Source organism: Pseudomonas sp. DCA-1 (assembly GCF_046523955.1).
GTDB classification, from domain to species: Bacteria; Pseudomonadota; Gammaproteobacteria; order Pseudomonadales; family Pseudomonadaceae; genus Aquipseudomonas; species Aquipseudomonas putida_Y.
This window is the reverse complement of the sequence record NZ_CP169881.1, coordinates 4,307,552-4,365,054: the sequence shown is the minus strand read 5'-3', so window position 1 is coordinate 4,365,054 and position 57,503 is coordinate 4,307,552. Positions and strand designations below refer to the sequence as shown.

Genomic DNA, 57,503 nt, shown 5'->3' with positions numbered 1-57,503 from the left:
GTTTTGGATTTTGTGGTGGGGCGGAGATCGAGCGCCGCCCGCGCGGCGCATCGCGAGCTGCGCTCGCTCCTACGTTTGTTTTTGGCCAGTAACGCCTGTGGCAGGCGCGCGCGACCGCCTTCTCGTACGACGCGATATCGAGCCATGCGCCAAGGCGTACGCGCGCAAATCCCACAGGAATGACTGGCCCGAAACAAACGTAGGAGCGAGCGTAGCTCGCGATGCGCCGCGCGGGCGGCGCTCGATCTCCGCCCCACCGCAAAAATCAAGCCTGGCGTAACCGCAAACTCCGCCACAACGCCGCTGTCATCAGCACACTCACCACAGCCCAGATCCAGGCCTGTTGGTTCTCCAGCCCTTCCACGAACAACTGCGGCGCCACCCCGGCCCCGACGATGAACGCCAGCAACGCCACCTCCGGCCTCCGCGCCCGCACCGGCCACAACACATACACCAGCGCCGGCAACGCCAGCGCTGCGCTGGGGAAACTGCGGTAGCGTGGGTCGAACACCAGTGCCAACATGCTCACCGCCGCCGCAAAGCCCGCCGCCAGCAACAGCCAGCCAGCTTGCACCTGCAGCCGGGCGAACAAGCGCTCACGCCAGCCGGCTCGCCGCGCCAGCGCCAACAACGCATGGGCCAGCACCAGCAGGTTCAGCCCGGCCAGCATCAGTGCCCATAACCACTCCCCGGCAAAGCGCGCATGGGTACGCATCAACTCGCCCCACAGGCCCAGGCAAGCGGCGCCAAACGCCGCCAGCAATGGCAGCAGCAAGGCCGCCATCGGTGTAGCGGGGCGCCCGGCCAGCACCAGCATGATCACCATCAGCACGGCACTGGCCAGCAGCCACCGCGGCCAGTCATGCAGGTTGCTCACTGGCCCTTCGAGCACACCCTTGTCCTGCCGGTCCGCGTCGTATAACCCCCAGTAGCCGCCCACCGCGCCCTCATTGACGCGTTTCCATGGCTGATCGAAGGCTTCGATCAGGTTGTAGTGCCAGCCATTGCGCTCGGCCATGGCCACAAAGCCGCGGATGAAGCGCGCTTCATTGACCCGGCTGGGTACCGCAGTTTCGCGTTGGCGGCCTTCGCTGGGCCAGCCGGTTTCGCCAATCAGTATGTCCTTGGGCGCGAAGCGTGTGCCGAATACCCGGCGCACGTCGGCGACGTGGGCCAAGGCCTCGTCGATGCCACGCGGGTCGTCCTCCCAGTAGGGCAGCAGATGGATGGTCAGGAAGTCCACTGCCGGGGCCACCTGCGGGTGCTGCAGCCAGAACTCCCAGACATCGGCGTAGGTCACCGGTACCTTGACCTGGCTCTTCACCCGCCCGATCAGCTTGGCCAGGTGGGCACCGGTCACCTCCTTGCGCAACAGTGTCTCATTGCCGACGATCACCGCGCTGACCACGTCAGGGTTGGCGTTGGCAGCGGCGATCAGCAGGTTGATTTCCTTCTCGGTGTCGGCCGGGTGGGCATTCACCCAGGCGCCCAGCATCACCTTCAGACCGTGCTTGCGTGCCAGCGCCGGGATTGCCTCAAGACCGCTCATGGAATAGGTACGGATGCACTGAAACCGCTCGGCCAGTAACGCCAGGTCGGCGTCCATCCGCGCCGGGCGCAGGCGAAACGGCTGGTCGTAAGGCGATTGGTCTTTGTCAAAAGGTGTGTACGAGGCGCACTGCAGCTTGTGTGCAGGGCTGGCCGCATCGGGCAGGTGCACTGGCTTGCCCAGCCCGTACCAGAGCCCCCCCAGCCCGAACAGGGCCAGCAGGCAGGCAAGCAGGTACAACGGTAACAACAGGCGGCTACAACTGGGCATCGGGCGGTCCATCGTCTGGCACAAAAGGTTAGATAGTAGCCCGGCGCCAAACCTTTGGCATGCAAGGATCGCGCAGGCCGCTGCCGGCCGATGGCGCTAATGGCATAGTGCTGTCGCATATGGGGCGGGTACAGGTCGCAGCTGGATCAGGTCGTCTTGTGTTGCAGGAAGATGATGCAATCTCCAAGACCTGACGAGGGGATGCTTTGATGGCAACTTTGAAGAAAATGCGACGTTTACTGGGTGTGGGCACCGCCCTGGTAATGGCCATGAGCGCTGCACAGGCTATGGCCAAAGAAGTAAGCATTGGTTACGTGGATGGTTGGGCCGACAGCGTGGCGACCACCAACGTGGCTGCCGAAGTAATCAAGCAAAAACTCGGCTACGACGTGAAGTTGCAGGCCGTTGCCACGGGGATCATGTGGCAGGGTGTGGCAACTGGCAAGCTCGATGCCATGTTGTCGGCCTGGTTGCCGGTGACCCATGGCGAGTACTGGGCCAAGAACAAGGACAACGTGGTCGACTACGGCCCGAACTTCAAGGACGCCAAGATCGGCCTGATCGTCCCCGAGTACGTCAAGGCAGTGAGCATCGCCGACCTCAAGACCGATAACAGCTTCAAGGACAGGATCGTCGGCATTGATGCAGGCTCCGGTGTGATGCTCAAGACCGACCAGGCAATCAAGGACTATGGCCTGACGAGTTACAAGTTGCAGGCCAGCTCGGGCGCTGCGATGACTGCGGAGCTGGGCCGTGCCTATGCCAAGCACCAGTCGATTGCGGTGACCGGTTGGGTTCCGCACTGGATGTTCGCCAAGTGGAAGCTGAAGTTCCTCGAAGATCCGAAAGGCGTATATGGCGCGTCGGAAACCGTTAACAGCATCGGCAGCAAGGAACTGGCAACCAAGGCACCGGAAGTGGCGGAGTTCCTGAAGAAGTTCAACTGGCAGTCCAAGGACGAGATTGGCGAGGTGATGCTGGCGATTCAGGAAGGGGCCAAACCTGAAGCAGCAGCCAAGGACTGGGTAGCCAAGCACCCTGATCGTGTGAAGGAGTGGACTGGCAAGTAACTTTGGGCGTTTCACGTTGTTTTTTTAACGCCAGTTAGATCGAGCGCCGCCCGCGCGGCGGATCGCGAGCTGCGCTCGCTCCTACGTTTGTTTCGGGCCAATTATACCTGTGGGTTTTTCGCGCGAACGCCTTGGCGCATGGCGCAATATCGCGTCGCACAAACAAGGCGGTCGCGTGCGCCTGCCACAGGAATGACTGGCCCCAAACAAACGTAGGAGCGAGCGCAGCTCGCGATGCGCCGCGCGGGCAGCGCTGGTTTTATGCCCGACCGCAAAACCTGAACCGGTCCCTTGCCACCCCTGGCCAAATCTCTTCTTTGTTACGCAATCGGTAAAACACCGTTGCATCTAAGACTAAGGTCGTCTGGTTGGCGTCCGGCAGCCGCATAAAGTAAGGGTGTGGGTTCTTCCCCTACCTGTGCTGCTAGGACAAAAACAATGAACGACAGCATTTACCTCTCGATACAAAACAGCCCCCGTTTCAAGGAGCTGGTCACCAAACGCGAACGGTTCGCCTGGATTCTCTCGGCGATCATGCTCGGCCTTTACTGCGCCTTCATCCTCCTGATCGCCTACGGTCCTCATGTGCTGGGCGCGAAGCTCAGTCCTGAGTCATCGATTACCTGGGGCATTCCCCTGGGCGTCGGCCTGATCGTCTCGGCATTCGTCCTGACCGCCATCTACGTGCGCCGCGCCAACGGCGAGTTCGATGAGCTGAACAAGGAAATCCTGAAGGAGGCGCAACAATGATTCGCTCTGTCAAAGCTCTGGCCGTACTGGCCTGCGGAGCCTTTGCACCCGCCGTGTGGGCCGCAGATGCCCTGACCGGCGAGGTGCAGAAACAACCGCTGAACGTTTCCGCCATTGCCATGTTCGTGACCTTCGTCGCCTTCACGCTCGGCATCACCTACTGGGCCTCCAAGCGCAACAAGTCGGCATCGGACTACTATGCTGCCGGCGGCAAGATCACCGGCTTCCAGAACGGTTTGGCGATCGCTGGCGACTACATGTCAGCCGCCTCGTTCCTGGGTATTTCCGCGCTGGTGTTCACCTCGGGTTATGACGGCCTGATCTACTCGATCGGTTTTCTGGTCGGCTGGCCGATCATTCTTTTCCTGATTGCTGAACGCCTGCGCAACCTGGGCAAGTACACCTTTGCCGACGTGGCCTCGTACCGCCTCGGGCAAAAGGAAATCCGCACCCTGTCGGCCTCCGGTTCGCTGGTGGTGGTGGCGTTCTACCTGATCGCGCAAATGGTCGGCGCCGGCAAGCTGATCGAGTTGCTGTTCGGCCTGGACTACCATGTAGCGGTGGTCATGGTGGGTATCCTGATGTGCCTGTACGTGCTGTTCGGTGGCATGCTGGCCACTACGTGGGTACAGATCATCAAGGCTGTGCTGCTGCTGTCCGGTGCCAGTTTCATGGCGCTGATGGTCATGAAGCACGTGGGCTTTGACTTCAACACGCTGTTCACCGAAGCGATCAAGGTACACGCCAAGGGTGAGGCGATCATGAGCCCCGGCGGCCTGGTCAAGGACCCGATCTCGGCATTCTCCCTGGGCCTGGCACTGATGTTCGGTACTGCCGGCCTGCCGCACATCCTGATGCGCTTCTTCACCGTCAGTGATGCCAAGGAAGCGCGCAAGAGCGTGCTGTACGCCACCGGCTTCATCGGCTACTTCTACATCCTCACCTTCATCATTGGCTTTGGTGCGATCCTGCTGGTCAGCACCAACCCGGACTTCAAGGACGCGGCAGGCGCTCTGCTGGGCGGCAACAACATGGCTGCGGTGCACCTGGCCAATGCGGTGGGTGGCAGTGTGTTCCTCGGCTTCATCTCGGCGGTGGCCTTTGCCACCATCCTGGCGGTGGTGGCTGGCCTGACCCTGGCCGGTGCCTCGGCGGTGTCCCACGACCTGTATGCCAGCGTCTGGCGCAAGGGCAAAGCCAACGACAAGGACGAGATCCGCGTATCGAAGATCACCACTGTCGCCCTGGGTGTGCTGGCGATTGGCCTGGGGATTCTGTTCGAGAAACAGAACATCGCCTTCATGGTCGGCCTGGCGTTCTCCATTGCCGCCAGCTGCAACTTCCCGGTACTGCTGCTTTCGATGTACTGGAAGAAGCTGACCACCCGCGGCGCCATGATCGGCGGCTGGCTGGGCCTGGTGAGTGCGGTGACGCTGATGATCCTTGGCCCGACCATCTGGGTACAGATTCTCGGCCACGAGAAGCCCATCTACCCGTACGAGTACCCGGCGCTGTTCTCGATGGCCATTGCCTTCGTCAGCATCTGGTTCTTCTCGGTCACCGACAAGTCCAAGGCAGCTGAGGATGAGCGCGCGCTGTTCTTCCCGCAGTTCGTGCGTTCGCAGACTGGCCTGGGTGCCAGCGGGGCGGTCTCGCACTAACGTCAACCCCTTGCATTGAAAACGCCCCGCCTGTCGGGGCGTTTTTTATTTTATGCAGTCAGAAACAGCCTACATACAGAGTTAGGCCCTGCCCATAAAGTTTCCTCATGTCGTAAGGGCATCTATAGATGCCGGCACATTTGGGGAATGTTCAATGAAGTTACGCTGTTTGATCACCTTCGCTCTCCTTGGCGTGGCGGGCGCTGCCGGGGCGAAGGAAGCAGGACATCAGTGTCCAGGCTGTCGTGTCGGTTCCTGAATTTCAGGTGAACTCGGTTGACAGTTGGTGGGAAGACGTACTTCAGGCTGAATATGACCCGGATCGGGGTGTCTTCAAGCAAATTGAAAAAGAGGTGTTTGTAAAAAGTACCTACGGCCCGATCTACGCGAAAACCGACCGTTCGGAGTATCGGTTTACCCGGGTGGGCGGTGGAGAAGCGCCCCGTCGATACCACATCATGTTGAATCGCAAAAGAATGGGCACGGCACCGGTTGAAATCGTCAGTGCTGCTGAAGCCGCTCAGGGAAAAAGCATTCAATTCAGGTTCTATCCGATGCCGGAAGCGTCGTCGACTCGCATACCCGGCACCTATGTCACGCAAGCCACCTTGATGTTCGAAACAGGGGCGCCCTGATTCGCAATTCCATTCGGGTGCTCCAGTGTGCCCGCTATTTGTTGTGCAACCGTTAAAGGAAGTTTGATGTGAAATCCTATGTATTGGCTGTCCCGTTCCTTGCATTGTTTGCCGGTGCTGCTGTCGCGTCCGCCCCTGCGCCGATCAGTCAGAATATTTCAGTGACGGCGGTCATTCCCGGGAATGAGTTTTCAGTGGCCCCCATAGGGGACTGGCTGGATAAAGGCGTGACGCTTGAATATGAGCCGGAGCGCGAAGACTTCAAGGCGGTCAGTGAAAGGTTCTCGGCACAGAGTGATGTCGGCGCTATTCAGGCCCACCTGCTGTACACAGCAGCGCTGCAAGACCCGCAAACCGACGAGAAGATTGATCTTATGATCTCTGTTGGGGGTAAACAGTTGGCGTTGACGGCCACGGAGGTCATGAGCGCGGAAGATGCTAAAGTTGGCAAGGAACTTCCCATTACCTTTAATGCCATAAGGCCCGACAGTGGTTATGTAAAGGGTGAGTATGCCGGGACAGTGAGCGTGTTGTTTGAAACTTCCTCCGCCAGCCTTTGACTGAAGCAGTGCCGCCTGCCTCAACTTACTGGATGTTTATCCGTGTAGGGGCAGGTGTTGAAGTGGATTGAATCATGTTCCAGTTTGCTGCACCCGGCCGTGCACTCGCTGTCTGGCTGCTGGGTGCTGCCTGCCTTCTGCCCCTCGAAGTGTTGGCCGAGCGCGCGTCCAGTGCCATTGACCTGAATACATTCGGGCGTTTGCCTGAAGACTTCGAGGCGCACTTCTTCGATGTGCCACTTGCCGTACGAGTGGAGCTTGATCAACGCTACCTCGGTGATGCCATGGTGGTATTGAGCCGTGATAACCGTGTGCAGTTGCTGGCGTTTACCGACACTGAGCAGAGCGCAGAGCCGGCCACACTCCGGCAGTTATGGCAACAGCGCCTGGAGGGCGGGCGCATGCTGGGCGACTGCCTGCAAAACTGCCCGGACGGGTTGCAGGCTATCCATTACAGCCTGGCCAATTCCCAGTTGTCATTGCTGACGTCCAATGCCGAGAAGCTGGAGCAGGACGCGCTCTTCCACCGCCTCCCGGAGCAGAGCGACGCTGGGTTGCTGCTGCGTAACCAGCTCAACCTGGTCAATGATGGCAATCAGACCACGGGCAGAGTCGGCCTGCTCGGTCAGGGCAATCTGCATAACTGGACGACGCTTGCCGATGCGCGCGTGGAACGCACCCCAGCGGAGCAAGGCGATATGCGTTACCGCATGAACCAGCTTTACGCAGAGAGCATGCACGAAGAGCATTTCTTTCGGCTGGGTTACTTCTCTACTGGCGCAGAAGGCCTCGTGCGCCAGCCAGCCCTTCTGGGGCGTCGCCCTGATAGCACGCTTGGCTTGATGCTGGGCAGCAGTGACAGCCTGCTGGTCGACAATGGCCAAGCCAGCGCCATCCCGGTCTATGTCACGCCGAACCGCCCGGGTATCGTCGAAATCTATCGCAATGGTTCGCTGATCAACAGTCAGCCGGTACAGGCCGGTTTACAGGCGCTCGACACGCGGGTATTGCCTGGCGGCATCTATGATGTAGAGCTGCGTTTGCTCGAAGACGGCCTGGAGACCTCGCGCAGCGAAGTGTCCATCTACAAGCCCAGCCGGTGGCAGAACATGGATAACCGCTGGCGCTACAACCTGTACCTGGGCCAGCAGGTCGAGCTGCTGAGCAACGGGGATGGCGAACGTGAACAGAGCCCGGTGTTCGGGGCCCTTTCCAACTACCTGATGCATCCTGCTGCGGTGCTGGGGCTGTCAGTGCAACAGGTCGATGCTGACCTGCAGTTGGGTACCTCGCTGGACTGGGACGTGCATGAACGGTTCAAGCTTTACGCCAGCCTCAATCAGACCCAAGGCCTGGGCAACGGCGGCGATCTGCAGTTGACCTACACCCATCCTTGGGGCTCGTTGCTACTGAGCCACAACCAGACCTGGCTGGAGCCTGGCAGTAGTGGTCGCGACGATACTTCACAGCGCCAGGTGCGCAGCCGCACCGCCTTTTCGATCAACCAGCGGATAACCGCGCGCAGTTCAGCGACGCTGCGCCTGGAACACAGTGCGGGCTCGGCAAGCGGCCTGGGTGCCGACCTGAGCTGGGCGTTCTACGGGAAGCTGCGGGGGCATCAGAGCAGTGTTCGCCTGTCACTTTTCGACAGGCCTGGAACGCGCAGCAGCGCCGGTGTCCGCAGCCGCGGTGTCAACGTTGCTGTAAGCATGAAGCTCGAGCGCGATGGCAAGCAGCTTGGGGTCGATGTGGGTAGCCGCGCCTCGCGTGAGGGGGGCAATGACCCCTACGCTTCGCTGTGGTATCGGCAGAACGTCGACCTGGGCCCCGTGCACAGCCTGGGGGGCAGCGCGACGCTCGACGGCTATGGCACCAGCCTGGCGGCCAATGGGCGCTTCCACAGCCAGGCGCTGCAGGGCGATGCCTATGCCCAGAGTTCCTCTTTCAACAATAACCTCAGCGGTGGCCTCAACCTGGAAAGCACCCTGGCGCTGGGCGACGGGAAGCTGGCCATGGGTGGCAGCAGCCTGCCGCTCGAAGCCGGTTTGATCATCGATGTCGAAAGCGATCTGCACGGTGTGAAGCTGCGCGCCAACGATGGCCAGGGCATGAGTGCAGTGCTGCACCCCGGGCGCAATATCGTGCCGGTGACGGCGTTCAAATCTGGCCATGTGCGTTTCGACTTCGACACGAAGGACGTGCCGCCAGCACAGATCCAACCCCTCGCTGTGGACTATCACCTCAACCGCGGTGGGGTGGGGTACCACGCAGTGAAAGTCATGCGAACGGTGACTGTGTTTGGCCGGCTGCTCGACGGGCAAGGCCAGCCACTGCATGGCGCGCATGTGGTCAATGACGCCGGGCGCACGGTTGTCGAGGCGGATGGCTATTTCAACGTGGAAATGAGTGAGTCACGGCCCACCCTGGAAATTCGCCATGGCACGGCAGGCAACTGCCTTCTGACATTACCGCCGGACAACTTTGATCGCGAGGATGACCTGCTGATCGTGGGTGATCAGCGGTGTGTGCCCAGTGTGGGCTGAGCCGGCTTTCGGCATGAAGCTGTAGAGGGCCCGATTCCCGGGTCGATGGATTGGATGTTGAGTAAACAGAGGTTGAAGATGCACAGGTTCACATTTCACTTGTCACCCTTGTTGTTCGTTGCGCTGATGCTGCCGTGGTTTGCCCAGGCCGGGCCACAGCTGGATGTCGGCACGCTCTATGACTACCTCGAACCAGGCAAGGGCACCTATGCCAAACGCATCTACAACCGGGGGGACAGTACCGCCTTCGTCAAAGTCAGCGTGCTGGAGTTGGTCTACGACGGCCAGGCAGAACCCCGTGAGGTGGACATCGATGAGCTGCCCTTCGACCAGCGCAGCGTTGTTGCCAGCCCAGCGCGGATGATCATCCCTGCACGCGGTATGCAGGCCGTGCGGTTGCTGTATCGCGGTGAACGGAACCAAGAGCGTTACTACCGGCTGCGCTTCGTCCCGGTGGTGCCGGAACAGGATGACAGCTTCGCACTGGATAAAACGGAGCTTGACGCTTACCGCAAAGAACTCAGTGCCGGTGTGCAGTTTCTGGCCGGCTACGGCACCATTTTGATTACCAAGCCTGCTGCCACGCAGTATCAGACCTCGATCGAGCAAGCCGGTGGGAAATGGACCGTGCGCAACGAGGGCAATGCGACGGTGCTGCTCGACAACGTCCAGGTCTGTGTGCTGAACGAGGAGGAGTGTGAGCCTCCGGCCAAGCACCATCTTCGCCCCGGGCGTAAGCGCGAGTTCGTCGAGAAGCCCGGTGTCGAATACCGCTTCGAGCTGGTGGAAGGCGATGCACGCAAAGCTATGAGCTTCAAGGCCGAGTGAGAGGTAGGGGCATGTTTCGCAAGTGTGCAATGCTGGTACTGCTGTCTGGCGTGTTGGGTTCGTCGTGGGCGCAAGCGGCCGATATTACGCTCAAGCTGCGTTACCGCGGCGAGACCCGGCAGTTTGAAAACCTGACGCCCCGGTCCTCCCCTGTGTGTACTCAGTTGCCGCAGCTTTGTGGCGATCCGCTGCAGGACCTGCTGGATGTGGGGGTCGAGTACTCGAAAACCGTCGATGGCGAAGGCGCCGACGGCTTCTACCTCTCGGCCCCTGTCCAGCCGACTACGCTACTGATGGTCCGTGACCAGACCGGTGAGCAAGTCAGCATGGACTTTGCCATTACCCACCTGGGCGGTGCGGTAACTTCGGACGATGGGGCGCCTACGCTTGCGGCGCGCACGGGCCTGGACTCGAGTGGTTGCCAGGTTGCGTTGGCCAGCGCGGCCCATCGCCTGTTTCTGTGGTCGCCAGCCAGCAACGGTTGCTGGGCCAACGTCAATGCGGCGAATGCGAGCACTTACCACGTGAGTCACCTGACGCTGGGCTACAGGTTGAAGACGCCTTTACCGGCGAGCTTGAAGTCGGGCGTGTACCGAGGGCGCGTGGTCTATTCGATAGGCCCTGACAGGGATATAAGCCTGGGTTCGAGCCGAACGGTCTCCGGGCTCACGGACGATTCAGTGGCGATCAACGTCGAGCTGGAGGTGGTGCATGACCTTGAGGTGCGTTTTGAGCCGGGCTCCGAGCAGGTGGCTCTGGTGCCGCGGCACGCGCAGGGGCATGGGAGCCGAGGGCGGGGTGCGACAGACAAGCTGGAAAAAGACGTGACCTTCAGCCTGACTGCCAGTGGCCCGTTCAACGTCTGGGCGCTGTGCAGCACGGGGCTGGGCAGCACGTGCAATTTACGCTCGGCCAAGGGCCATGACATACCGCTGTATCTGGCCATGACCTTGCCAGGTGTGTCCTACCATGGCCGTTCGCTCTATCGGCAGGCAATGTCCTTTGGCGGAGCTGAGAACGCCATGAGCCTGGAAGTCCCGCCAGAGGGTGTGACCGGCAGCCAAGGGCAGTTGCATTTTCATGTATACCCTCGCGGCCACACCCAGGAACAGGACATGTTGCCTGGTATCGAGTATCACGCTGTGGTGACGATGGTGTTCGATGCGAACCTGTAGGACGGCAACCGAGTGTTGCGACCCGCTTGCCATTCACCTCAAATGGTTGGATGAAGTGGCTATCCGCAGCGCGTCATATCATCCCAAGCAACAGCAGTACCAGCAGAATCACCAACACCACGCCAATAATGCCGGAAGGGCCATAGCCCCAGCTGCGCGAGTGGGGGAAGACCGGTAAGCCACCGATCAGCAGCAGAATCAGGATGATGATAAGGATCGTGGTCATGTCAAAGTCCTTGCATGATTAGGGGGCAAGAGCCTGAGATTGCTGGCCTCTCGATAATTCGGACCGGTGCGGGTTGGCAAAGATTCCATCCCCGTGCAGCCGTCTACCCAATCATGCCCGCCCATTCACTACCCTGATGAATCCTGCTGGATGGCAACGCCTTGATTAGACTCATCGGACTACCTGTCAGAACAAGGCCTGCGACCATGCAAAAACGCATCATGATCACCGGCGCCGGATCCGGCCTCGGCCGCGAGATTGCCCTGCGCTGGGCACGTGAGGGCTGGCGCCTGGCACTGGCCGATGTTAACGAAACCGGCCTGCGCGAAACGCTGGAGCAGGTTCATCAGGCCGGTGGCGACGGCTTCGTCCAGCGCTGCGATGTGCGCGACTATAGCCAGCTGACGGCCCTTGCCCAGGCCTGCGAAGAGAAATTTGGTGGGGTCGATGTGATCGTCAACAACGCCGGTATCGCTTCGGGCGGGTTCTTCGCCGAGCTGTCGCTGGAAGACTGGGACTGGCAGATCGCCGTCAATCTGATGGGCGTGGTCAAGGGTTGCAAGGCGTTCCTGCCGCTGCTGGAGCGCAGCAAGGGGTGCATTATCAACGTCGCCTCGATGGCTGCACTGATGCAGGGCCCGGGCATGAGCAACTACAACGTGGCCAAGGCCGGTGTGCTGGCATTGTCGGAAAGCCTGCTGGTGGAGTTGCGCCAGATTGAGGTGGCGGTGCACGTAGTGTGCCCGTCGTTCTTCCAGACCAACCTGCTGGACTCGTTCCGCGGGCCGAACCCGGCGATGAAGGCACAGGTGGGCAAGTTGCTCGAAGGTTCGCCGATCAGTGCGGCGGACATTGCCGACTATATCCATCAGCAGGTCGCTGCAGGCGAGTTCCTCATCCTGCCCCATGAGGCAGGGCGCCAGGCCTGGCAACTGAAACGCCAGGCCCCTGAGCGGCTGTATGACGAGATGGCCGAAATGGCGGTGAAAATGCGGGCAAAAGCCCAGTCGCGATGATTGGTCTGTAGGAGAAGTTACTCAAATGCGTAAGGGGCTTCTGAATCGCAGTGGAGCTATTGAGTAGCTGAATGCCTACGGGGCAGGCTCCGGTTTTCCCTTTTGCAGGAGGATCGGAACATGCTGGTAATAGGGCGTGAAGTGGGGGAGGTCATCATGATTGGCGATGATATCCGGATCATGGTGGTGGAGACCCGGGACGGCGTGGTGCGCTTTGGTGTGGATGCCCCGCGTGAGGTGCCGGTGCATCGAGCCGAAGTTTACAAGCGCATCAAGGCGTCCAAGCAGAACAAGGTCTGAACAGGCCAGACCTGCTATTCGAGCAGTTCGCGGGGCACATCATGCTTGGCCAGCAACTGGCACTGCTGGCTTTCCAGGTCGAAAAGGATGAAAGCCTGGCCTTTGGCCAACGCCTGGCGTACTCGCAGCACGCGGGTTTCCAGCGGGGTATCGTCGCCGTTGTCAGTGCCGTCGCGGGTAACGAAGTCCTCGATCAGGCGGGTCAGGGTTTCGGCTTGCAGTTGGTCGTAGGGGATCAGCATGGTCGGGTGGTGTCTGAAGTGGGTATGAGCATGCTACGCGAAACATTCGAGGTGTTGGGGCCGCTTTGCAGCCCCATGGGCGTTTAGCCTTTGTTTCCGACCAGGCTGTCCACCGCCGGTACCCGCGTGTCGCTTTCCATCTGCGCATCATGTTCCAGCTGGTGGCTGAAGCGCTCGAGCGATGCATTGGCCGGCTGCGAGTCGCTGGCAAACACGGGCGGGCTCAGCAGGTAGGCTGATAACAGCCGGCTCAGTGCTGCCAGGCTGTCGATATGGGTGCGCTCGTAACCATGGGTGGCATCGCAACCAAAGGCCACCAGCGCGGTACGGATATCGTGCCCGGCCGTTACCGCCGAATGGGCATCGCTGAAGTAATAGCGGAACAGGTCGCGCCGCACCGGCAAGTCGTGGTCGCCGGCCAGTTTCAGCAGGTGCCGGGACAGGTGGTAGTCGTAAGGCCCCGACGAGTCTTGCATGGCCACACTGACCGCATGCTCGCTGGACGCCTGCCCAGGCGCCACCGGGGCGATGTCGATGCCGACGAACTCGCTGACGTCCCAGGGCAGGGCGCCGGCTGCACCCGAGCCGGTCTCCTCGGTGATGGTGAACAGCGGGTGGCAGTCGATCAGCGGCTGGCGGCCGCTTTCCACCACGGCCTTCAATGCCGCCAGCAATGCGGCTACGCCAGCCTTGTCGTCCAGGTGACGGGCGCTGATGTGGCCGCTTTCGGTGAACTCGGGCAAGGGGTCGAAGGCCACGAAATCACCAATGCTCACGCCCAGTGCCTCACAGTCGGCGCGTGTGGCGCAGTAGGCATCCAGGCGTACTTCCACGTGGTCCCAGCTGATCGGCATCTGGTCGATGGCCGTGTTGAAGGCATGCCCGCTGGCCATCAGCGGCAGCACGCTGCCACGGAATACCCCGGTATCGGTGAACACGCTAACCCGGCTGCCTTCGGCAAAACGGCTGGACCAGCAACCGACCGGCGCCAGGGCCAGGCGGCCATTGTCCTGCAACTGGCGCACGCTGGCGCCGATGGTATCCAGGTGGGCAGAGACGGCGCGATCGGGGGTGGCCTGCCGACCTTTGAGGGTGGCACGAATGGTGCCGCGGCGGGTCAGCTCGAAGGGGATGCCCAGTTCGTCAAGGCGTTCGGCCACGTAGCGCACGATGGTGTCGGTGAAACCGGTGGGGCTGGGGATGGCGAGCATTTCCAGCAGCACGCGTTTGAGGTAGTCGAGATCGGGTTCGGGGTGTCGCTCGGACATGTTGGGGACTCCTTTACTCCTGTGCTGGCCTCTTCGCGGGCAAGCCCGCTCCTACAGGTACAGCGCTGCCTTCAAGGGCGGTGTTATCCCTGTGGGAGCGGGCTTGCCCGCGAAGAGGCCGGCACGGGTTTACGCCAAAGGCCGGCTATGGGGAAACAGCAGGTCGATAAAACGCTCGGCCGTGGGCTGCGGTTCATGGTTGGCCAGGCCAGCACGTTCGTTGGCCTCGATGATCACGTACTCCGGCTGCCCGGCATCACGCACCATGAAGTCCAACCCCACCACCGGAATTTCCAGTGCCCGTGCCGCGCGCACGGCAGCATCGGCCAGCACCGGGTGCAGGCGTTCGGTGACGTCCTCCAGGGTGCCGCCGGTGTGCAGGTTGGCCGTACGCCGCACGGCCAGACGCTGGCCGGCCGGCAACACGTCGTCATAACCAACGCCCGCTGCGCGCAAGGTGCGCTCGGTTTCGTCGTCCAGCGGAATGCGGCTTTCGCCACCGGTGGCGGCCTGGCGGCGACGGCTCTGGGCTTCGATCAACTGGCGCACGCTGTGTTTGCCATCGCCCAGCACCTGCGCCGGGTGACGGATGGCGGCGGCCACCACCTCGTAGCCGATCACCACGATGCGCAGGTCGAACCCGGCGTGGAAGCTTTCCAGCAGCACGCGGCTGTCGAACTGGCGGGCGTGCGCCACGGCACGGGTGATGTCGTCGATGCAGGTCAGGTTCACCGCCACGCCCTGGCCTTGCTCGCCATCGACCGGCTTGACCACCACCGCGCCATGCTCGTCGAGAAACGCCAGGTTGTCATCGGCATTGCCCGCCAGCTGTTGCGCTGGCACCTGCAGCCCAGCGTTGTGCAGCGCGTGCTGGGTCAGGCGTTTGTCCTGGCACAGGGTCATGGTCACGGCACTGGTCAGGTCGCTGAGCGATTCCCGACAGCGAATGCGCCGCCCGCCCAGGCTCAGGGTGAACAGGCCGCCAGCGGCGTCATCCACCTGCACTTCGATGCCGCGGCGTAGCGCCTCGTCGACGATGATGCGTGCGTAGGGGTTGAGGTCGGCTTGCGGGCCAGGCCCGAGGAACAGCTGCTCGTTGATACCGTTCTTGCGCTTGACGGCGAAGGTGGGCAGGTTGCGAAAACCCAGTTTCTGGTACAGGCGCTTGGCCTGGCGGTTGTCGTGCAGCACCGACAGGTCCAGGTAAGCCAGGCCACGGCTCATGAAGTGTTCGATCAGGTGGCGCACCAGCACCTCGCCCACGCCCGGGCGGGTGCAGTGTGGGTCCACCGCCAGGCACCACAGGCTGCTGCCATGCTCGGGATCATCGAACGCTTTGGTGTGGTTCAGGCCCATGACGCTGCCGATCACCGAGCCGCTGTCTTCGTCCTCTGCCAGCCAGTACACCGGGCCACCCAAGTGCCGGGGGGTAAGCAGCTCGGCGTCGACGGGGAGCATCCCGCGGGCCTGGTACAGGGTGTTGATTGCCTGCCAGTCGGCGGGGTTCTGTGCCCGGCGCACGCGGAAGCCGCGAAATACCCGCTGCGCCGGGCGGTAGTCGGTGAACCATAGGCGCAGGGTGTCGGACGGATCGAGGAACAGCTGCTGTGGGGCCTGGGCCAGCACCTGCTGCGGTGCGGCCACGTACAGGGCGATGTCGCGTTCGCCCGGGTGCTCGTCGAGCAAATCCTCGGCCAGGGAAACCGGGTCGGGGTAGGTGTGGCCTATCAGCAGCCGGCCCCAGCCGCAGTGCACGGCACGCGGTTGGTCATGGGGCTGGCTGCCGTCACCGGCCAAGCGCGCTTGCAGGCGCTCATAGGACGGCGCCTGGCCGCGCAGCAGGCGCTGACCATAAGCGATTTCATGGGCTTTCATCGGTCAGATTCCTTGTTCGCTCAACCACAGGTTAAGCGCCGCCAGTTGCCATAGCTTGGAACCGCGCAATGGCGTCAGTTGGCCGTGCGGGTTGCTTAGCAGGCGGTCGATCATGGCCGGGTTGAACAACCCTCTGTCTTGGCTGGGGTCGGTCAACAGCTCGCGTACCCAGCCCAGGGTGGCACCTTCCAGATGCTTCAGGCCCGGTACCGGGAAGTAACCCTTCTTGCGGTCGATCACCTCATGCGGGATCACCCGTCGCGCCGCCTGCTTGAGCACCTGCTTGCCGCCATCGGGCAGCTTGAAGCGTGCGGGAATGCGTGCCGACAGTTCCACCAGGCGGTAATCGAGGAACGGCGTGCGCGCCTCCAGGCCCCAGGCCATGGTCATGTTGTCCACCCGTTTGACCGGGTCGTCGACCAGCATCACGGTGCTGTCCAGGCGCAGCGCCTTGTCCACCGCAGCCGGTGCGCCGGGGCGGGCGAAGTGTTCGCGTACGAAGTCGCCGGCGGCGTCGGTTTCCAGCAGCCAGGGGGCCTGCACGGTGTCGCGGTATTCGGCGTGGCTGCGGTCGAAGAACGCATCTCGGTAAGCAGCATAGGCGTCGTCGGCGCCGTCCACCTGCGGGTACCAGTGGTAACCGGCGAACAGCTCATCGGCACCCTGGCCGCTCTGTACGCCCTTGCAGTGCTTGGCCACTTCCCGCGACAGCAGGTAGAACGCGATGCAGTCGTGGCTGACCATCGGCTCGCTCATGGCGCGAAACGCGGCCGGCAACTGGTCGATGATCTCGTGTTCGGCAATGCGCAGTTGGTGGTGGCGGGTGCCGTAGTGCCTGGCGATCAGGTCGGAGTACTGGAACTCATCGCCGCGCTCGCCGCCGGCATCCTCGAAGCCGATGGAGAAGGTCGACAGGTCTTCCACCCCCACTTCGCGCAACAGGCCCACCAGTAGGCTGGAGTCGACCCCTCCGGACAGCAATACGCCAACATCCACAGCAGCCCGCTGGCGGATGGCTACGGCGTCCCGGGTGGCGTCGAGCACGCGGGTGGTCCAGCCTTCCAGGTCCAGCTCACGCTCGTCGGGGTGGGGGCCGTAGTGCAGTTGCCACCAGACCTGGCGCTCCACTTCGCCATGCCGGTCGATGCGCATCCAGGTGCCTGGCTCCAGTTTCTGCACGTTGGCCAGCAGGGTGCGCGGTGCCGGTACCACGGCGTGGAAATTCAGGTAGTGGTTGAGTGCCACGGGGTCGAGCATCGGGTCGATGTCACCGCCCTTGAGCAGTGCCGGCAGGGTCGAGGCAAAGCGCAGGCGCTCGCCGTTGCGCGACAGGTACAGAGGTTTGACGCCGAGGCGGTCGCGGGCCAGGAACAGGCGCTGGTTGTCGCGCTCCCAGATGGCCAGGGCAAACATGCCGTTGAGCTTGGGCAGCAGGGCAGCGCCCCAGGCGTGGTAGCCCTTGAGCAGCACCTCGGTGTCGCCGTCGGACCAGAAGCTGTAGCCCAGTGCCTGTAGTTCCTCGCGCAGTTCGGGGAAGTTGTAGATGGCGCCGTTGAAGGCCAATGACAGGCCCAGGGTGTTGTCGACCATCGGCTGCGCCGAGCCGTCGGACAGGTCCATGATTTTCAGCCGCCGGTGGCCCAGGGCGATCGGGCCTTGGCTATGGAAGCCCCAGGCATCCGGGCCACGCGGGGCCAGGTGATGGGTAATGCGCTCTACCGCAGCCAGGTCGGCTGGGCGAGGGGCTTGGTCGATGGGGGTGAAACGTAATTCTCCTGCTAATCCGCACATAAGTCCTTACCGGTTTTTCCGTTGGGGAGGTGATGCCCCGGATTAGGGCACCTTAATGAACTGACCTGTTTGCTTTTTTAGAGTTTTAGAACAGTTTGTTATATAAGGTTGAGGTGGCAGGTTATTGCCTGGGATCTCGCAGTATTGCAGAAATCGAGCGCCGCGTGCGCAGCGCATCGCGAGCTGCGCTCGCTCCTACGTTTGTTTCGGGCCAGTAACGCCTGTAACAGGCGCGCGCGACCGCCTTGCTCGTACGACGCAATACAGGGTCATACACCAAAGCGTTCGCGCGCAAATCCCCCAGGAATAATTGGCCCGAAACAAACGTAGGAGCGAGCGCAGCTCGCGATGCGCTGCGCGGGCGGCGCTCGATCTCACCGGCGCAATAAATTCAACGCCATGCGCCCGAAGCAATCACTTCCCCCGGATCAGCCTGCGCAAGGCAAACCGGTTCGGATGACACGCCTGCGCCACCTCCCGCGGCAACGGCAACGGCTCGCCGCACACCCAGGCGGCCACCAGTTCCCCGCTCAAAGGTGCCGTGATCAACCCGCGCGACCCATGCCCGCTGTTCACATACAACCCCTCCAGCCAAGGGCAGGCCACATCCGGCACCTGCCGGGCATCACGCCCCAACACGGCATAAGCTTCGGCAAACGCCTGCGCGTCGGCCATCGGCCCGACAATCGGCAAATAATCCGGGCTGGTACAACGGAACGCCGCGCGCCCTTGCAATTGCTCGGGGTTCAGCTCGGCCACGCCCAGGCGCCGGGCCAGGTCAGTAGAAATCTCATCCAGCAACGCCAGGTTGCCCCGGTGCTCGGCCACCGTCGGCGCAAGGTCTTCACTGTGGAAGTCAAAACTTGCCCCCAGTGTATGTTCACCCTCGCGCGGCGGTGCCACATAGCCCTCCGCGCACACCACGGTGCGTAGCGCCTGGCTGCTGGCGGTGGCCGGCAAGCGGGTGATCTGCCCACGAATGCGCTTGAGTGGTAACTGCGCGCAAGGTTCGAAGCGCCGCACATCGGCCGCGCCGGCCAGGACCACCACTGGAGCGCTGGCTAATAGTTGGTCGCCAGCCCAGGCCTGCCACCGTTCACCCACTTTGCGCAGTTCGAGCACTTCCTGGTGGGCCACCAGGTGAATACCGGGGTGCTGCAACTGCTGCTGGCACAGCGCCGGCGGGTGCACCCAGCCACCTTCGGGGTAGAACAACCCGCCGCCAGGCAACGCCACGCCGGCGATGGCTTCGGCCTCGGCGCGCGCCAGGCAGTGCAGCAAGCCGTGGTCGAAGGCGACAGCCAGCTTGCCCTGGCGTTCGGCCTCCTTGCTGTCGAAGGCCAGTTGCAGCACCCCGCAGGCATCCCAGTCACGGCCACGCTGCAACCGCTGCAGCTGGCGCCGGGTGTAGCCGAACCCGGACAGGATCATCTGCGACAGTGCGGTGCCATGGGCGGACAGCTTGAGGTACAGCACCCCTTGCGGGTTGCCCGAAGCTTCCTGGGCCGGGGCTTCGTGGCGCTCCAGCACGGTGACCTGCCAGCCACGCCGGGCCAGGCTGGCGGCGCTGCTGCTGCCGGCAAGTCCGGCACCGATCACCAGCGCCTCGCGCGGCCCCTGCGCAACAGCGGGGCGCGCGTACCAGGGCGCGCATGGGCCGGGCAGGGGGCCGACGTAGGCGCCGCTCATCACCTCCCACTTCTTGCCGATGCCTGGCACCTTCTTCATGGCGAAGCCAGCTTCGACCAGGCTGCGGCGTACCCAGCCGGTGGTGGTGAAGGTGCCCAGCACCGTGCCCGGATGCGATAGCCGCGCCAGTTGCGCAAACAGCGCCGGGGTCCACATGTCAGGGTTCTTGGCGGGGGCGAAGCCGTCGAGGAACCACACATCGATCTGCGCATCGAGCTGCGGCAGCTGTTCCAGCACATCGCCTATCAACAGGGTCAGGGTGACCCTGCCATCGGCGAAGGTGAACTGCTGAAAGCCCGGGTGCACCGCCACGTACTGCTCCAGCAGCGGCCCCGTATAGGCGGCCAGTTCAGGCCACAGGCTTACTGCGCGGGCCATGTCGGCGTGGGCGAGTGGGTACTTCTCGACGCTGACGAAGTGCAGGCGCGCGTCGCTGTGTGCGTGCTGGTCAAACAGCTGCCAGGCGCAGAAAAAATTCATGCCGGTGCCAAAGCCGGTTTCGCCGATCACCGTGCAGGCATGCGGCGCCAGGTTGGCAAAACGCTCGGCCAGGCGGGTCTGGCCGAGGAACACGTGCTTGGTTTCTTCGATGCCTTCGTTGACTGCGAAATAGACGTCGTCATAGTGCCGCGAATGGGGGCGGCCCTGGTCGTCCCAGTCGATCTGGGCGTGCTGGAGGAGGGTGGGCATGGTGGGCTCGGTTGCAGCGGATGGCGGGATTTTATGCCATCCGGATGAGCTGTGGGAGCGCGTTCATTCGTGAAGAGGCCCGTACAGGCAGAAATGAAATCCGCTAGTCTTGCTTATCCATTGAAGGAGCCAGTGCATGTTCGAATCTGCCGAAATCGGCCACAGCATCGACAAGGAGGCTTACGACGCCGAGGTACCCGCTTTACGCGAGGCCCTGCTCGAAGCCCAGTACGAACTCAAGCAGCAGGCGCGGTTTCCGGTGATCGTGCTGATCAACGGCATCGAAGGCGCCGGCAAGGGCGAGACAGTAAAGCTGCTCAACGAGTGGATGGACCCGCGCATGATCGATGTGCTCACCTTCGACCAGCAGACCGACGAAGAGCTGGCCCGCCCGCCCGCCTGGCGCTACTGGCGGGCCTTGCCACCCAAGGGGCGGATGGGGGTGTTCTTTGGCAACTGGTACAGCCAGATGCTGCAGGGACGGGTGCACGGGGTGTTCAAGGATGCCGTGCTCGATCAGGCCATTACCGGTGCCGAACGCCTGGAGGAGATGCTTTGCGATGAGGGTGCGCTGATCATCAAGTTCTGGTTCCACCTGTCCAAGAAGCAGATGAAGGCACGGCTGAAATCGCTCAAGGACGACCCGCTGCACAGCTGGAAGATCAGCCCGCTGGATTGGCAGCAGTCGCAAACGTACGACCGCTTCGTGCGCTTTGGTGAGCGCGTGCTGCGCCGCACCAGCCGCGACTATGCACCATGGCACATCATCGAAGGGGTAGACCCGAATTACCGCAGCCTGGCGGTGGGGCGCATTCTGCTGGAAAGCCTGCAAGCCGCGCTGGCCAATAATCCCAAGGGCAAGCACCAGGGCAACGTGGCCCCGCTGAGCCATAGCATCGACGACCGCAGCCTGCTTGGCGCCCTGGACATGACGTTGCGCCTGGACAAGGCCGACTATCAGGAACAGTTGATCACCGAACAGGCCCGTCTGGCCGGTCTGCTGCGTGACAAGCGCATGCGCCGGCACGCGCTGGTGGCGGTGTTCGAGGGCAACGACGCGGCCGGCAAGGGGGGCGCCATCCGACGCGTGGCGGCGGCGCTGGACCCACGTCAGTACCGCATCGTGCCGATTGCCGCACCCACCGAAGAAGAGCGCGCCCAGCCGTACCTGTGGCGGTTCTGGCGGCACATCCCGGCACGGGGCAAGTTCACCATCTTCGACCGCTCCTGGTATGGGCGGGTGCTGGTGGAGCGGGTGGAAGGCTTCTGCAGCCCGGCTGACTGGATGCGTGCCTACAGCGAGATCAACGACTTTGAAGAGCAGTTGGTGAATGCTGGCGTTGTGCTGGTCAAGTTCTGGCTGGCGATCGACCAGCAGACCCAACTGGAGCGCTTCGAAGAGCGAGAGCAGATTCCGTTCAAACGCTACAAGATCACCGAGGATGACTGGCGCAACCGCGACAAGTGGGGCGAGTACAGCCAGGCTGTGGGCGACATGGTCGACCGTACCAGCAGCGAGATTGCCCCGTGGGCGCTGGTGGAGGCCAATGACAAGCGCTGGGCGCGGGTGAAGGTGTTGCGCACCATCAACCAGGCGCTGGAAGAGGCGTTTGCCAAGCACAAGAAATAGCCCAATGTGATGTTGCCTGTTCTGGCGCTTTCGCGGTCAGCACAGGCAACACCTCGCCCCCCCCAGCCATGCCCTGGAAGAATGACCTGATGAATTCTTTTCTCGGCACTCTGCACCGTGACCGTCCTCCAACCCCGTAGAATTCAATCACCCCTACCACGGGCTTGATCGAGGATTTTATGCACACCACTTCTGGCCGCTGGGGCTATGGGCTGTTCCTGGCACTTCTGACGGCGCTGCTCTGGGGCATCCTGCCGATCAAGCTCAAGCAGGTATTGCAAGTGGTCGACCCGATCACCGTCACCTGGTACCGGCTGCTGGTCTCCGGTGGCCTGCTGTTCGCCTGGCTGGCGGCTCAACGGCGTTTGCCGTCCATCCGCAAGCTGGCGCCCAGGGGCAAGGGCCTGGTGCTGGTTGCGGTGTTCGGCCTGATGGGCAACTACGTGCTTTACCTGATCGGTCTCAAACTGCTTAGCCCGGGCACCGCACAACTGGTGGTACAGATCGGCCCGGTGCTGTTGCTGGTGGCCAGCGTGTTCGTGTTCCGCGAGCGCTTCAGTGTGGGGCAGGGCATGGGGCTGTTGGTGCTGCTGGCAGGGTTTGGCCTGTTCTTCAACCAGCGCCTGGAGGAATTGCTGACTTCACTGGGTGCCTATACCACGGGCGTATTGACCATCTTGCTGGCGACCAGTATCTGGGTGTTCTACGCCCTGAGCCAGAAGCAGTTGCTGACCGTGTGGCATTCGCAGCAGGTGATGATGGTGATCTACCTCAGCTGTGCTGCGTTGCTGACACCTTGGGTGCACCCGCTGGAGGCCTTGCAACTGACCCCGGTACAAGGCTGGCTGCTGCTGGCCTGTTGCCTGAACACCCTGGTGGCATACGGCGCCTTTGCCGAAGCGCTGGCGCACTGGGAGGCCTCACGGGTAAGTGCCACGCTGGCACTGACCCCGCTGGTGACCTTCGTTGCGGTGGCGCTGGCGGCATTGGTGTGGCCTGACTATGTGCATGCCGAGGACATCAACGCCCTGGGCTATGTGGGGGCTGTCACGGTGGTGTTCGGTTCGGCGCTGGTGGCGCTGGGGCCCTCGCTGGTGGCGGGTTGGCGGGCCCGCAGGGCGCGGTTGGCCTAGGTCTGTCGATTGCCTGTGCCGGCCCTTTCGCGGGTAAACCCGCTCCTACAATGGATCGCCTCTCGGCGTAGGAGCGGGTTTACCCGCGAAAGGGCCGGTACAGGCTACAGAGCAGTCAGCCCTTGCCGCCCGGCGCCAGCATGTCCTCCGGCCGCACCCACTGGTCGAACTGCTCATTGGTCAGGTACTTCAAGGCCAATGCCGCCTCGCGCAAGGTCGTGCCCTCGCTGTAAGCCTTCTTGGCAATTTCTGCCGCCTTGTCATAGCCGATATGCGGGTTCAGCGCCGTCACCAGCATCAACCCGCGCTCCAGGTGCGCGGCCATCTGCTCGGCATCCGGCTCGATACCCGCCACGCAATGCGCCTGGAAGTTGCGGCAACCATCGGCCAGCAACTCGATGGACTGCAGCAGGTTATGGATGATGACCGGCTTGAACACATTCAACTGCAAATGCCCCTGGCTGGCGGCAAAGCCGATGGCCGCGTCGTTGCCCAGTACCTGGCAGGCCAGCATCGACAGCGCCTCGCACTGAGTGGGGTTGACCTTGCCCGGCATGATCGAGCTGCCCGGCTCGTTGGCTGGCAGGCGCACCTCGGCAAGCCCGGCGCGCGGGCCGGACCCCAGCAGGCGCAGGTCGTTGGCGATTTTCATCAGGGCCACGGCCAGGGTCTTCAGGGCCCCCGCCAGGCTGGTCAGCGGTTCGTGGCCGGCGAGAGCGGCGAACTTGTTGGGTGCCGTGATGAACGGCAGCCCGGACAGCGCCGCCAGCTCGGCAGCGATGGCCTCAGCAAAACCCTGCGGAGCGTTGAGCCCGGTACCCACGGCAGTACCGCCCTGGGCCAGTTCGCACACCGCCGGCAGGGTGGCGCGGATGGCGCGCTGGGCGTAATCGAGCTGGGCGACGAAGGCCGACACTTCCTGGCCGAAGGTAATCGGCGTGGCGTCCATCATGTGCGTGCGGCCGGTTTTCACCAGCTTGTGGTGACGCATCGACAGCTCGGCCAGCCCCGAAGACAGTTCGGTGACGGCCGGCAGCAGCTTTTCATGCACCGCCTGGGCTGCCGCAATGTGCATGGCGGTGGGGAAGCAGTCGTTGGAGCTCTGCGAGCGGTTGACGTGGTCATTGGGGTGTACTGGCGCCTTGCCGCCACGGCCTTTGCCGGCCAGTTCGTTGGCGCGCCCGGCGATCACCTCGTTGACATTCATGTTGCTCTGGGTGCCGCTGCCCGTCTGCCAGACGACGAGCGGGAACTGATCGTCGTGCTGGCCATCCAGCACCTCATCGGCGGCCTGCTCGATCAGCCGGGCGATGTCGGCCGGCAGGTCGCCATTGCGGTCGTTGACGCGCGCCGCGGCCTTCTTGATCAGTGCCAGGGCGTGCAATACCGCGCGGGGCATGCGCTCCTTGCCAATGGCGAAGTTGATCAGCGAACGCTGGGTCTGCGCACCCCAGTAGGCGTCCTCCGGAACTTCGACCGGGCCCAGGCTGTCTGTCTCGATACGGCTCATTCTGTACTCACTCCTGTGTAGTTCGAAATCGCAGTTTAGGCCCTGATTCGACCGAGCGGTTCCGTCGCTCGTCGTGCCACTTGAGCACATCGCCACCACGGCGCAGAATGCTCTACTCTGAGGTGCCCGCCTCCCTCTCTTTGAAGGAAATGCAATGACCCGTCTCCGTGTCCTTTGTGCCGCCGTTGCCCTGGTTTGCGCCAGCGGCCAGGTACTCGCTGCCACCGCCAGTCACAACGCTGCTGCCGAGAAATTCCTGACCTTGGCCAACGCCGACAAGCTGGGCACCCCGGTGTACATGCAAGTGCAGCAGATGTTTGCCCAGCGTTTCGCCCAGACCAAGGCCCCGGCCGCCAAGCAGCCCGTACTGGAAAGCTACCAGGCCAAGGCCAATGCCGCGCTGGACAACGCCATCGGCTGGAACAAGCTGAAGCCGAAGATGGTCGACCTGTACACCCGCACCTTCACCGAGCAGGAACTGAAGGACCTGGTCAAGTTCTACGAATCGCCGCTGGGCAAGAAAGTGCTGCGTGAAATGCCCAAGGTCACCCAGCAGTCGGCACAGCTGACCCAGCAGAGCCTGGAGCCAGCCGTTCCGGTGGTGAACAAGCTGCTGGAAGACATGACCAAAGAGCTGGACCCGAACGCAGGCAAGGCCGCCGCCCCAGCGAAGAAGTGAGTACGCCGCAATGACTATGCAACAACGTATCGAACAGCAACTGGCCGCGCTGGCGCCGCAACACCTGGAAGTGCTCAATGAAAGTCACATGCACAGTCGTGGTCAGGAGACCCACTACAAGGCCGTGATCGTCAGCGAGCAGTTCGCCGGGCTGAACAGCGTCAAGCGCCACCAGAAGGTGTACGCCACCATGGGTGAGCTGATGGGCGAGATCCACGCCCTGGCCATCCACACCTACACCGCCGAAGAGTGGGCCAAGGTCGGCGTTGCACCGGCCTCGCCCGTGTGTGCGGGCGGCGGGCACTGAAACCGTTTTGTTGTTCTGGTAGAATCTGCATCACCCAAAGGGGGCCGCTTAGCGGCCCCCTGCTTTTTGTGCAACTGTCAAACCCGGTCCGCCCCTTACGAGGGCAACCACCTGGAGATTCCGTTACATGTCTCAAGCCATCGTCGTCGCGGCGCTGTACAAGTTCGTCACCCTGGAAGACTACGTCGAGCTGCGCGAGCCGCTGCTCAAGACCATGCTCGACAACAACGTCAAAGGCACCCTGCTGCTGGCCCAGGAGGGCATCAACGGCACCGTGTCAGGCACCCGGGAGGGCATTGATGGCCTGCTGACCTGGTTGCGCAACGACCCGCGTCTGGTCGATATCGACCATAAAGAGTCGTACTGCGACGAACAGCCGTTCTACCGCACCAAGGTCAAGCTCAAGAAAGAGATCGTCACCCTCGGCGTGCCGGGCGTAGACCCCAACCAGGCCGTTGGTACCTATGTCGAGCCCAAGGACTGGAACGCCCTGATCAGCGACCCGGAAGTGTTGCTGATCGACACCCGCAACGACTACGAAGTGGCCATCGGTACATTCAAGGGCGCCATCGACCCGAAGACCGAAACCTTCCGCGAGTTCCCGGAGTACATCAAGGCCAATTTCGACCCGAGCAAGCACAAGAAGGTCGCCATGTTCTGCACCGGCGGCATCCGTTGCGAAAAGGCCTCCAGCTACATGCTCGGTGAAGGCTTCGAGTCGGTCTATCATCTTAAGGGCGGCATCCTGAAATACTTCGAGGAAGTGCCTCAGGAAGAAAGCCTGTGGGACGGCGACTGCTTCGTCTTCGACAACCGGGTTACGGTGCGCCATGACCTGAGCGAAGGCGAGTACGACCAGTGCCACGCCTGCCGCCACCCGATCAATGCAGAGGAGCGCGCGTCCGAGCACTATTCGCCAGGTGTCAGCTGCCCGCATTGCTGGGACAGCCTGAGCGAGAAGACCCGGCGCAGTGCCATCGACCGGCAGAAGCAGATCGAGCTGGCCAAGGCCCGCAACCTGCCGCACCCGATCGGTTACAACTACAAAGCCGAGGCTTGAAGCATGTCTGCACGCCTGATCTATGTGATGGACCCGATGTGCTCCTGGTGCTGGGGTTTTGCGCCAGTGGCTGCGGCCCTGATCGCCCAGGCGCGTGAGGCAGGCGTGCCTGCCCACTTGGTACCGGGCGGGCTGCGCACTGGCGGCAGCGCCCTGGACAGCTCCACTCGCAAGTACATCCTGGAACACTGGCAGGCGGTGGCTGATGCTACCGGCCAGCCGTTCCGCTTCGAGGGGGCCATGCCTGACGGCTTCGTCTACGACACCGAGCCGGCCTGCCGCGCCCTGGTCACGGCCTGCGAGCTGGATGCCGAACGCGTCTGGCCGCTGCTGGCGTTGATCCAGCGTTCGTTCTACGAGCAGGGCGTCGATGTGACCATCGCGCCGCAGCTGGTCGAGCTAGCCTCGCAGTGTGGCTTCGACCGTGCCACGTTCGCCGAAACCTTCGCCCGTGCCGATACCCGTGCCGCCACCGCGGCCGACTTCGCCTGGGCTCAGGACCTGGGTATTGCCGGTTTCCCGACCCTGCTGGCCGAGCGCAATGGCCAACTGGCTTTGCTGACCAACGGCTATCAGCCGCTGGAGCGCCTGCAACCCTTGCTCGGCCGCTGGCTGCAGCAGGCCGCCTGTGCTTGATGTGCCTGGGTCACCCGACCCGGTACCGGGCAAGCCTTACACTGCGGGCGATCGACTGAGCTGGGCGGAAATCCGCCGCCTGGCCCTGCATCACAAGAAAAACCTCTGGTCCGCCAACCTTATAGCGTTACTGGCGGCATGTTGCAGCGTGCCCATTCCGCTGCTGCTGCCGCTGTTGGTGGACGAAGTGCTGCTCGGCCATGGTGACGCCGCGCTGAAGTGGATGAACCACCTGCTGCCGTCCGGCTGGCAGGTGGCAGCCGGCTACATCGGCCTGATGCTGGCGCTCACCTTGTGCCTGCGCCTGGCCGCGCTGGCGTTCAACGTCATCCAGTCCAAGCTGTTCGCCGGGCTGGCCAAGGACATTGTCTACCGCCTGCGCATCCGCCTGATCGAGCGGCTCAAGCGTATTTCGCTGAAGGAATACGAAAGCCTGGGCAGCGGCACGGTGACCACCCACCTGGTCACCGACCTGGACACCCTCGACAAGTTCGTTGGCGAAACCCTCAGCCGCTTCCTGGTGGCCATGCTGACCTTGACCGGCACGGCGGCCATCCTGATCTGGATGCACTGGCAGCTGGCCTTGCTGATCTTGCTGTTCAACCCGCTGGTGATCTACTTCACGGTGCAGTTGGGCAAGCGCGTCAAACACCTGAAAAAGCTTGAGAACGACAGCACCGCGCGCTTTACCCAGGCGCTGGCGGAAACCCTCGATGCCATCCAGGAAATCCGGGCCGGTAACCGCCAGGGTTACTTCCTTGGCCGCCTGGGCCTGCGTGCCCGCGAGGTGCGCGATTACGCCGTGGACTCGCAATGGAAAAGCGATGCCAGTGGCCGTGCCAGTGGCCTGCTGTTCCAGTTCGGCATCGACATTTTCCGCGCGGCGGCCATGCTGACCGTGCTGTTTTCCGATCTGTCGATCGGCCAGATGCTGGCGGTGTTCAGCTACCTGTGGTTCATGATCGGCCCGGTGGAGCAACTGCTTAATCTGCAATATGCGTACTACGCCGCAGGCGGTGCGCTGAGCCGCCTCAACGAACTGCTGGCGCGTGCCGACGAGCCGCAATACCCGGCCGCCAGCAACCCGTTCGCCGGGCGCGAAACGGTGGGCATTGAAGTGCGCGATCTGCGCTTTGCCTATGCCGACGAGCCGGTGCTCGACCACCTCGACCTGTCTATCGCTGCGGGTGAGAAGGTGGCGATTGTCGGTGCCAGCGGCGGCGGCAAGAGCACGTTGGTGCAGCTGTTGCTGGGCCTTTATAGCGCCCAGGCCGGGACCATTCGCTTTGGCGGTGCCAGCCTGCAGGAAATCGGCCTGGAAACCCTGCGCGAGAACGTCGCGGTGGTGTTGCAGCACCCGTCGCTGTTCAACGACAGCGTGCGTGCCAACCTGACCATGGGCCGCGACTGCAGCGATGATGCGTGCTGGCAGGCGCTGCGTATCGCCCAGCTGGATGCCACCATCGCCGCCTTGCCGCAGGGCCTGGACAGTGTGGTGGGGCGTTCAGGCGTGCGCTTGTCCGGTGGCCAGCGCCAGCGCCTGGCCATTGCCCGCATGGTGCTGGCTGAGCCCAAGGTGGTGATCCTCGACGAGGCCACCTCAGCCCTGGATGCTGCCACCGAGTACAACCTGCATCAGGCCTTGGCGCGCTTCCTCAGCGGCCGCACCACGCTGATCATCGCCCATCGGTTGTCGGCGGTGAAACAGGCCGACCGGGTGCTGGTGTTCGATGGCGGGCACGTGGCCGAAGACGGCGACCATCAGCAGCTGATAGCCGAGGGTGGGTTATATGCCAAGCTTTACGGGCACCTGCAGCAGAGCTGATTATCTGGCTGCCTTCACCGGGCTTGTGGGAGCAACTGTCTTGCTCAATTTCTAAAAGCTGGTGCGATCCCTGTGGGAGCGGGCTTGCCCGCGAACACGGGCGAAGCCCGTGCCATGTCTTCTTCGCGGGTAAACCCGCTCCAACAATGGCCAGCGCATACGCTGTACAAATTCCCCGATTCCTTGTCATAAAAATCCCCCCCACAGCGATGGCAAATGGCCTACGCTGTGCTTGTCTGGGTCGATTTACGCCTTATCTGCTCTGTGACAGGGACTCCATGAAGGGAAATCGCACACTCGAAGCGCCAAAGTTGCTCGGCATCACATGGCCTTTCATCGCCGTCGTGGTCCTTCAGGTCGCGTTGGGCAGCCTCAGCCTTTATACGCTTTCGGCCGTGCGCGCCTATGTCGCGGGCGAAAGCCTGTGGTCCAAGGCGCAGAAAGATGCCATCTACTACCTCAATCTGTACAGCGAGACGCGCGACGACAGCACCTACCAACGCTATCGCCAGGCCATTACCGTGCCTCAGGGGGATCATCGCCTGCGCGAGGTACTCGACCACCCCAACCCTGATCTGGACGCCGCGCGACAGGCGGTACTGCAAGGTGGCAACCACCCTGACGATGTCGCGCGGATCATCTGGTTCTACAGCAATTTCCGCCATGTCAGCTATATGCAGACAGCCATTGATTACTGGGACATCGGCGACGACTATCTGGCCAAACTGGATGTGCTGGCCGGTGAAATGCGCCAGCGTTTTGCCAGTGGCCCGGTGGATGCCGACACCGTCAGCGATTGGAAGGCCCGCATTGTCGCCATCAACGAAGGCGTGACCCCAGCGGCCAAGGCCTTCAGCGATGCCTTGGGCGAGGGCTCGCGCGCACTGCTCCGGGTGCTGCTGATCACCAACCTGCTGACCGCGATGTTCCTGATAGCGATTGCCTGGGGGCGCTCCAGCAAGCTGCTGGCCCAGCGCCAGGCCTTTGCCAGTGCCCTGCAGGAAGAAAAAGAGCGTGCGCAGATTACCCTGCAGGCCATCGGTGATGCGGTGATCACCACCGATGTCGAGGGCAATATCGGCTATATGAACCCGGCCGCCGAACAATTGACCCACTGGCAATCCGGCCAGGCTCAGGGCCTGCCACTGTCAGCGCTGTTCAGCCTGGTTGATGAGCACGCCGAGGATAATGGTCGCAGCCTGGTCGAACAGGTGCTCGGCGGTAGCCTCAAGGGCGGCTCCGAGCATGCCCGGCTGATCCAGCGCCTGGACGGCAGTACTGTGTCGATCAACCTGGTGGGCTCGCCGATTGTCAGTGATGGCCAGGTCAGTGGCATTGTGCTGGTGCTGCACGATATGACCCAGGAGCGCCAGTACATCGCCAATCTGTCCTGGCAGGCAACCCATGACGCCCTGACCGGGCTGGCCAACCGCCGCGAGTTCGAATACCGCCTGGAGCAGGCGCTCAACGACCTGGCGCGTCAGGCCGGGCGGCACTCGCTGATGTTCCTTGACCTCGACCAGTTCAAGCTGGTCAACGACACCTGTGGCCACGCGGCCGGCGATGAGTTGCTGCGGCACATCTGCGCGGTGCTGCAATCCGGCCTGCGTGAGGGCGATACGCTGGCGCGGCTGGGTGGCGATGAATTTGGCGTGCTGCTGGAAAACTGCCCGCCCGACCAGGCCGAGCGCATTGCCGAACAATTACGTCAACTGGTGCAGAGCCTGCACTTCGTATGGAAAGGGCGGCCGTTCGTGACCACGGTCAGCATTGGCCTGGTGCATATGGCCCAGGCCCCCGGCACCCTGGAGGCCTCTCTGCGCGCCGCCGACATGGCCTGCTACATGGCCAAGGAAAAGGGCCGAAACCGTGTGCAGGTGTACCACGCCGACGACAGCGAACTGTCCATGCGTTTTGGCGAAATGGCCTGGATCCAGCGCCTGCATGTGGCCCTGGAAGAAAACCGCTTTTGCCTCTACGCCCAGGAAATCGCCCCGCTTAAAACCTTCGAGGGCCCGGGCCATATCGAAATTCTGTTGCGCCTGCACGACGAAAGCGGCCGCACCATCCTGCCCAGCAGCTTCATCCCGGCCGCCGAGCGCTACGGCCTGATGACTGCGCTGGACCGCTGGGTTGTGCGCAATGTGTTCATGGTCATACGCCAGTGCCTGGAAGAAGGGCGTGAAGGGCCGTTGTCGACCTGTGCCATCAACCTGTCGGGCTCCAGCATTGGCGACGACAAGTTCCTTGAATACCTCCAGCGGTTGTTCGTCGAATACGCCATTCCGCCGCGGATGATCTGTTTCGAAATTACCGAAACCAGCGCCATTGCCAACCTGGGCAGCGCCATTCGCTTCATCAACGAGCTGAAAGGGCTGGGTTGCCGTTTCTCGTTGGATGATTTTTGCGCTGGCATGTCCTCGTTCGCCTATCTCAAGCATTTGCCCGTGGACTACCTGAAGATTGACGGGAGTTTCGTCAAGGACATGCTCGACGACCCGGTCAACCGGGCCATGGTCGAGGTCATCAACCATATCGGCCATGTGATGGGTAAGCGCACGATTGCCGAGTTTGTCGAAACACCCTTGATCGAGCAGGCCTTGCAGGAAATAGGCGTGGATTACGCCCAGGGCTACCTGATCGAACGCCCCCAGGTGTTCACCTGTGACAGTCTGCAGCGCCAACGGATCGCCGCCCGGCCTCTGTTGCAGCGAGCACCTGGCACGTTTCGCTAGTTGGAAATCACAAGGATCAAGGAGCTGAAAGTGATTGACGCATTCGTTCGTATCGGGCCTTTGATGGACCCCGCCAGTTACCCCCAATGGGCCCAGCAACTGATTGAAGACTGCCGCGAGAGCAAGCGCCGGGTGGTTGAGCATGAGTTTTATGCACGTCTACGCGATGGCCAGCTGAAGCAATCGACCATCCGTCAGTACCTGATCGGTGGCTGGCCGGTGGTGGAGCAGTTTTCGTTGTACATGGCGCATAACCTGACCAAGACCCGCTACGGCCGGCATCAGGGCGAGGACATGGCGCGGCGCTGGCTGATGCGCAACATCCGCGTCGAGCTCAACCATGCCGATTACTGGGTGAACTGGTGCCAGGCGCACGGTGTGCACCTGCACGAGTTGCAGGCGCAAGAAGTGCCGCCCGAGCTGAACGGCCTGAACGACTGGTGCTGGCGGGTGTGCGCCACCGAAAACCTGGCCATTTCCATGGCGGCGACCAACTACGCCATCGAAGGGGCGACCGGTGAGTGGTCGGCGGTGGTGTGCTCGACCGACACCTATGCGCAGGGTTTTCCGGAAGAAGGGCGCAAGCGGGCGATGAAGTGGCTGAAGATGCATGCCCAATATGACGATGCGCACCCGTGGGAGGCGTTGGAGATCATTTGTACCCTGGCCGGTGAAAACCCGACCCTGGGGTTGCGCAACGAGCTGCGCAGGGCCATTTGCAAGAGCTACGACTGCATGTACCTGTTCCTGGAGCGCTGCATGCAGCTGGAAGGGCGCCAGCAAGGCCGTATGCGGCCGGCGTTGGCTGCCGGCTGATCGTTCGCCTGTAGCGGCCTCTTCGCGGGCTTGCCCGCTCCCACAGGTATGGCTCAGTCCTTGAGGGCTGCGGTGCGCCTGTGGGAGCGGGCAAGCCCGCGAAGAGGCCAGTGCAGGTTTATTGAGCGTTGAACGCCTGCCCGTTCACTCCTGTGCTGTCCGGCCCCATCAGGTATAGGTATACCGGCATGATTTCTTCGGGCAGCGGGTTGTTCTGCGGGTTCTCGCCGGGGTAGGCCTGGGCCCGCATCGCCGTGCGCGTGGCGCCCGGGTTGATGCTGTTGGAGCGCACCGGCGCCACGCCTTCCAGTTCATCGGCCAAGGTCTGCATCAGGCCTTCGGTGGCGAACTTCGACACGCCATAGGCGCCCCAGTAAGCCCGGCCCTTGCGCCCGACGCTGCTGCTGGTGAACACCACCGAGGCGTCTTCCGACAGCTTCAGCAGCGGCAGCAGGGTACTGGTGAGCATGAAGGTGGCATTGACGTTGATATGCATGACGCGCATGAAGTTGTCGCCTGACAGCTGTTCCAGCGGCGTGCGCGGGCCGATGATCGACGCATTGTTGAGCAGGCCATCGAGGCGACCGAACTGGTCTTCGATCATGGCCGCCAACTCGTCGTATTGGTGTGGCAGGGCGGTTTCCAGGTTGAACGGGATGACCACCGGCTGCGGATGACCGGCGGCTTCGATCTGGTCGTAGACCTCGTTCAGGTTGGCCTCGGTCTTGCCCAGCAGCAGCACGGTGGCGCCCAGTGCGGCATAGGCCTTGGCAGCCGCGGCACCAATGCCACGGCCGGCACCGGTAACCAGGATGACCCGGCCTTGCAGCAGGTCGGGGCGGGCGGTGTAGTCGAACATTTCGTATCCCTATCTCGGCCCCTGTGGGAGCGGGCTTGCCCGCGAAGCTGGCGCCGCGGTGCAAGGCAAGGGCTTCGCCTCGTTCGCGGGCAAGCCCGCTCCCACAGGGTTCCTCGTCGTTGTCAGTTACGGTTCAGCAGCCGCACAGCGCGCTGTCGATCACTTTGCGCAGTTCCAGCGGGTGGTCGACCACCACGTCGGCACCCCAGTTGTTGGGGTTGTCCTCTGGATGAATATAGCCGTAGCGCACTGCCGCCGTGCGGGTGCCAGCGTCACGGCCAGACTCGATGTCGCGCAGGTCGTCGCCGACGAACAGCACACTGGCCGGGTCCAGGTTCAGCGTCTTGCAGGCCAGGATCAGCGGCTCGGGGTCGGGTTTGCTATTTTTCACGTGGTCCGGGCAGATCAACAGCGCCGAACGCTCGGCCAGGCCCAGTTGCTGCATGATCGGCTCGGCGAAGCGCACCGGCTTGTTGGTGACTACGCCCCACAGCAGGTTGCCTCTTTCGATGTCGGCCAGCAGCTCGGCCATGCCCTCGAACAGCTTGCTGTGCACCGCGCAGTCGCGCTGGTAACGCTCGAGGAACTCCAGGCGCAAGGCCTCGAAGCCGTCAGCATCCGGGTCCATGGCGAACGCAGTGGCAACCATGGCGCGGGCGCCACCCGAGATCACGCCACGGATCAGGTTGTCGTCAACGGCCGGCAGCCCGCGGTCGGCGAGCATGGCCTGGCAAATGGCGATGAAGTCCGGCGCCGTGTCCAGCAAGGTGCCGTCCATGTCGAAGAGTACTGCTCGCAAACGCATGCTTATTCCTCGCGCAGGGTCTGGATCATGTAGTTGACGTCGACGTCGCTGTTGAGCTTGTAGTGCTTGGTCAGCGGGTTGTAGGTGAGGCCGATGATGTCCTTCACCTGCAGGCCGGCATCGCGGCTCCAGGCGCCCAGCTCGGAGGGGCGGATGAACTTCTTGAAGTCATGGGTGCCGCGCGGCAGCATCTTCAGGATGTACTCGGCGCCGACGATGGCCAGCAGGTAGGCCTTGGGGTTGCGGTTGATGGTGGAGAAGAACACCTGGCCACCAGGCTTGACCATGCGGTAGCAGGCGCGAATCACCGAAGACGGGTCGGGCACGTGCTCGAGCATTTCCAGGCAGGTGACCACATCGAACTGTTCAGGCATTTCCTCGGCCAGGGCTTCGGCGGTGATCTGCCGGTATTCCACCTGCACGCCCGATTCCAGCTGGTGTAGCTGGGCCACCGCCAATGGCGCCTCGCCCATGTCGATACCGGTGACCGTGGCACCGCGCAGGGCCATGGCTTCGCTGAGGATGCCGCCACCGCAACCCACATCCAGCACTTTCTTGCCGGCCAGGCTGGCGCGCTCGTCGATCCAGTTGACGCGCAGCGGGTTGATTTCGTGCAGCGGCTTGAACTCGCTTTCGCGGTCCCACCAGCGGTGGGCCAGCGCTTCGAACTTGGCGATTTCGGCGCGGTCGACGTTGCTCATTGAACAGTCCTCTGAAACTTCGCAAAATTGCGTCGGAGTATACCCGAGCGCTCGGCCCCGAGGGTCGCTATAATCGCCGGCTTTTGATATCCGAATGACGGGGAGAGGCAATGCGCGAGCGACTTTTGGCGGCGGAGAAGGTGACCGCGATCCGCTGGCAGGGCGGCGCCTTGCACCTGCTCGACCAGCGCCTGCTGCCGTCGGAGGAGCGTTGGCTGGCCTGCGACAATGTTGCGCAGGTGGCCGCAGCCATCCGCGACATGGCGGTGCGCGGTGCCTCGGCAATCGGTATTGCCGCAGCTTACGGCCTGGTACTGGCGCTTGAAGAGCGGCTGGCCGAAGGCGGCGATTGGGAAATGGACCTGGAAGACGACTTTCTCACCCTGGCCGAAGCGCGTCCTACCGCCGCCAACTTGTTCTGGGCGCTGAACCGCATGCGCGAGCGCCTGCAGCGCCTGCGTCCGGAAGAGGACGTTCTGGCAGCGCTGGAGGCCGAAGCGGTGGCCATTCACGAAAGCGACCGTGAGGCCAACCTGACCATGGCCCAGCAGGGTATCGAACTGATCCGTCGCCATCAGGGCAATGCCCAGGCCCTGCTCACCTTCGGCAACGCCGGCGCCCTTGCCAGTGGCGGCTTTGGCACCGCGCTGGGGGTGATCCGTGCCGGCTACCTGGAAGGCATGGTCGAGCGGGTATATGCCGGTGAGACTCGCCCTTGGCTGCAGGGTTCGCGCCTGACCGGCTGGGAGCTGGCCAATGAGGGTATCCCGGTGACGCTTTGTGCCGACTCTGCGCTGGCCCACCTCATGAAGACCAAGGGTATCACCTGGGTGGTGGTGGGGGCGGACTGCATCGCTGCCAATGGCGACATGGCCGGCAAGATCGGCACCTATCAGCTGGCTGTCAGTGCCATGCACCATGGCGTGCGCTTCATGGTCGTGGCACCGAGCACCAGCATCGACCTGAACCTGGCCACGGGCGAGGATATCCCGCTGGAGGAGCGTGACGCCGACGAGTGGCTCGACTTTGGCGGTACCCGGGTGCCGCCGGGTGTCGAGGTGTTCAATCCGGTGTTCGATGTGACGCCGGCCGACCTGATCGATGTGATCGTGACCGAGCGCGGCATTGTCGAGCGCCCGGATGTTGCCAAGCTGGCTCAGCTGGTTTGCCGCAAGCGGTTGCATTGAGGGGGGGCGAGGTGGCATTGAGGGGGGGCGGTCGAGGCGGCATTGAGGGGTAGGGCGGTCGAGGTGTGTTGCCTGTGAGGGCGAGCGCCGCCTGTATGGCGGTAGAGGGGCGTCGCCTGGGAGACCGAGCGCCGCCCGCGCGGCGCATCGCGAGCCTTGCTCGCTCCTACGTTTGTTTCGGGCCAGTCATTCCTGTGGGATTTGCGCGCGAACGCCTTGGCGCATGTCTCGATATCGCGTCGTACAAACAAGGCGGTCGCGCGCGTCTGCCACAGGTGTTACTGGCCCGAAACAAACGTAGATACTCTGTTGGCGGTCAAGCTTTTCCGAGGTGTTCAGAGCTGAAAAGCTTCACCGTATCAAATGGCACATCCCCACGCATGCATGCCCAGATGCCTGTCAGATACTTGCGCATGACAGCAGCGATAGCCTGCATTTTTTTCTTGCCCCTACTGACCAGGGATTCGTAAAAAGCCTTCGCATAAGGGTCGCAGCGCACTGCGGTCAAGGCAGGCATGTACATGGCTGCCCGCAGATAAGCATTCCCGCTTTTGCCGAGCCGACCGGGCTTGTCAATGCTCGTCCCCGACTGTGTCTGCCGAACATCCAGCCCCGCGTGACGAGCTACCTGCGAGGACTTGAGCATTTGAGGAAGGGTGGTCAGCTCAGCCAATGCAGCAAGTGCTGAGACTTCTCCTATTCCTGGGCCTGCGAGCAGCTGCTTGTACTGCCGAGTAAGCGTCGGACACTGGGCGACCATCTCGCGGCCAGCCTTACGAAAGCGTTCAATTCGATTATCCAGTGAAGCAATGGCTTCTTCTTGATCTTCGATCAGCATCGACACGGTCGTAGAGGTCGCCTGCAGCGCATGGAGTTCGTTCTTCGCCCTGGTACGGTGTCCCACCAAACGGTTGATGTGCCGGCCCAGAGCCCTCAGCTCAAGCTGCACAGGGCTTGGAGGCGTCCACAAGCGCGGTGTCATACGCTCGCCGTACTCGGACAGCAACTGAGCATCTATTGCATCGGTCTTGCTATTCGCCAGCATCAGTTTGGCGAAATTGTGAAAGCTCTTGGGGTTGATCACTGAAACAGGGAGGTCAGCCGCATGTAGCTCAAGAGCCAAGTCTAGGTAATAGATTCCGGTCGCCTCCATCACGATCGACTTGGGCTTGAGTGCCAGCAGCTTTTTCACCGCAGCCTTACGGCCTGCAGGGGTTTGAGCGATATCCCACTGTCCGGCCGGACGCCCATCTTTACGTACCCCGACGATCGAAGTGCGTGAGCCGATATCGAGGCCAACACAGACACTCATTCTTCCCTCTCCCCAGCGAATTAGGTAACAATGGCCTCCGGTTCCCCGACCTCGAACTTCATGCTGCTGCAACCTTGTAATGCGAAGTCCGACTTGTCGGCTTCTCGATACTCTTCGCAGTGGGCAATGAGGCGGGGGGCCTCTCTACGTACAAGGTCAGGGGCAATCCCTGCCTTTAGGAGCGATCGGCCTCCCCGGAAGTGCTTCTTCAGCCTGGCGAGAATAACCTCTCCCGCCAGGCTAAGGACAACATACAAGGAGCGAGCAAGGCTCGCGATGCGCCGCGCGGGCGGCGCTCGGTATCCGCAACACCATAAAATCCACGGCAAACACACCCGGCCATTGCGCAACACCATAAAACCCACGGCAAACCCACCCGGTCATTGCGCAACGTCATGCCAGGCGGCGTGGCCTTGAGGGTATGGCGGTAGAGGGGCGTCGCCTGGGAGACCGAGCGCCGCCCGCGCGGCGCATCGCGAGCTTTGCTCGCTCCTACGTTTGTTTCGGGCCAGTCATTCCTGTGGGATTTGTGCGCGAACGCCTTGGCGCATGTCTCGATATCGCGTCGTACAAACAAGGCGGTCGCGCGCGTCTGCCACTGGCGTTATTGGCCAGAAACAAACGTAGGAGCGAGCGCAGCTCGCGATGCGTCGCGCGGGCGGCGCTCGGTATCTGCAACACCATAAAATCCACGGCAAACACACCCGGCCATTGCGCAACACCATAAAACCCACGGCAAACCCACCCGGCCATTGCGCAACGTCATGCCAGGCGGCGTGGTCTTGAGGGTATGGCGGTAGAGGGGCGTCGCCTGGGAGGGCGAGCGCCGCCTGTATGGCGGTAGAGGTGCGTCGCCTGGAAGACCGAGCGCCGCCCGCGCGGCGCATCGCGAGCTGCGCTCGCTCCTACGTTTGTTTCGGGCCAGTCATTCCTGTGGGATTTGTGCGCGAACGCCTTGGCGCATGTCTCGATACCGCGTCGTACAAACAAGGCGGTCGCGCGCGTCTGCCACTGGCGTTACTGGCCAGAAACAAACGTAGGAGCGAGCAAAGCTCGCGATGCGCCGCGCGGGCGGCGCTCGGTCTTGCAGCCAACACAATATTCACGTCAAGCCCCCGTGCCACATCTCCCCACCGCCCCCGCCTTTGTGATAACATCCGGCAGTTTCCAAGACCGCCCATCACGGCGGCCTTCATTGCGCAAATCCATGGCACAACTCATTGATTTGTCGTAAGTCGTCGCACCCTTATGCGCTGCGGCGGCGAGCTTCGTTCGGCCCTTGATGGAGCTGCGAAGTTTCACCAGAAAAAGGAATCAGGCTTCTCATGGGCGAACTGGCCAAAGAAATCCTCCCGGTCAATATCGAAGACGAACTGAGACAGTCTTACCTCGACTACGCGATGAGCGTGATTGTCGGGCGAGCGCTGCCCGATGCGCGTGACGGCTTGAAGCCCGTGCATCGCCGCGTTCTCTATGCGATGAGCGAACTGGGCAACGACTGGAACAAGCCGTACAAGAAATCCGCCCGTGTGGTCGGTGACGTGATCGGTAAGTACCACCCGCACGGCGACACTGCGGTCTACGACACCATCGTGCGTATGGCCCAGCCGTTCTCGTTGCGCTACCTGCTGGTCGACGGTCAGGGCAACTTCGGTTCGGTGGACGGCGACAACGCTGCCGCCATGCGATACACCGAAGTGCGCATGACCAAACTGGCCCACGAGCTGCTGGCCGACCTGCACAAGGAAACCGTCGACTGGGTGCCCAACTACGACGGCACCGAGCAGATCCCGGCGGTCATGCCGACGCGTATTCCCAACCTGCTGGTCAACGGTTCCAGCGGTATTGCCGTGGGCATGGCGACCAACATTCCGCCACACAACCTCGGCGAGGTCATCGATGGCTGCCTGGCACTCATCGACAACCCGGAAGTCACCATCGATGAGCTGATGCAGCACATCCCTGGCCCGGACTTCCCGACTGCCGGCATCATCAACGGTCGCCAGGGCATCATCGAGGCCTATCGCACCGGCCGTGGCCGCATCTACATGCGCGCCCGCTCCGAAATCGAAGACATCGACAAGGTTGGCGGCCGCCAGCAGATCGTGATCACCGAGCTGCCGTACCAGCTGAACAAGGCTCGCCTGATCGAAAAGATTGCCGAGCTGGTCAAAGAGAAGAAGATCGAAGGCATCACCGAGCTGCGCGACGAGTCCGACAAGGACGGCATGCGCATCGTCATCGAGCTGCGTCGCGGCGAGGTGCCGGAGGTGGTGCTCAACAACCTCTACCAGCAAACCCAGCTGCAGAGCGTGTTCGGTATCAACGTGGTGGCCCTGGTCGACGGCCGTCCGCGCCTGCTCAACCTCAAGGACCTGCTCGAAGCGTTCGTCCGCCACCGCCGTGAAGTGGTGACCCGTCGTACGGTATTCGAGCTGCGCAAGGCCCGTGAGCGTGGCCATATCCTTGAAGGCCAGGCGGTCGCGCTGTCCAACATCGACCCGGTCATTGCCCTGATCAAGGCCTCGCCGACGCCGTCCGAAGCCAAGGAAGCCCTGGTTTCCACGCCGTGGGAATCCAGTGCCGTGCAGGTCATGGTCGAGCGCGCCGGCGCCGATTCCTGCCGCCCTGAGGACCTGCCGGAGCAGTACGGCCTGCATGACGGCAAGTACTTCCTGTCGCCGGAACAGGCCCAGGCCATTCTTGACCTGCGCCTGCACCGCCTGACCGGCCTGGAGCACGAGAAGCTGCTGGCCGAGTACCAGGAAATCCTCGAGCAGATCGGCGAGTTGATCCGCATCCTCAGCAGCGCCGAGCGCCTGATGGAAGTGATTCGCGAGGAGCTGGAGGCCATTCGTGCCGAGTACGGCGATGTCCGCCGCACCGAAATCCTCAATGCCAGCCACGACCTCAACTACGGCGACATGATCCCGGAAGAAGAGCGTGTGGTCACCATCTCCCATGGTGGTTATGCCAAGACCCAGCCATTGTCCGCCTACCAGGCCCAGCGCCGTGGCGGTAAAGGCAAGTCGGCGACCGGCGTGAAGGACGAGGACTACATCGAGCACCTGCTGGTCGCCAACAGCCACGCCACCCTGCTGCTGTTCTCCAGCAAGGGCAAGGTGTACTGGAAGAAAACCTACGAAATCCCCGAAGCGTCCCGCGCTGCCCGTGGTCGTCCGCTGGTCAACCTGCTGCCGCTGGAGGAGGGTGAGCGCATCACCGCCATGCTGCAGATCGACCTCGAAGCGCTGCAGCAGAACGCCGACCTCGACGAAGAGCTGGACGAGGCTGAAGACGCCGTGCTCGAGGGTGAGCTGGTAGAGGCCGAGGAGGTCGACGAAGAAGACGGTGACACCCCGGAGTGGGTTGCAGAGCCGACCGGCGCGTACATCTTCATGGCGACCGCTTCCGGTACCGTCAAGAAGACCCCGCTGGTGCAGTTCGCCCGTCCGCGTTCCAACGGCCTGATCGCCCTGAAGCTGAAGGAAGGTGACACCCTGATTGCCGCGGCCATCACCGATGGCGCCAAGGAAGTCATGATGTTCTCCGACGCTGGCAAGGTCATCCGCTTTGCCGAGAGCGTCGTGCGTGAAATGGGTCGTAACGCCCGTGGTGTGCGCGGCATGAAGCTGGGCAAAGGCCAGCGGATCATTTCGATGCTGATCCCCGAGTCCGGCTCGCAGATCCTCACCGCCTCCGAGCGTGGCTTTGGCAAGCGCACTCCGCTGTCCAAGTTCCCGCGTCGCGGCCGCGGTGGCCAGGGTGTGATCGCCATGGGTACCAAGGGGCGCAACGGCCTGCTGATCGGTGCTATCCAGGTGCAGGAAGGTGAGGAGATCATGCTGATTTCCGACCAGGGCACGCTGGTTCGCACCCGGGTTGGCGAAGTGTCCAGCCTGAGCCGCAACACCCAGGGCGTTACGCTGATCAAGCTGGCGGCCGATGAGACACTGGTGGGCCTGGAGCGTATCCAGGAGCCGTCCGAGGACGAACTCGATGAGGTGATCGAGACGGACGAGGAGGGTGTCGAAGCCGAAGCGCCAGACGAAGCTGCAGGCGCCGAAGAGGCCCCGCAAGAGTAATCAAGCGTGAAACCCGAACGGGGCGACCAAGGTCGCCCCGTTTGACTGTGTAGGAGCGGGCTTGCCCGCGATGCAGGCGCCACCGATCCTGCATGGAATGTGGCCACCGAATTACGATTTTGTTCTATTTGGCAGAGCGAGAGTGGATGTGAGCAAACGAGCCTTTAACTTCTGCGCAGGCCCTGCCGCGCTTCCTGACGCTGTCCTGCAGCGCGCACAGGCCGAGATGCTGGACTGGCGTGGCAAGGGCTTGTCGGTGATGGAAATGAGCCATCGCAGCGACGATTATGTGGCCATCGCCGAAAAGGCCGAGCAGGACCTGCGTGACCTGCTGTCCGTCCCCTCCAACTACAAGGTACTGTTCCTGCAAGGGGGCGCCAGCCAGCAGTTTGCTGAAATCCCGCTGAACCTGCTGCCGGAAAACGGCACTGCCGACTACATCGAAACCGGCATCTGGTCGAAGAAGGCCATCGAGGAAGCGCGGCGTTTCGGCAACATTAACGTCGCTGCCACCGCCAAGCCTTACGACTACCTGGGCATCCCCGGCCAAAACGAGTGGAACCTGACCAAAAACGCTGCCTACGTGCACTATGCGTCCAACGAGACCATTGGTGGCCTGCAGTTTGACTGGGTGCCGCAAACCGGTGACGTGCCGTTGGTGGTCGATATGTCCTCCGACATCCTCTCGCGCCCGATCGATGTGTCGCAGTACGGCCTGATCTACGCCGGCGCGCAGAAGAATATCGGCCCAAGCGGCCTGGTGGTGGTGATCGTGCGCGAAGACCTGTTGGGTCATGCCCGCAGCAGCTGCCCGACCATGCTCGACTACAAGGTTTCGGCTGACAACGGGTCGATGTACAACACCCCGGCCACCTACTCCTGGTACCTCTCGGGCCTGGTCTTCGAGTGGCTGAAAGAGCAGGGCGGTGTTGATGCCATGGAGCAGCGCAACCGTGCCAAGAAAGACCGCCTTTACGGCTTCATCGACCGCAGCGAGTTCTACACCAACCCGATCAGCGTCAACGCCCGTTCGTGGATGAACGTACCGTTCCGCCTGGCTGACGAGCGCCTGGACAAGGCCTTCCTCGCTGGCGCCGACGCGCGTGGCCTGCTCAACCTCAAGGGCCACCGTTCGGTTGGCGGCATGCGTGCCTCCATCTACAACGCCCTGGGCCTGGAAGCGGTAGAAGCGCTGGTAGGCTACATGGCTGAATTCGAGAAGGAGCATGGCTGATATGTCTGAACAGGAGCTCAAGGCGCTGCGCGTGCGCATCGACAGCCTCGACGAGAAAATCCTCGAGCTGATCAGTGACCGCGCCCGCTGTGCCGAAGAAGTAGCCCGGGTCAAGACTGCCTCGCTGAAAGAAGGCGAGAAGCCGGTGTTCTACCGTCCCGAGCGTGAAGCTGCGGTGCTCAAGCGCGTGATGGAGCGCAACAAGGGCCCGCTGGGCAACGAAGAGATGGCGCGGTTGTTCCGCGAAATCATGTCGTCGTGCCTTGCCCTGGAGCAGCCGCTGAAAATCGCCTACCTCGGCCCCGAAGGCACCTTCACCCAGGCTGCGGCCATGAAGCACTTCGGCCACGCGGTGATCAGTCGGCCGATGGCGGCCATCGACGAAGTGTTCCGTGAGGTGGCGGCCGGTGCCGTCAACTTCGGTGTGGTGCCGGTGGAAAATTCCACTGAAGGTGCGGTCAGCCACACCCTGGACAGCTTCCTCGAGCATGACATGGTGATTTGCGGTGAGGTCGAGCTGCGTATTCACCACCACCTGCTGGTGGGCGAGAACACCAAGACCGACAGTATCACCCGCATCTACTCCCACGCCCAGTCGCTGGCTCAGTGCCGCAAGTGGCTGGACGCGCACTACCCGAACGTGGAGCGCGTAGCCGTATCGAGCAATGCCGAAGCGGCCAAGCGGGTCAAGGGTGAGTGGAACTCGGCGGCGATCGCCGGCGACATGGCGGCCAACCTGTACGGCCTGACCCGTCTGGCCGAGAAGATCGAAGACCGCCCGGACAATTCCACCCGCTTCCTGATGATCGGCAATCAGGAGGTGCCGCCGACCGGCGACGACAAGACCTCGATCATCGTTTCGATGAGCAACAAGCCCGGTGCCTTGCATGAGTTGCTGGTGCCGTTCTATCAGAACGGCATCGACCTGACCCGCATCGAGACCCGCCCGTCGCGCAGCGGCAAGTGGACCTACGTGTTCTTCATCGACTTCGTCGGCCACCACCGTGACCCGCTGATCAAGGCGGTGCTCGAGCAGATCAGCCAGGAGGCTGTGGCGCTGAAGGTGCTGGGCTCTTATCCGAAGGCGGTGCTTTGATTCAGGGGCCTTGCAGCCCTTCGCGGACATGCCCGCTCCCACAGTGAGCATGTGATGCCGATCCCTGTGGGAGCGGGCGAGCCCGCGAAGGGCCGCGTCGCGGCCCCAATGGCCCTCACAGGCTACCTAGATTTCTGAACAGGGTTCGCACCAGTGGTAAATGCAGCAAAAACCAAACCCGCACCCATCATCAACCGCCTGGTCGTTGTCGGCCTGGGTCTGATCGGTGGCTCGTTCGCCAAGGGCCTGCGTGAGAGCGGCTTGTGCCGCGAAGTGGTCGGTGTCGACCTTGATGCCCCGTCGCGCAAGCAGGCCGTGGCTTTGGGTGTGGTCGACCGCTGCGAAGAAGACCTCGCCGCCGCTTGCGTGGGTGCCGATGTCATTCAGTTGGCCGTACCGATACTGGCCATGGAAAAAGTCCTGGCGCGCCTGGCCCAGCTCGACCTGGGTGATGCGATCATCACCGACGTCGGCAGTGCCAAGGGCAACGTCGTGCGTGAGGCCCGCGCCGTTTTTGGTGCGCGCTTGCCGCGCTTCGTCCCGGGTCACCCCATCGCAGGCTCCGAGCAGAGCGGGGTAGAGGCCTCCAACGCCACCTTGTTCCGCCGGCACAAGGTTATCCTCACGCCGCTGGCCGAAACCGATCCCGCCGCGCTGGCCCTGGTTGACCGGCTGTGGCGTGCGCTGGATGCCGATGTGGAGCACATGTCGGTCGAGCGCCACGACGAAGTGCTGGCCGCCACCAGCCATCTGCCACACCTGCTGGCCTTCGGTCTGGTCGATTCACTGGCCAAACGCAATGAAAACCTCGAGATCTTCCGGTACGCTGCGGGTGGATTCCGCGATTTCACAAGAATCGCCGGCAGCGATCCGACCATGTGGCATGACATCTTCCTCGCCAACCGCGACGCTGTCCTGCGCACACTTGATACATATCGCAGCGATCTCGACGCCCTGCGCGACGCGATCGCTGAAGGGGATGGGCACCAGCTGCTGGGAGTATTCACCCGCGCACGGGCTGCCCGCGAGCATTTCAGTAAAATCCTGGCCCGCCGGGCCTATGTGGACGCTATGAACGCCAACGATCTGATTTTCCAGGCCCAACCGGGTGGCCGCCTGAACGGGCGGATCCGTGTACCGGGCGACAAGTCGATTTCCCATCGCTCGATCATGCTCGGCTCGCTGGCCGAAGGTACTACCGAGGTCGAAGGCTTCCTCGAAGGCGAAGACGCGCTGGCGACCCTGCAGGCATTTCGTGACATGGGTGTGGTCATCGAAGGCCCCAACCACGGTCGTGTGACCATTCACGGCGTGGGCCTGCATGGTCTCAAGCCGCCGCCAGGGCCGCTGTACGTGGGTAACTCCGGTACCTCGATGCGCTTGCTGTCGGGCCTGTTGGCCGGCCAGTCGTTCGACGTCACCATGACCGGCGACGCCTCGCTGTCCAAGCGCCCGATGAACCGTGTGGCCAACCCGCTGCGCGAAATGGGTGCTGTGGTCGAGACCGGCCCTGAAGGCCGCCCGCCGCTGACCATCCGCGGTGGCCACAAGCTCAAAGGGCTGACCTACACGCTGCCGATGGCTAGCGCCCAGGTCAAATCCTGCCTGCTGCTGGCCGGCCTGTACGCCGAAGGCAAGACCACTGTCACCGAGCCTGCGCCTACCCGTGACCACACCGAACGCATGCTGCGCGGTTTTGGCTATGCGGTGGACAGCAACGGCCCGGTTGCCTCGCTACAGTCCGGTGGCAAGCTGACCGCTACCCGCATCGAAGTGCCGGCTGACATTTCCTCGGCAGCGTTCTTCCTGGTGGCTGCCTCAATCGCTGAAGGCTCCGAGCTGGTGCTGGAGCATGTCGGCATCAACCCGACCCGTACCGGCGTGATCGACATCCTGCGCCTGATGGGCGGCGATATCACCCTGGAAAACCAGCGTGAAGTGGGCGGCGAGCCTGTGGCCGACCTGCGTGTGCGCGGAGCCAAGCTGAAGGGTATCGACATTCCTGAAGCGTTGGTGCCGCTGGCCATCGACGAATTCCCGGTATTGTTCGTGGCAGCCGCCTGCGCTGAAGGGCGTACCGTGCTGCGTGGCGCCGAAGAGCTGCGGGTGAAGGAGTCCGATCGCATCCAGGTGATGGCTGATGGCCTGATCACCTTGGGCATCAAGTGCGAGCCGACCCCGGACGGCATCATCATCGACGGCGGCCAGTTGGGCGGCGGCGAAGTGCATGGGCATGGTGACCACCGCATCGCCATGGCCTTCAGTGTGGCCTCGCTGCGCGCCAGTGCGCCAATTCGCATTCACGACTGCGCCAACGTCGCCACCTCGTTCCCCAACTTCCTGGCGCTGTGCGCCGAAGTGGGGATTCGCGTGGCAGAAGAGGGCAAGTCGTGAATTCGCTGGCACCGGTTATCACCATCGACGGGCCTAGCGGCTCGGGCAAGGGCACGGTCGCCGGGTTGATGGCTCGCGAGCTGGGCTGGAAGCTGCTGGATTCCGGCGCGCTGTATCGGTTGCTGGCATTCAATGCCAGCAACCACGGTGTCGACCTGACCAACGAAGAGCTGCTCACCAAACTTGCCGCCCATCTGGATGTGCAGTTCATCGCTTCCGAGCCCGGTAAGCTGCAACAGATCATCCTTGAGGGTGAGGACGTCAGCAACGTCATCCGTACCGAAACCGTCGGTGCCGGTGCATCGATGGTGGCCTCGCTGCCGGCGGTGCGTGATGCGCTGCTGGTTCGCCAGCGTGAGTTCCGCGAATTGCCGGGGCTGATTGCTGACGGTCGCGACATGGGTACTGTGGTGTTCCCGGATGCGCCCTTGAAGGTCTTCCTCACCGCCAGCGCGGAGGAGCGCGCACGTCGCCGCTACCTGCAGTTGAAGGGCAAAGGTGAAGATGTTAGTCTGTCGAGTCTGCTGGATGAGATTCGTGCGCGTGATGAGCGTGACACCCAACGTGCAGTGGCCCCGCTGAAACCAGCGGCTGATGCCATTCAGTTGGACTCTACCGAGTTGTCCATCGAGCAGGTGTTGCAACGTATCAGAAGCGAGATCGCCCAGCGCGACCTTATCTGATAACCAGGAAAGCAGGCAGGGGCACCAGTCAACGTCCTGCCGGCTTTCCTTTACTTAAAACGAACCCACATTGTCTGGAATGTGGTTATGGGCGTTTGTTTCGCCCGAATCTACAGGAATTAAAATGAGCGAAAGCTTTGCAGAACTCTTTGAAGAAAGCCTGAAAACCCTCAATCTTCAGCCGGGTGCGATCATCACCGGTATCGTTGTCGACATCGACGGCGACTGGGTTACCGTACACGCTGGCCTGAAGTCCGAGGGCGTCATCCCGCTCGAGCAGTTCTACAACGAAGCTGGCGAGCTGACCATCAAGGTCGGTGACGAAGTTCACGTTGCGCTGGACGCGGTCGAAGACGGCTTTGGCGAAACCAAGCTGTCCCGTGAAAAAGCCAAGCGCGCCGAGTGCTGGATTGTTCTGGAAGCAGCTTTCGCCGCCGAAGAAGTGGTCAAGGGCGTTATCAACGGTAAGGTTAAGGGCGGCTTCACTGTCGACGTTAACGGCATCCGTGCGTTCCTGCCGGGCTCCCTGGTTGATGTCCGCCCAGTGCGCGACACCACCCACCTGGAAGGCAAAGAGCTGGAATTCAAGGTCATCAAGCTGGACCAGAAGCGCAACAACGTTGTCGTTTCCCGTCGCAGCGTGCTGGAAGCCGAGAACTCCGCCGAGCGCGAAGCCCTGCTGGAAACCCTGCAGGAAGGCCAGCAAGTCAAAGGTATCGTCAAGAACCTCACCGACTACGGCGCATTCGTGGACCTGGGCGGTATCGACGGCCTGCTGCACATCACCGACATGGCCTGGAAGCGCATCAAGCACCCATCGGAAATCGTTAACGTTGGCGACGAAGTCGACGTACGCGTTCTGAAGTTCGACCGTGAGCGCAACCGCGTTTCGCTGGGTCTGAAGCAGATGGGCGAAGATCCGTGGGTAGCTATCACTGCCCGTTACCCAGAAGGTACTCGCGTACAGGCTCGCGTTACCAACCTGACCGACTACGGCTGCTTCGCTGAGCTGGAAGAAGGCGTTGAAGGTCTGGTACACGTTTCCGAAATGGACTGGACCAACAAGAACATCCACCCGTCGAAAGTCGTTCAGGTTGGCGACGAAGTGGAAGTCATGGTTCTGGACATCGACGAAGAGCGTCGTCGTATCTCCCTGGGCATCAAGCAGTGCAAGTCCAACCCATGGGAAGACTTCTCCGGCCAGTTCAACAAGGGTGACAAGATCACCGGTACCATCAAGTCGATCACCGACTTCGGTATCTTCATCGGCCTGGACGGCGGCATCGACGGTCTGGTTCACCTGTCCGACATCTCCTGGAACGAAACCGGCGAAGAAGCCGTGCGTCGTTTCAAGAAGGGCGACGAGCTGGAAACCGTCATCCTGTCGGTCGACCCAGAGCGCGAGCGCATCTCCCTGGGCATCAAGCAGCTGGAAGACGATCCGTTCTCCAACTTCGTTGCTGTCAATGACAAGGGCGCTATCGTCAAGGGCATCGTGAAAGAAGTTGACGCCAAAGGCGCCATCGTCACTCTGGCCGACGACATCGAAGCTACTCTGAAAGCTTCCGAAATCAGCCGTGACCGCGTTGAAGACGCGCGTAACGTCCTGAAGGAAGGCGAAGAGATCGAAGCCAAGATCATCAGCGTTGACCGCAAGTCCCGCGTTATCAGCCTGTCCATCAAGTCGAAGGACGATGCTGAAGAGCGCGAAGCCATCCAGAGCCTGAAAAATGCTCCGGAAGCGGCTGCCGACACCACCATGGCTGCGCTGCTGCGCGAAGCAATGGCCAAGCAGAACTGAGTTCTGTTTGATCGGTAAAAAAAGGCGACCTTCGGGTCGCCTTTTTTTTATGCTGAAAGAAGGCCATGTCGGGGGATTGTGCGATGTTGATGTTTGGCGACGTCATGGAAGGTCGCGGGCGCGATAACAATTTCCTGATCATCAGGCTGCTGGCGGCAACTGCCGTCGTGGTGGGGCATTCCTTTGCGCTCTCCTATCTGGAGTGCCTGAGTTGCGCCGACCCGGGGCTGCTGCTGGGCATGCCGGTGCCCGTACATAGCCTGGGCGTGGAAGTATTCTTCATGGTCAGCGGTTTCCTGATCGCGGCCAGTGGTGAAAAAAATAGCACCCGGGATTTCTACCTGGCCCGCGCATTGCGGATCTTGCCTGGCTTGCTTGTGTGCCTGCTGCTTATGGCCTTTGTGCTAGGGCCTGTCATTACCTCGCTGCCGCTTGATGAGTATCTTTCCCAGCGCCAGGTTTACAGGTACGTCTATAGCCCATTGCTGGTTTTCAAGGATGCCCAGTTCCTCTTGCCTGGGGTGAGCTTTACCCCGCGCCCCTATGGGGCTTCGCTCAATGGCAGCCTGTGGACCATCCCTTTGGAAATGCGCATGTACGTGGTGCTGTGGCTATTGGTGCTGGTGGCCAAGGTTTGCCGGTGGCCGATGACAGGGTTGACGCTTGCCGCGTTGGTGGTTGCACTGGGGTTGCATACCCTGCATCCAGCCTTTGCGGAGTACCCGTTCAAGCTGGTGGTGTGCTTCCTGGCAGGGGCGGTGTTCTATTCGTACCGGGCGGTGATCCCGTATACCGGCTGGCTGTTGTTTGCCTTTGTTGCGTTGTTCGTGTTGGCCAAGGGTGGGCGCCTTGAGGTTTTTGCGTTTGCCATTCTGACGATGTACGGCACGTTGTACGTAGCTTATTGCCCGCAGTTGAAGCTTCCTTCGTTTGTGGAGGATTACTCGTACGGTATCTACCTGTATGCATTTCCGATCCAGCAAGTGTTGGCGTGGGCGATGCCATGGGCCGGGCCTTACTGGCTGATGTTGGCGGCCGTGCCGGCGTCCTGGTTGGCGGGGTATGTGTCGTGGGGGCTGGTAGAGAAGCCTGCCTTGGCGATGCGCAAACGCTTTTCCCAAGCGGGCTCCCGGCAGCAATTGGCATAGGCGTCCGGGCTCCAGCAGCTGGCGTGTCCGCCCCCCCCCCCCTCAGTGGGATAATGGTGTGTCCACCTCTCCGGAAACTGGCGCGATCCCTCTGTGGGAGCGGGTTCACCCGCGAACACCGGCGTAGCCGGTGCCATCCATGGCATCGCCTGCTCCCACAGAAGGTGGTGTAGCCTTCAGTGCATGTGCTGCCTCAGCGGTATAACGGTGTGCCCAACTCTCCAGAAACTGGCGCGATCCCCTGTGGGAGCGGGCATGCCCGCGAAGCAGGCGACGCGATGGATGGCACCGGCTACGCCGGTGTTCGCGGGCGCGCCCGCTCCCACATGGGCTGTGCTGGCCTCAAGGCAGGTGATGTCCATGCGGGGGGGGGCTGTGGTCTGGCCCATGTTGCCAGTACTTGCACGATCCCCTTGTGAAGCGGCCCTGTGTCGCGAAAAGCCTGCTCTCAACAGGCCGGTACTTGGCTTCGAAGCAGGCAGCATCTCCTGTGGGAGATTGCCCAGCCCTTTCGGGCTGCGCTGTCGCGCAGAGAACAATTATCGCTCGTCTGACGCGTTCCTTGTAGGAGCAGCCTTGTGCTGCGAAGGGGTCGGTACAAGCAACAGATAGGCTTTGTCAGTACCGGCCTCTTCGCAGCACAAGGCTGCTCCTACAGAACCTCGCCGAACCAATGAGTCATGTGTTGTTCTATGAGAGCGGCCCGCGAAGCAGGCGACGCGATGGATGGCACTGGCTACGCCGGTGTTGGCCTTTAGGCAAGTGGTGTATCGCAGGGCAGGAATAAGTGGCCCGAAACAAACGTAGGGGCGAAAGCAGCACGCGATGCGTCGCGCGGGCCGCGCTCGAACTCCAGGCGCCACCCCTCTGCCGGCAAGCCTGCGCCGACTCTACCGAACAGCCGATGCCTCGCGCGAAGTATCGACTGCCGAGCTCATCCCCAGTGTTTTGACGTCGGCTGCCGAAGGGGTGAAGGTCACGGTATAGCGGCTCAGGTCACTTTCGTTTCGCTGAAAATGCACTGCGACTCGCTTGCCTTCCCATGAGATGGTCTTCATCTCATAAGAAGCGCCAGAGCTTAACTGAATTCGACGGCTCAGGCTTGAGCTGGGCTGCCCGAGGGTGTCGGTCAGGAAATCATCGACCAGTTCCAGGCTGCTGGCATTGCCGGTCAACATAAGCTGGCTGATTGCACCGTTCTTCAGCGCCGCGAAGAGCTGATATCCCGAGTTGATCGGAATGTAGGGCAGCCCATGGATCTCATACCGCTCCGGGTCCGAAGTGCTGGTCCGGCATAGTGTCGATTGGCGAGGGCTATTGTCGGGGCATTCGGCGACTTGGGCTTTGAAGTCGCCTTGAAACGGAACGCCTAGAAACCCAGAGGGCTCATTGTCCCAGGATTGGGCCTGGGGAGAGGGTTGAGCAAAGGCGCCAGGGGCTGCCACCAGGGACGCCAGAGCGAGCGAAAGGGGGATTATCCGCATAAACGATCCTTGTGAGTACGACTCAACGAGCAAGGTAAATAGGCATTTTGCAATCCGCTTTGGGTTGGATCAAAGCAGGTGCGTCCTACTCGCGATTATGACAAATCCTACAAGGCTTAGGTGTGTCACGGTGGCGATTTTCAGTTATACGCCAAGCACCTTTCCGCTTTGTGACATGCCCGGCACTTGCAACGAGGGGTGGCCCGGCGCCGCAGAGCGTGGTTGTGAGGCTTGTTTCTTGATAATCCAATCTTGAATTTTTTTCTTAAGTCAAGAACCACCCTGTTCAAATCTCTCCGAGCGTGCTACAACCTGATTAAGCAATGATCTAGCTGCTTGATAACGAAGGGAAAAATATGACGAAGTCGGAGCTGATCGAACGTATTGTCACCCATCAGGGGCTGCTCTCGTCCAAGGATGTGGAGCTGGCCATCAAGACCATGCTTGAGCAGATGTCACAATGCCTTGCCACCGGCGATCGCATCGAGATCCGCGGTTTTGGCAGCTTCTCGCTGCACTATCGTGCCCCTCGCGTAGGCCGTAACCCGAAGACCGGCCAGTCGGTCAGCCTTGAAGGCAAGTTCGTGCCGCACTTCAAGCCCGGCAAGGAGTTGCGCGATCGGGTCAATGAAGAAGAACATGAGGCCCATACCTGATTCCACAAGGAGCAATCTGATGCGTAACCTCAAGCGTGCCCTGGCGGCGCTGTTCGTGCTGCTGTTGGCGGCTGTGGTGCTGTTCTTCGTGCTGGAGAACCAGCAAACCGTCTCGTTGGTCCTGTTCGGTTGGGCAGCCCCGGCCATGCCGGTCGCCGTGCTGGTCCTGGCTGCCTTGGTCATTGGCCTGGCTATCGGGCCGTTGCTGGGTGCCTACGGCGTGCAGCGCAGCAAGCGCAAGATTCGCGCATCGGCACGCCAGGCCGCGTTAAACGGCAATTAATGAAAGCGCCTACAAACTGTAGGACGGCGTCATCTATGCACGCAGCCAGTGAGATGGAGTAATAGGCATCCATTCAGCGGCCCAGGCGAGCGTGCAGCACTATGCAATTCCCCAGCATTTCCCATCACGGTGGTACCTGCGGCGTAACCGGCTCATGCCACCAGCTCCATCTGGATTTAAACACCAGCTTGCTGGTGGATTGCGGCCTGGAGCAGGGTGCCGAGGCGGCTCCGGGCGCAGGCTCACTGCCTCTCGGTTTTGAGGTTCAGGGTATCCAGGCCCTGGTGATCACGCATGTGCATCTTGACCATGTCGGGCGCATACCGGCACTGCTTGCCGCAGGTTATCGCGGCCCCATTCTTTGCAGTGAGCCTTCGGCAAAGCTACTGCCGCTGACACTGGAGGATGCCTACAAGCTGGCTATCAGCAGCGAGCCTGCCCATGTGGCGCGATACCTCGAATTCATCGACGACCTGATAGTGCCGGTTCCCTTTGGGCAGTGGCATCGAGTGGTCGACAAGTCCGACCTCAAGTGCCAGATCCGTCTGCAGCGCGCTGGGCATTTATTGGGCTCTGCTTACGTGGAGTGTGATATCGAGGCACTGGGGCTCAACCAACGCATCGTCTTTTCTGGCGATCTGGGTCATCAGGGTAATCCACTCCTGCAGTCGGTACAGTCGCCCGAGCGGGCAGATGTGCTCGTGCTTGAAAGCACCTACGGTGACCGCCTGCACCCGGATCGCAGCAATCGCCAGCAGTTGCTGGAGCAGGTTATCGACCGCGCCCTGCAGGACCGTGGCACCATCCTGATTCCAGCGTTCAGCTTGGGTCGCACCCAGGAGTTGCTGTTCGAGCTCGAAGACATCCTCCACCGCAAGGCATTGCTGGGCGACCCGGGCGTGGTGCCGGGCGATGATGCCTTCGCCTGGTCACAGCTGCCAATCATCCTCGACTCGCCGTTGGCCCAGCGCATAACTGCCGTCTACCGGCAGTTGCATGGTTACTGGAATGACGAAGCCAAGGCGCGGCTGAGTCAGGGGCGCGACCCGCTTGGGTTTGGCCAGTTGGTGTGCGTCGATACCCATGCCCGCCATCGGCAGGTGGTGAATTACCTTAAAAGCACCGGGCGGCCGGCGATTGTCATTGCCGGCAATGGCATGTGCTCGGGTGGGCGCATTGTCGGTTATCTCAAGGCGATGTTGGTGGATCCGCGGCACGAGGTGGTGTTTGTCGGGTATCAGGCCAAAGGCACACCGGGGGCTGTGATCCAGGCTAGCGAAGGAGCGGAAGGGTTTGTGCAGATTGATCTGGATGGGGGTATGTATGAGGTTCGTGCGAAGGTGGTGACCTTGGGTGGGTATTCGGGGCATGCGGATCAGGTAGGGTTGGTCAGGTTTGCGCAAGGTTGTAATGCGCGGCGAGTAGTGTTGGTGCATGGGGAGAGGAAGGCGAAGCAGGCACTGGCTCGAGTGCTGCGGGAAACGTTTGCGCAGGCGGGAAATGAGGTGGTCGTTACAATTGCTGAATGACCGCTGGGCGGGAGGCTCGCAGTCTGTAAAAAAAAAGGAACTTCCGTGGTCAGATCCCCTCTATTAATGGTTAATTCTAAGTGATTGAAAGGTGGCGAGCAGAATGGCAAATTGCCGCTACGCTTGATTCGTGGGGGTGGGGCGGCTTTTTCTTGAGCCTGGAGGTGACGCCCCTTGTGTTGAAGTAATCAGACGGACCCAAGGAAAAAAAGACTAAATGCGCAATGAACGCGAGCGCCTGAGTGGTAGTGGCGAGATTGACCTGATTGAGCTTGTGCAGGGTGTTTGGAGCCAGAAGATCTGGGTAGGGCTGGTTGCGGTACCGGTGATTGCTTTGGGGTTGGCTTATGTGATGCTGGTTTCGCCGGTATATGAGGCGAAGCTGTATATTCAGCCCCCTTCCCAGAGCGAGATTGCCCAGCTGAACTACGGTCGTGGTGAGGGAACGGGCCTGGCGCCACTGACGGCCAAGGATGTGTACAGTATCTACCTCAAGTCCCTTCAGTCTGAAGCAGTACGAGACAAATTCTTTCGCAGTGCCTTCCTGCCCATGCTGACCGAAGAAGAGCGGGGCGGTTCTCGTGATGCCCTGTATGTTCAGTTCAACCGCATGTTGAAAGTGGCCGTGGCTAGCAAAGAAATGCCAGATCGTTATGTGCTTACTGCGAACCTGGAAGACCCGCGCCTTGCGGCGACCTGGGTTTCGAACTACGCCGAGTTGGCTGCGGAGCGAGCAAAGAACGAGTTGTTGAGCGGTACCCGCAGTGACATATCGATCATGGCGGACAACCTTGATCAGCAAATCAAGGCTGCGCGAGCCACTGCCAGCAATCAGCGTGTGGACCAGATTGCCCAGCTCAAGGAGGCGTTACGCGTAGCGCGGTCGATTGGCCTGGAAAAGCCACCGATCATTTCGGAAACGCTGTCCAAGGAAGTGACTGCCGGTATGAGCGGGGCCCTCACCTACATGCGCGGTACCAAGGCGCTGGAGGCAGAAATCTCCAACCTAGAAGCGCGCTCTTCGGACGACCCGTTCATCGGGAATTTGCGTGAAAAGCAGGAAAAGCTGAGCTTCTTGCGCACGTTGAAGGTCGACCCTTCCCTCGTTGCGATGTACCAGCAGGATGGCGCTGTGTCTCAGCCTGACAAGCCTATCAAGCCGCGAAAAGCCGTCATCATGTTGCTATCGGCGTTGGTAGGGGTAGGGCTTGGCGTGTTGGTGGCCTTGGGGCGCGACATGTGGTGCAGGCGCAAAGCGACGAACGGAAGGGAACTTTCCTGATCGCAAGGCTTCCTCAAGCGTTGTTGTCGCGTGCGGAAGGTGCAACAATAGCCGTTCGTCGCCGATGACATGGAAAGCTGGAAGAGCGAGCACGACACGCTGATCTGCCCTGCCTGTCTTGGTTAACCCCGATATAGACAGGGAAGTAATGTGAATAGCGTTGTGCGTTCCCCCTCCACGGTCGCTTCAGGCGAGCTCGATCTTTTCAACGTTCTGCGCACTCTCTGGCGTAGGCGTTTGCTAATTGTTGGTTTTGGGGGCGTCTGTGCGCTTGTCGGGGCCGCAGCCGCCTACAACATTACGCCTGTATATGAGGCTTCCACGAGTTTAAGGCCGGTCGCCCTCAACCAACTGGACGCCTTGAATCGGACAGAAATCTATTCTTTGCCGCCAGAGGTAGCACTCAAGAAAGTCGGTGCGACGCTGGACTCTTATAACGCCAGGCTGGACTTCTTTCGCTCCCGGCCAGATCTCATCGATGCTTTTCAGGATGAAGGGCAAAGTGTCGAGCAGGCATTTGAAGACTTCAACCGCGATGCCCTCAGTGTAGTCTTGGCTGATCCGAAAAAAAACGATCTGTTGAGCGATTTTATCGGATTGAAAATGCGCTATGAAAAAGGCGTAAATGGAGCGGCCATCCTCAACGATTTCGTCGATTATGCCATTGAACGCGAGCGCAGCCAGCTATCCAAGGATATGCAGATTATTTTGGCAAACCGCTTGGCAGAGGTGGACAAGAAGATGAATTCTGCAGTGTCGGAATATGAGGCAGGGAATGAAAGTCGTATCGCCCGTCTCGAAGAGGCCGATGCGATCAAGCGTGCGCAACTCAATGATGAGCTCAAGGCTTTGCGCGTTCAGTTGAAATTGAGCCGCGAGGCGCGCTTGGGCGAGCTTGATGAGGCTATCAGTGTTGCGCGAAGCCTCGGTTTGAAAAAACCTTCGACACCTTCGCTGATGGCTGATGAAGGCGCGGCAAATGGCAATATCATTCGTACCGAAGTAAACGGTAGGCCGGTACCGCTGTACTTCATGGGCACCGAAGTGCTTGAAGCCGAACGTGCTGCATTGCGCAAGCGTACTTCAGATGACTTCGTCGAACCTAGAATCGGCCAGATCCGCAAGGAGCTCATCCTGCTGTCGACCAACCGCAAAGTCCAGGCAATCAAGGGCCGGTCGAGCGAATCTGCGTTTTTGGAGGGGATCGAAGGGCTTCGCGTGGAGCGTGCGCGCTTGCAAGCCATCGATACCCGACTGGAGGGGCTGCACCTGGTGAGCATTGATCAGCGTGCGGTGCCCTCCAGCAAGCCTGTGAAGCCGCGTAAAGCGCTCATCGTGCTAATTGCATCTATCGTTGGCCTGTTGCTCGGAACAGTCACTGCCCTGCTGCGGGGTGTTTTCAAGGACCAAGCGAGGCAGCAGCGAGCTCTTGAAGTCGAGAGGGCGGCTCATCACGTCATACCCAATGAATTGGCAGGGCGGAACCATGCCAAGCTGGGGGATGCGCAAGCTTGAGCGCCCAATTGTGTGATGCTGTTTTAGTGGCACTTTGGCGGTTACATGCCTCAGGAAAACTCCGATGGATTGGCGAAGCCTAACCGCATATGATTGTGGCGCATCTCATTGGTGGCAGCCACCGGGTCGCTCGCCGGGCGAATGTAAGTGGGTGTTTTTTGCTCGACAGCGTGTGTATTGCACGCTGTCGCCGAATGGATTCACTCGACTGACGAATGAATCGAAGAAGGTTCAATAACCCGTTGTTCAGCCGTGGAAGCGGGCAGGTAAATTCAAGGTGAGTTGGGAAGCATGACAGATATGAATTCGGTGGTAGAGAAGTTCAAAAGCCGGCAGGCCTTGATTGGTATCGTGGGTCTCGGTTATGTCGGGTTGCCGCTGATGCTGCGTTATAACGCCATTGGTTTTAACGTGCTGGGTATTGATATCGATCAATCGAAAGTCGATAAACTCAATGCAGGCCAGAGCTATATCGAGCACATTCCAGCGGCCAATATCAGCAAAGCACGTGAAACCGGCTTTGAGGCTACCGTCGACTTCACGCGTGCCAGTGAGTGCGACGCGCTGATCCTGTGCGTGCCCACCCCGCTGAACAAGTATCGCGAGCCGGACATGAGCTTCGTGATCAACACCACCGACGCCCTCAAGCCCTACCTGCGTGCAGGCCAGGTGGTTTCGCTGGAAAGCACCACCTACCCTGGTACCACCGAGGAAGAACTGCTGCCACGTGTACAGGAGGGTGGCCTGGTAGTAGGTGAGAACATCTACCTGGTCTACTCGCCAGAGCGAGAAGACCCGGGCAACCCGAACTTTGAAACCCGTACTATTCCCAAGGTCATTGGCGGCCATACCCCAAAATGCCTGGAAGTGGGTATCGCCCTGTACGAGCAGGCCATCGACCAGGTCGTACCGGTCAGTTCCACCAAAGCCGCTGAAATGACCAAGCTGCTGGAGAACATTCATCGAGCGGTGAACATCGG

The 57,503-nt window shown here is 61.6% G+C and carries 46 protein-coding genes (1 of these 46 cut by a window edge); 33 read left to right on the top strand and 13 right to left on the bottom strand.

Translation table 11 applies throughout. The features are described 5' to 3' along the window. Positions 1-265 precede the first annotated feature (265 nt). Positions 266-1,831 (bottom strand): beta (1-6) glucans synthase, encoded by a 1,566-nt coding sequence (locus ACE4QZ_RS20590; RefSeq protein ID WP_410480162.1) that lies wholly within the window; start codon positions 1,829-1,831, stop codon positions 266-268. 197 nt (positions 1,832-2,028) lie between these two features. Here ACE4QZ_RS20590 and ACE4QZ_RS20585 point away from each other — a divergent pair, with 197 nt between their 5' ends. The 8 genes from ACE4QZ_RS20585 (at position 2,029) to ACE4QZ_RS20550 (ending at position 11,041) form a co-directional block, all read left to right on the top strand. Next, the gene (locus ACE4QZ_RS20585) at positions 2,029-2,889 is read left to right on the top strand and encodes a glycine betaine ABC transporter substrate-binding protein (protein WP_021782468.1); all 861 of its coding nucleotides are present in this window, start codon (positions 2,029-2,031) and stop codon (positions 2,887-2,889) included. Between the two features lie 438 nt (positions 2,890-3,327). Further along, the gene (locus tag ACE4QZ_RS20580) at positions 3,328-3,639 is read left to right on the top strand and encodes a DUF485 domain-containing protein (RefSeq protein WP_010952786.1); all 312 of its coding nucleotides are present in this window, start codon (positions 3,328-3,330) and stop codon (positions 3,637-3,639) included. Continuing rightward, the gene (locus tag ACE4QZ_RS20575; protein WP_021782466.1) at positions 3,636-5,300 is read left to right on the top strand and encodes a cation acetate symporter; all 1,665 of its coding nucleotides are present in this window, start codon (positions 3,636-3,638) and stop codon (positions 5,298-5,300) included. Before ACE4QZ_RS20580 ends, ACE4QZ_RS20575 begins: the two co-directional genes overlap by 4 nt. Positions 5,301-5,545: 245 nt before the next feature. After that, complete coding sequence (locus ACE4QZ_RS20570; protein ID WP_410480161.1) at positions 5,546-5,935, top strand: hypothetical protein; 390 nt, start codon at positions 5,546-5,548, stop codon at positions 5,933-5,935. Between the two features lie 68 nt (positions 5,936-6,003). Then, the gene (locus ACE4QZ_RS20565) at positions 6,004-6,495 is read left to right on the top strand and encodes a CS1 type fimbrial major subunit (RefSeq protein WP_021782464.1); all 492 of its coding nucleotides are present in this window, start codon (positions 6,004-6,006) and stop codon (positions 6,493-6,495) included. Positions 6,496-6,569: 74 nt separating this feature from the next. Continuing rightward, positions 6,570-9,038, top strand: a complete 2,469-nt coding sequence (locus tag ACE4QZ_RS20560) for a CS1-pili formation C-terminal domain-containing protein (RefSeq protein WP_410480160.1) — start codon at positions 6,570-6,572, stop codon at positions 9,036-9,038. A gap of 54 nt (positions 9,039-9,092) precedes the next feature. Then, the gene (locus tag ACE4QZ_RS20555) at positions 9,093-9,866 is read left to right on the top strand and encodes a pilus assembly protein (RefSeq protein ID WP_033739140.1); all 774 of its coding nucleotides are present in this window, start codon (positions 9,093-9,095) and stop codon (positions 9,864-9,866) included. Positions 9,867-9,877: 11 nt separating this feature from the next. Beyond that, complete coding sequence (locus tag ACE4QZ_RS20550) at positions 9,878-11,041, top strand: hypothetical protein (protein ID WP_103443860.1); 1,164 nt, start codon at positions 9,878-9,880, stop codon at positions 11,039-11,041. A gap of 73 nt (positions 11,042-11,114) precedes the next feature. Here ACE4QZ_RS20550 and ACE4QZ_RS20545 read toward each other — a convergent pair whose 3' ends face one another. Next, the gene (locus ACE4QZ_RS20545; protein WP_003252624.1) at positions 11,115-11,267 is read right to left on the bottom strand and encodes a DUF3309 family protein; all 153 of its coding nucleotides are present in this window, start codon (positions 11,265-11,267) and stop codon (positions 11,115-11,117) included. A 206-nt stretch (positions 11,268-11,473) separates the two neighbouring features. On the opposite strand from ACE4QZ_RS20545, the gene ACE4QZ_RS20540 reads away from it, so the two are divergent. Beyond that, positions 11,474-12,283: an SDR family oxidoreductase gene (locus ACE4QZ_RS20540; RefSeq protein ID WP_084850779.1), complete on the top strand. Its 810-nt coding sequence runs from the start codon at positions 11,474-11,476 to the stop codon at positions 12,281-12,283. A gap of 120 nt (positions 12,284-12,403) precedes the next feature. Then, positions 12,404-12,583, top strand: a complete 180-nt coding sequence (csrA, locus tag ACE4QZ_RS20535) for a carbon storage regulator CsrA (RefSeq protein ID WP_410480159.1) — start codon at positions 12,404-12,406, stop codon at positions 12,581-12,583. A gap of 14 nt (positions 12,584-12,597) precedes the next feature. On the opposite strand, the gene ACE4QZ_RS20530 is transcribed toward csrA, so the two are convergent. The 5 genes from ACE4QZ_RS20530 to mnmC form a co-directional block, all read right to left on the bottom strand. After that, positions 12,598-12,825 (bottom strand): YheU family protein, encoded by a 228-nt coding sequence (locus ACE4QZ_RS20530; protein ID WP_004575803.1) that lies wholly within the window; start codon positions 12,823-12,825, stop codon positions 12,598-12,600. Positions 12,826-12,908: 83 nt separating this feature from the next. Further along, a complete protein-coding gene (locus ACE4QZ_RS20525; protein ID WP_021782458.1) occupies positions 12,909-14,093 on the bottom strand; it encodes an osmoprotectant NAGGN system M42 family peptidase in 1,185 nt (394 codons plus the stop codon). A 129-nt stretch (positions 14,094-14,222) separates the two neighbouring features. Further along, positions 14,223-15,968, bottom strand: coding sequence for an N-acetylglutaminylglutamine synthetase (ngg, locus tag ACE4QZ_RS20520; RefSeq protein ID WP_021782457.1), 1,746 nt, complete (start codon positions 15,966-15,968; stop codon positions 14,223-14,225). 3 nt (positions 15,969-15,971) lie between these two features. After that, on the bottom strand, positions 15,972-17,759 hold the full coding sequence (locus tag ACE4QZ_RS20515) for an N-acetylglutaminylglutamine amidotransferase (protein WP_021782456.1): 1,788 nt from the start codon (positions 17,757-17,759) through the stop codon (positions 15,972-15,974). A gap of 414 nt (positions 17,760-18,173) precedes the next feature. Next, positions 18,174-20,138: a bifunctional tRNA (5-methylaminomethyl-2-thiouridine)(34)-methyltransferase MnmD/FAD-dependent 5-carboxymethylaminomethyl-2-thiouridine(34) oxidoreductase MnmC gene (gene mnmC, locus ACE4QZ_RS20510; protein WP_021782455.1), complete on the bottom strand. Its 1,965-nt coding sequence runs from the start codon at positions 20,136-20,138 to the stop codon at positions 18,174-18,176. A gap of 136 nt (positions 20,139-20,274) precedes the next feature. Between mnmC and pap the strand changes: the two genes are divergently transcribed. Both pap and ACE4QZ_RS20500 read left to right on the top strand, forming a co-directional pair. Continuing rightward, positions 20,275-21,768 (top strand): polyphosphate:AMP phosphotransferase, encoded by a 1,494-nt coding sequence (gene pap, locus ACE4QZ_RS20505; RefSeq protein WP_103469320.1) that lies wholly within the window; start codon positions 20,275-20,277, stop codon positions 21,766-21,768. Positions 21,769-21,947: 179 nt separating this feature from the next. Further along, positions 21,948-22,901, top strand: coding sequence for a DMT family transporter (locus tag ACE4QZ_RS20500; protein WP_084850783.1), 954 nt, complete (start codon positions 21,948-21,950; stop codon positions 22,899-22,901). Positions 22,902-23,016: 115 nt separating this feature from the next. Here ACE4QZ_RS20500 and ACE4QZ_RS20495 read toward each other — a convergent pair whose 3' ends face one another. Then, positions 23,017-24,411 (bottom strand): class II fumarate hydratase, encoded by a 1,395-nt coding sequence (locus ACE4QZ_RS20495; RefSeq protein ID WP_021782452.1) that lies wholly within the window; start codon positions 24,409-24,411, stop codon positions 23,017-23,019. A gap of 154 nt (positions 24,412-24,565) precedes the next feature. Between ACE4QZ_RS20495 and ACE4QZ_RS20490 the strand changes: the two genes are divergently transcribed. The 7 genes from ACE4QZ_RS20490 (at position 24,566) to ACE4QZ_RS20460 (ending at position 32,469) form a co-directional block, all read left to right on the top strand. Next, the gene (locus ACE4QZ_RS20490; RefSeq protein ID WP_010952796.1) at positions 24,566-25,090 is read left to right on the top strand and encodes a DUF2059 domain-containing protein; all 525 of its coding nucleotides are present in this window, start codon (positions 24,566-24,568) and stop codon (positions 25,088-25,090) included. Between the two features lie 10 nt (positions 25,091-25,100). Beyond that, positions 25,101-25,397, top strand: a complete 297-nt coding sequence (locus ACE4QZ_RS20485; RefSeq protein ID WP_010952797.1) for a BolA family protein — start codon at positions 25,101-25,103, stop codon at positions 25,395-25,397. A gap of 127 nt (positions 25,398-25,524) precedes the next feature. After that, the gene (locus ACE4QZ_RS20480) at positions 25,525-26,457 is read left to right on the top strand and encodes a rhodanese-related sulfurtransferase (protein WP_021782451.1); all 933 of its coding nucleotides are present in this window, start codon (positions 25,525-25,527) and stop codon (positions 26,455-26,457) included. A gap of 3 nt (positions 26,458-26,460) precedes the next feature. Continuing rightward, positions 26,461-27,093 carry a DsbA family protein gene (locus ACE4QZ_RS20475; RefSeq protein ID WP_410480158.1) on the top strand — a complete coding sequence of 211 codons (633 nt, stop codon included), beginning with the start codon at positions 26,461-26,463 and terminating at the stop codon, positions 27,091-27,093. Next, positions 27,086-28,918, top strand: a complete 1,833-nt coding sequence (locus ACE4QZ_RS20470) for an ABC transporter ATP-binding protein (RefSeq protein WP_021782449.1) — start codon at positions 27,086-27,088, stop codon at positions 28,916-28,918. Before ACE4QZ_RS20475 ends, ACE4QZ_RS20470 begins: the two co-directional genes overlap by 8 nt. A 278-nt stretch (positions 28,919-29,196) precedes the next feature. Continuing rightward, the gene (locus tag ACE4QZ_RS20465; RefSeq protein ID WP_279935597.1) at positions 29,197-31,653 is read left to right on the top strand and encodes an EAL domain-containing protein; all 2,457 of its coding nucleotides are present in this window, start codon (positions 29,197-29,199) and stop codon (positions 31,651-31,653) included. Positions 31,654-31,683: 30 nt separating this feature from the next. Next, entirely contained in the window at positions 31,684-32,469 is a 786-nt protein-coding gene (locus ACE4QZ_RS20460) for a TenA family transcriptional regulator (protein WP_021782447.1), read from the top strand. A gap of 118 nt (positions 32,470-32,587) precedes the next feature. Here the strand turns inward: ACE4QZ_RS20460 and ACE4QZ_RS20455 are convergent, their stop codons facing one another. The 3 genes from ACE4QZ_RS20455 to ubiG all read right to left on the bottom strand — a co-directional run bounded on the left by ACE4QZ_RS20455 (position 32,588) and on the right by ubiG (position 34,834). Further along, complete coding sequence (locus tag ACE4QZ_RS20455; RefSeq protein ID WP_021782446.1) at positions 32,588-33,328, bottom strand: YciK family oxidoreductase; 741 nt, start codon at positions 33,326-33,328, stop codon at positions 32,588-32,590. A 133-nt stretch (positions 33,329-33,461) separates the two neighbouring features. Continuing rightward, entirely contained in the window at positions 33,462-34,133 is a 672-nt protein-coding gene (gene mupP / locus ACE4QZ_RS20450) for an N-acetylmuramic acid 6-phosphate phosphatase MupP (protein ID WP_028698296.1), read from the bottom strand. 2 nt (positions 34,134-34,135) lie between these two features. Beyond that, positions 34,136-34,834: a bifunctional 2-polyprenyl-6-hydroxyphenol methylase/3-demethylubiquinol 3-O-methyltransferase UbiG gene (gene ubiG / locus ACE4QZ_RS20445; RefSeq protein WP_012271034.1), complete on the bottom strand. Its 699-nt coding sequence runs from the start codon at positions 34,832-34,834 to the stop codon at positions 34,136-34,138. Positions 34,835-34,944: 110 nt separating this feature from the next. On the opposite strand from ubiG, the gene mtnA reads away from it, so the two are divergent. Further along, entirely contained in the window at positions 34,945-36,021 is a 1,077-nt protein-coding gene (gene mtnA, locus ACE4QZ_RS20440) for an S-methyl-5-thioribose-1-phosphate isomerase (RefSeq protein WP_135192947.1), read from the top strand. A gap of 316 nt (positions 36,022-36,337) precedes the next feature. On the opposite strand, the gene ACE4QZ_RS20435 is transcribed toward mtnA, so the two are convergent. Continuing rightward, positions 36,338-37,333, bottom strand: coding sequence for an IS110 family transposase (locus ACE4QZ_RS20435; protein WP_410480109.1), 996 nt, complete (start codon positions 37,331-37,333; stop codon positions 36,338-36,340). Between the two features lie 1,325 nt (positions 37,334-38,658). On the opposite strand from ACE4QZ_RS20435, the gene gyrA reads away from it, so the two are divergent. The 7 genes from gyrA (at position 38,659) to ACE4QZ_RS20400 (ending at position 49,774) form a co-directional block, all read left to right on the top strand. Next, positions 38,659-41,418: a DNA gyrase subunit A gene (gyrA, locus tag ACE4QZ_RS20430; RefSeq protein ID WP_274119199.1), complete on the top strand. Its 2,760-nt coding sequence runs from the start codon at positions 38,659-38,661 to the stop codon at positions 41,416-41,418. Positions 41,419-41,566: 148 nt separating this feature from the next. After that, positions 41,567-42,652, top strand: a complete 1,086-nt coding sequence (gene serC / locus ACE4QZ_RS20425) for a 3-phosphoserine/phosphohydroxythreonine transaminase (RefSeq protein ID WP_274148143.1) — start codon at positions 41,567-41,569, stop codon at positions 42,650-42,652. A 1-nt stretch (position 42,653) separates the two neighbouring features. Continuing rightward, positions 42,654-43,748, top strand: a complete 1,095-nt coding sequence (gene pheA, locus ACE4QZ_RS20420; protein WP_021784964.1) for a prephenate dehydratase — start codon at positions 42,654-42,656, stop codon at positions 43,746-43,748. 186 nt (positions 43,749-43,934) lie between these two features. Then, positions 43,935-46,142, top strand: a complete 2,208-nt coding sequence (locus tag ACE4QZ_RS20415; RefSeq protein ID WP_033739306.1) for a bifunctional prephenate dehydrogenase/3-phosphoshikimate 1-carboxyvinyltransferase — start codon at positions 43,935-43,937, stop codon at positions 46,140-46,142. Continuing rightward, a complete protein-coding gene (gene cmk / locus ACE4QZ_RS20410; RefSeq protein ID WP_021784962.1) occupies positions 46,139-46,825 on the top strand; it encodes a (d)CMP kinase in 687 nt (228 codons plus the stop codon). Before ACE4QZ_RS20415 ends, cmk begins: the two co-directional genes overlap by 4 nt. A 124-nt stretch (positions 46,826-46,949) precedes the next feature. Then, the gene (gene rpsA / locus ACE4QZ_RS20405; protein ID WP_003252673.1) at positions 46,950-48,626 is read left to right on the top strand and encodes a 30S ribosomal protein S1; all 1,677 of its coding nucleotides are present in this window, start codon (positions 46,950-46,952) and stop codon (positions 48,624-48,626) included. Positions 48,627-48,709: 83 nt separating this feature from the next. Beyond that, positions 48,710-49,774 (top strand): acyltransferase family protein, encoded by a 1,065-nt coding sequence (locus ACE4QZ_RS20400; RefSeq protein ID WP_100413215.1) that lies wholly within the window; start codon positions 48,710-48,712, stop codon positions 49,772-49,774. Between the two features lie 890 nt (positions 49,775-50,664). Here ACE4QZ_RS20400 and ACE4QZ_RS20395 read toward each other — a convergent pair. Next, entirely contained in the window at positions 50,665-51,258 is a 594-nt protein-coding gene (locus tag ACE4QZ_RS20395; RefSeq protein ID WP_100413216.1) for a hypothetical protein, read from the bottom strand. 356 nt (positions 51,259-51,614) lie between these two features. Between ACE4QZ_RS20395 and ihfB the strand changes: the two genes are divergently transcribed. The 6 genes from ihfB to wbpA all read left to right on the top strand — a co-directional run. Beyond that, the gene (gene ihfB / locus ACE4QZ_RS20390; protein WP_013971456.1) at positions 51,615-51,914 is read left to right on the top strand and encodes an integration host factor subunit beta; all 300 of its coding nucleotides are present in this window, start codon (positions 51,615-51,617) and stop codon (positions 51,912-51,914) included. A gap of 19 nt (positions 51,915-51,933) precedes the next feature. Then, complete coding sequence (locus ACE4QZ_RS20385; RefSeq protein ID WP_015269309.1) at positions 51,934-52,197, top strand: lipopolysaccharide assembly protein LapA domain-containing protein; 264 nt, start codon at positions 51,934-51,936, stop codon at positions 52,195-52,197. Between the two features lie 101 nt (positions 52,198-52,298). Further along, the gene (locus tag ACE4QZ_RS20380; RefSeq protein ID WP_274148142.1) at positions 52,299-53,726 is read left to right on the top strand and encodes an MBL fold metallo-hydrolase RNA specificity domain-containing protein; all 1,428 of its coding nucleotides are present in this window, start codon (positions 52,299-52,301) and stop codon (positions 53,724-53,726) included. 217 nt (positions 53,727-53,943) lie between these two features. Beyond that, a complete protein-coding gene (locus tag ACE4QZ_RS20375; protein ID WP_100413218.1) occupies positions 53,944-55,008 on the top strand; it encodes an LPS O-antigen chain length determinant protein WzzB in 1,065 nt (354 codons plus the stop codon). Between the two features lie 150 nt (positions 55,009-55,158). Further along, a complete protein-coding gene (locus ACE4QZ_RS20370; protein ID WP_232881362.1) occupies positions 55,159-56,523 on the top strand; it encodes a Wzz/FepE/Etk N-terminal domain-containing protein in 1,365 nt (454 codons plus the stop codon). Positions 56,524-56,814: 291 nt separating this feature from the next. Beyond that, positions 56,815-57,503, top strand: partial view of a UDP-N-acetyl-D-glucosamine 6-dehydrogenase gene (wbpA, locus tag ACE4QZ_RS20365; RefSeq protein WP_100413220.1) — the 5' portion only. The gene runs 622 nt beyond the window's last position; only the first 689 of its 1,311 coding nucleotides appear in the window; it begins with the start codon at positions 56,815-56,817; its stop codon lies off the right edge, out of view.

What these genes read in the sequence shown, in the direction of transcription:
- ACE4QZ_RS20590 (WP_410480162.1), bottom strand. Translation starts at nt 1,831, where the DNA reads ATGGACCGCCCGATGCCCAGTTGTAGCCGCCTGTTGTTACCGTTGTAC.
- ACE4QZ_RS20585 (WP_021782468.1), top strand. Translation starts at nt 2,029, where the DNA reads ATGGCAACTTTGAAGAAAATGCGACGTTTACTGGGTGTGGGCACCGCC.
- ACE4QZ_RS20580 (WP_010952786.1), top strand. Translation starts at nt 3,328, where the DNA reads ATGAACGACAGCATTTACCTCTCGATACAAAACAGCCCCCGTTTCAAG.
- ACE4QZ_RS20575 (WP_021782466.1), top strand. Translation starts at nt 3,636, where the DNA reads ATGATTCGCTCTGTCAAAGCTCTGGCCGTACTGGCCTGCGGAGCCTTT.
- ACE4QZ_RS20560 (WP_410480160.1), top strand. Translation starts at nt 6,570, where the DNA reads ATGTTCCAGTTTGCTGCACCCGGCCGTGCACTCGCTGTCTGGCTGCTG.
- ACE4QZ_RS20555 (WP_033739140.1), top strand. Translation starts at nt 9,093, where the DNA reads ATGTTGAGTAAACAGAGGTTGAAGATGCACAGGTTCACATTTCACTTG.
- ACE4QZ_RS20550 (WP_103443860.1), top strand. Translation starts at nt 9,878, where the DNA reads ATGTTTCGCAAGTGTGCAATGCTGGTACTGCTGTCTGGCGTGTTGGGT.
- ACE4QZ_RS20545 (WP_003252624.1), bottom strand. Translation starts at nt 11,267, where the DNA reads ATGACCACGATCCTTATCATCATCCTGATTCTGCTGCTGATCGGTGGC.
- ACE4QZ_RS20540 (WP_084850779.1), top strand. Translation starts at nt 11,474, where the DNA reads ATGCAAAAACGCATCATGATCACCGGCGCCGGATCCGGCCTCGGCCGC.
- csrA (WP_410480159.1), top strand. Translation starts at nt 12,404, where the DNA reads ATGCTGGTAATAGGGCGTGAAGTGGGGGAGGTCATCATGATTGGCGAT.
- ACE4QZ_RS20530 (WP_004575803.1), bottom strand. Translation starts at nt 12,825, where the DNA reads ATGCTGATCCCCTACGACCAACTGCAAGCCGAAACCCTGACCCGCCTG.
- ACE4QZ_RS20525 (WP_021782458.1), bottom strand. Translation starts at nt 14,093, where the DNA reads ATGTCCGAGCGACACCCCGAACCCGATCTCGACTACCTCAAACGCGTG.
- ngg (WP_021782457.1), bottom strand. Translation starts at nt 15,968, where the DNA reads ATGAAAGCCCATGAAATCGCTTATGGTCAGCGCCTGCTGCGCGGCCAG.
- ACE4QZ_RS20515 (WP_021782456.1), bottom strand. Translation starts at nt 17,759, where the DNA reads ATGTGCGGATTAGCAGGAGAATTACGTTTCACCCCCATCGACCAAGCC.
- mnmC (WP_021782455.1), bottom strand. Translation starts at nt 20,138, where the DNA reads ATGCCCACCCTCCTCCAGCACGCCCAGATCGACTGGGACGACCAGGGC.
- pap (WP_103469320.1), top strand. Translation starts at nt 20,275, where the DNA reads ATGTTCGAATCTGCCGAAATCGGCCACAGCATCGACAAGGAGGCTTAC.
- ACE4QZ_RS20500 (WP_084850783.1), top strand. Translation starts at nt 21,948, where the DNA reads ATGCACACCACTTCTGGCCGCTGGGGCTATGGGCTGTTCCTGGCACTT.
- ACE4QZ_RS20495 (WP_021782452.1), bottom strand. Translation starts at nt 24,411, where the DNA reads ATGAGCCGTATCGAGACAGACAGCCTGGGCCCGGTCGAAGTTCCGGAG.
- ACE4QZ_RS20490 (WP_010952796.1), top strand. Translation starts at nt 24,566, where the DNA reads ATGACCCGTCTCCGTGTCCTTTGTGCCGCCGTTGCCCTGGTTTGCGCC.
- ACE4QZ_RS20485 (WP_010952797.1), top strand. Translation starts at nt 25,101, where the DNA reads ATGACTATGCAACAACGTATCGAACAGCAACTGGCCGCGCTGGCGCCG.
- ACE4QZ_RS20480 (WP_021782451.1), top strand. Translation starts at nt 25,525, where the DNA reads ATGTCTCAAGCCATCGTCGTCGCGGCGCTGTACAAGTTCGTCACCCTG.
- ACE4QZ_RS20475 (WP_410480158.1), top strand. Translation starts at nt 26,461, where the DNA reads ATGTCTGCACGCCTGATCTATGTGATGGACCCGATGTGCTCCTGGTGC.
- ACE4QZ_RS20465 (WP_279935597.1), top strand. Translation starts at nt 29,197, where the DNA reads ATGAAGGGAAATCGCACACTCGAAGCGCCAAAGTTGCTCGGCATCACA.
- ACE4QZ_RS20455 (WP_021782446.1), bottom strand. Translation starts at nt 33,328, where the DNA reads ATGTTCGACTACACCGCCCGCCCCGACCTGCTGCAAGGCCGGGTCATC.
- mupP (WP_028698296.1), bottom strand. Translation starts at nt 34,133, where the DNA reads ATGCGTTTGCGAGCAGTACTCTTCGACATGGACGGCACCTTGCTGGAC.
- ubiG (WP_012271034.1), bottom strand. Translation starts at nt 34,834, where the DNA reads ATGAGCAACGTCGACCGCGCCGAAATCGCCAAGTTCGAAGCGCTGGCC.
- mtnA (WP_135192947.1), top strand. Translation starts at nt 34,945, where the DNA reads ATGCGCGAGCGACTTTTGGCGGCGGAGAAGGTGACCGCGATCCGCTGG.
- ACE4QZ_RS20435 (WP_410480109.1), bottom strand. Translation starts at nt 37,333, where the DNA reads ATGAGTGTCTGTGTTGGCCTCGATATCGGCTCACGCACTTCGATCGTC.
- gyrA (WP_274119199.1), top strand. Translation starts at nt 38,659, where the DNA reads ATGGGCGAACTGGCCAAAGAAATCCTCCCGGTCAATATCGAAGACGAA.
- pheA (WP_021784964.1), top strand. Translation starts at nt 42,654, where the DNA reads ATGTCTGAACAGGAGCTCAAGGCGCTGCGCGTGCGCATCGACAGCCTC.
- rpsA (WP_003252673.1), top strand. Translation starts at nt 46,950, where the DNA reads ATGAGCGAAAGCTTTGCAGAACTCTTTGAAGAAAGCCTGAAAACCCTC.
- ACE4QZ_RS20400 (WP_100413215.1), top strand. Translation starts at nt 48,710, where the DNA reads ATGTTGATGTTTGGCGACGTCATGGAAGGTCGCGGGCGCGATAACAAT.
- ACE4QZ_RS20395 (WP_100413216.1), bottom strand. Translation starts at nt 51,258, where the DNA reads ATGCGGATAATCCCCCTTTCGCTCGCTCTGGCGTCCCTGGTGGCAGCC.
- ihfB (WP_013971456.1), top strand. Translation starts at nt 51,615, where the DNA reads ATGACGAAGTCGGAGCTGATCGAACGTATTGTCACCCATCAGGGGCTG.
- ACE4QZ_RS20385 (WP_015269309.1), top strand. Translation starts at nt 51,934, where the DNA reads ATGCGTAACCTCAAGCGTGCCCTGGCGGCGCTGTTCGTGCTGCTGTTG.
- ACE4QZ_RS20380 (WP_274148142.1), top strand. Translation starts at nt 52,299, where the DNA reads ATGCAATTCCCCAGCATTTCCCATCACGGTGGTACCTGCGGCGTAACC.
- ACE4QZ_RS20375 (WP_100413218.1), top strand. Translation starts at nt 53,944, where the DNA reads ATGCGCAATGAACGCGAGCGCCTGAGTGGTAGTGGCGAGATTGACCTG.